This window comes from Actinomyces bowdenii (genome assembly GCF_017592395.1).
Classification (GTDB): domain Bacteria; phylum Actinomycetota; class Actinomycetes; order Actinomycetales; family Actinomycetaceae; genus Actinomyces; species Actinomyces bowdenii.
Genome location: NZ_JAGFOU010000013.1, coordinates 1 through 43,157, shown reverse-complemented (window position 1 = coordinate 43,157; position 43,157 = coordinate 1). Strand labels below are relative to the sequence as shown.

Below are 43,157 nucleotides of genomic sequence, written 5' to 3'. Positions count from 1 at the left end.
TCTGGGGGTCCCTGGGCCCCGGGGCCCCGGGCCGCTGGCCCGGGGGGCGGGGGCCCCGCCGCGGACGGGTAGTCTTCGGCGCGGAAGTGCCGCGGTCCTGCCGGGAGCGGCGGCGACGACGCGGACGCACCGGCGGCCCGCGCCCCGACGACCAGGGAGGCAACCGTGGACCCGCTGCTCATCGATATCCTCACCGCCCTGGCCATCCTCATCGGCCTGGTCGGCGCGCTGACGCAGATCTACCCCGGCCCGCTGGTGGTCCTGGGGGCTGTGGCGCTGTGGGCGATCCTCACCGGCGGGGCCGCCGCCTGGACGGTGCTGGCCATCAGCGCCGCAGCCATCATCCTCACCGGTGCGGGCAAGTACGTCCTGGTGGGCCGGCGCCTGAGCAGTGCCGGGGTCCCGGGCATCTCCCTCATCGTGGGCGGCCTGGCCGGGATCGCGGGGTTCTTCCTCATCCCGGTGGTGGGCCTGCCGGTGGGCTTCACCCTGGGCGTGTACCTGTGGGAGTGGCTGCGCCGGGGCCAGGAGGCCCCCGCCCGGGCCGCCGCCTGGGCGGCCATCAAGGCCCAGGGCCTGGCCATCGTCCTGGAGCTGGCCGGCTGCCTCATCGCCGCCGTGGCCTGGGGCGTGGGCCTCCTGGCCGGGTAGGCTCGCCCGCCTCCCCGCCCCCACCGGGCTCCCGCCCCCGGCTCGATCCGTGCGAGGATGCTGGCTGTGAGCCCGCCCTCCGAGCCCATCCGGCCCACCCTGAGCCCGTCCCCCGATCCGCGCCTCCTCCACGCCGTGGAGCACCTGGCCCAGGACGGGCTGGTCATCCTGCCCACCGACACCGTGTACGGCATCGGCTCCGCCGCGCGCTCGGCCCACGCCGTCGCCCGGCTCCTGGCGGCCAAGGGGAGGGGGCGCGCCATGCCCCCGCCCGTCCTGGTCGCGGGCCCGGCGGACCTGGAGGCCGTGGTCGATGAGCTGCCCGAGGCCGCCCGCACCCTCATCACCACCTTCTGGCCCGGCCCGCTCACCCTCGTCCTGGACGCCGCCCCCGATCTGGCCTGGGACCTGGGGGAGACCGGCGGCACCATCGCGGTGCGCATGCCCGACCACCCCCTGACCCTCCAGCTCCTGCGGGCCGCCGGGCCCCTGGCCGTCACCAGCGCCAACCGCACGGGAGCGCCACCGGCCACCAGCGCCGCCGAGGCCAGGGCGGCCTTCTCCGGGCGCGTCCTCATGGCCGGCCCGCCCGATCCCCGCGGATCCCGGGCGGCCGAGGCCTGCGGCGCGCACACCTCCCAGAACCGCGACATCCTCCTGCTCGACGGCGGCCCGACCCCCGGCCCCCTGCCCTCGACCATCGTCGACCTCTCCGGCCCCCACGCCCAGGACCCGGTCGTCCTGCGCGAGGGCGTCCTCGACGCGCGCCTGGTCCGGGAGATCGCCGCCGCGCCCCCCGGCGCCCCGACCGCCCCCGGCGCCGCACCTCCCCCCGGCGCCGTCGAGGCGCCGGCGCCCTCCCAGGCGGAGGAGACGATCGAGTGAAGGTCTACCTGCTCATCCTGGCGGTGGCCGCCGCCGTGACCTACATCGCCGTGCCCATCGTGCGGCACGTGGCCCTGGTCTCCAACGCCCTGACCCCGGTGCGCGCCCGCGATGTCCACGCCACCCCCACCCCCCGCCTCGGCGGCGTCGCCATGTTCCTGGGACTGGCCAGCGCCGTGGCCGTGGCCAGCAGGATCCCCTACCTGGCGCATGTCATCGACTCCAGCGCCTGGGCGGTGGTCCTGGGCGCCGGGCTGGTCTGCCTGCTGGGGGTCGTGGACGACCTGTGGGAGCTGGACTGGATGACCAAGCTGGCCGGGCAGGCCCTGGCCGCGGGGGTCATGGCCTGGCAGGGGGTCCAGCTCTTCACCTTCCCCATCGGGGGCCTGACCATCGGCTCGGCCCGCCTGTCCCTGGTCTCCACCGTCATCGTGGTGCTCGTGGCCATCAACGCGGTCAACTGGGTCGATGGCCTGGACGGCCTGGCGGCCGGCGTGGTGGGCATCGGGGCCGCGGCCTTCTTCCTGTTCGCCTACGTCCTGACCCGCACCACCTCCCCGGAGTCCTACACCTCCCTGGCCGCCACCGTCGTGGCCGCCCTCATCGGGGTGTGCGTGGGCTTCCTGCCCCACAACTTCAACCCGGCCACGATCTTCATGGGCGACTCCGGCTCCATGCAGCTGGGCCTGGTCTCAGCCGCCTCCACCATCATCGTCACCGGGCAGATCGACCCGGGCAGCCTGGAGGGATCGCGGGCCGTGCCCGCCTTCCTGCCCATCCTGCTGCCGCTGGCGATCCTGCTGCTGCCCGTGACCGACATGGTCCGCCTCATCGTCAGCCGCATCCTGGCCGGGAACAGCCCCTTCCACGCCGACCGCACCCACATGCACCACCGCCTGCTGGCCGCTGGGCACTCCCACCGGCGGGCCGTGCTGGTGATGTACGTCTGGACCGCCGTGGGCTCCTTCACCGTGGCCGCCATGGCCTTCTTCCCCATGCACTGGGTGGTGCTGGGGGCCTGCGCCGCCGTCATCATCGCCGTGGTCATCACCGTCGACCTCATGCCCGGGGTGCGCGCGGCCATGACCCGGCGCACGGGAGCGCGGCACGCCCGCGTGGTCTCCTCCCACCTGGTCTCCGGCACCGGCCGCATCACCCACCCGGCCCAGGGCGAGGCGCCCCCGGGCACCGGCGCCATCCCGATCGTCGCCCGGGCCCCCGCCGCCGGGGCGAGCGGCCAGCCGGCCGACCGGGGCGAGCGGCGGCCCGCTGCCGCGCCGCATCCGGCACCGGCCGCCCCGGGCCCGCTCCCAGGGGAGCGCCGATGAGCCGGGACGCGCCCTCCACCGCCTCCGGCCGGGCCCTCCTGGGGGCCGCCTCCCGCCTCCGGCGCGTCCTGCTGCTGGTGACGGGGATCCTCGTCCTGGCCCAGGCCCTGTGGATCCTGGCGGTCGGCGCCCAGCGCCCCCTGGCCACGCTCCTGGTGGGCGCCGTGGCCACGACGGCGCTGCTGTCCTCCATCTGGGCCGTCCTGGGACGGATGGCCCGCTCGGGATTCGCCGCCCTGGCCGCCTGGGTGGCCGGGGGGTACCTGCTGCGCATCGGGATCCTCCTGGTGGCGCTGCTGGGTGGGCGCGCCGCGGGCCTCGACGTCGCGGTGATGGGGATCTCACTCATCTCCGCCATCATCGCGGGCATGCTCGCCGAGACCATCATCCTCGCGCGCGCCCGGATCCCCGCCGTGGAGCCGAGGGCCCCCGATACCCCCGCCTGACGGCCCGCGCCCGGGGCCGGCGCGCCGGGCGGGCACCGGACCATGACGCACCGCCCCCCACCGGCTCATGGCGGCCCCACTGGCAGTGATAGGATCGCGGCCTACTGCGGCCATTCGAGCCCCCCGCGCGGGGAGCCGGTGGGTAGCCTGGGGCCAGTGCCCCGGGCGCCGGTACCGGGCCGCCAGTTCCAGGCTCCGACCTCAGGAGGACATCCTGTCCACGCACACCGTCGCCGACGACGCCGTGACGCCCCGCGGCTACGCCACGCCGCGCTGGTACTGGGCCCTGCTCGTCCTGCTGGGCGCGGTCATCGCCGCCACCGCCGTGCCCGCCTTCACCCAGCACCCCCACGCCCCGGGCGTGGCCGACTTCTTCCCCGCCTCCTTCGCGGGCCGGGGCACCGTCCTGGAGATCAACCGGATCGTCGTGGTGCGCCTGGTCATGGGGGCGGCGCTGTGCCTGCTCGTGGCGGCCGTGGCACTGGGCATCAAGCGGGTGCCCGGCCGCGGCCAGGCGCTGGTGGAGCTCCTGGCCGAGTTCCTGCGCGACAACATCGCCGTCTCCATGCTCGGGGGCCCGCAGGGCCGGCGCTTCGCCCCCCTCCTGACCACCCTGTTCCTGGGGGTGCTGGCCATGAACCTGGCCGGGGTCCTGCCCGGTCTCAACATCGCCGCCTCCTCCGTGGTGGCCGTCCCCCTGGTCTTCGCCCTGACCACCTACGTGGTCTTCATCGGGGCGGGCATCCGCGCCCAGGGCCTGGGGCGCTTCCTGTCCTCCCAGCTCTTCCCGCCCGGCCTGCCCAAGGCCATGTACCTGCTCATCACCCCGATCGAGCTGCTCTCCACCTTCATCGTGCGGCCGGCCACCCTCACCCTGCGTCTGCTGTGCAATATGGTGGCGGGGCACCTGCTGCTGGCCATGACCTACCTGGGCACCACCACCCTGCTCATGCACCTGCAGGCCGCCTCGGTCCTGTCCGCCCTCACCGGCGCGGCCATGATCGTCATGACCCTGTTCGAGATCTTCGTGGCCGTCCTCCAGGCCTACATCTTCACCATCCTCAGCGCCGTCTACATCAAGCTCTCCATCGAGAGCCACTGACGGCGCCGACCCCAGCCACCGGACCCACCGACCCAACCCGCGCCGCCCGGCGCCAGAAAGAAGGAACCGCACATGACGTCTGTCGCACTCGCCTACGTCGGATACGGCCTGGCCACCCTCGGCCCGGGCATCGGCATCGGCCTGCTCGTGGGCAAGACCCAGGAGGCCACCGCCCGCCAGCCGGAGGTCGCCGGCCGCCTGTTCACCAACATGATCATCGGCGCGGGCATGGTCGAGGCCCTGGGCCTCATCGGCTTCGTCCTGCCGCTCGTCGTCAAGTGATGCTCCCCGTCATCGTCGCCGCGGCCGAGGAGGGGGGCGGGGGGACCGCCTTCATCCTGCCGCCGCTCTACGAGGTCTTCTGGGCCGCCGTCGTCCTGCTGCTCATCCTGCTGGTGGTGGGGCGCTTCGGGCTGCCCAGGATCTACCGGGCCCTCGATGAGCGCGCCGAGCGCATCCAGCGGGGCCTGGACCTGACCGCCCGCGCCGAGGAGGACCAGGCCGACGCCGAGAAGCGGGCCGCCCGGCTCGTGGAGGAGGCCCGCCTGGAGGCGGCAGGGATCCGCCAGGACGCCCAGGCCCAGGCCAAGGAGATCATCGCCCAGGCCCGCAGCGCCGCCCAGGAGGAGGCCGCCGCCATCCAGGAGTCGGCCCGGCGCCAGATCCTGGCCGAGAAGCAGGCGGCCCAGATCTCCCTGCGCACCGATGTCGGCATGCTCGCCTCCTCCCTGGCCGAGCGGATCGTGGGCGAGCAGCTGCGCGACACCGAGCTGTCCGCCCGGGTCATCGACCGCTTCCTCGACGAGCTCGAGCAGGCCCCGGCCGTCCCCGGCGTTGACAACGGGGCCTCGGTGGAGGAGCTGAGGTGAGCAGGGGGACCGCCGCCACCCGTGCCCACGTGAGGGCCGCGTGGGCCCCCGTGCTCACGGCAGCCGGGGTCGAGGGCCAGGCCCTGGGCGGCCAGATCCTGGCCGTGGCCCACCAGCTGGCCAAGGCCCCGCTGCGGGGGCCCCTGACCGACCCGGGCCGCCAGGCCCAGGACAAGGCCGATCTGGCCGCCGCCCTGCTGACGGGCAGGGTGGATGACCGCGTCGTCGAGCTGGTCAGCGCCATGGCCCGGGGCCGCTGGTCCGCCCCCGTGGACATCATCTCCGCGCTCCACGACCTGGGCATCGAGGCCATCCTGGAGGGGGCCCGCGCCGACGGGACCATGGGCAGTATCGAGCAGGAGCTCTTCGGCGTCCTGGATCACCTCGACCACGACCGCGAGCTGCGCCAGGCCCTGGAGCCCTCCCGGCGCACCACCGAGGCGCGCGTGCGCCTGGCCGAGCAGGTCTTCGCCGAGCACATCTCGGCGCCGGCCATGAGCCTGCTGCGCTGGTGCGTGCGCCACCGCACCGAGGGCGGGCCGCGCCGCAACCTGCGCCGCGTCATCGAGCGCGCCGCCGCCATCCAGCACCGCACCATCGCCGACGTCGTCACGGCCCAGCCCATGACCAGGCCCCAGGAGGAGCGCCTGCGCGCCATCCTCACCCGCCGCCTGGGAAGCCAGGTCGAGCTCAACACCGTGGTGGATCCCGCCGTCATCGGCGGGATGCGCATCACCGTCAAGAGCCACGTCATGGACAGCACCGTGCGCAGCGCCATCGCACAGCTGCGCGCCCGGATGGCCGGATAGCCCGGCCCCGCAGAGCCGCACCGCGGCCCCAGACCACACACCCGCTCACGCAAGGACACACGAGGAGACGACAGATGGCAGAGCTGACGATCAGGCCCGAGGAGATCCGCTCGGCCCTCAGCGAGTTCGCCGCGTCCTACAAGCCCGCCGAGGTCGCCGCCCACGAGGTCGGGCACGTCGTCTTCGCCGCCGATGGCATCGCCCACGTCGAGGGCCTGCCCGGCGTCATGGCCAACGAGCTGCTCACCTTCGAGGACGGCACCGCCGGGCTGGCCATGAACCTGGAGGAGCGCAGGATCGGCGTGGTCATCCTGGGCAGCTTCGACGGCATCGACGAGGGCCAAGTCGTGCGCCGCACCGGCGAGGTCCTGTCCGTGCCGGTGGGCGACGCCTACCTGGGGCGCGTGGTCGACCCCCTGGGCCGCCCCATCGACGGCCTGGGGGACATCGCCTCGGACTCCCGGCGCGCCCTGGAGCTCCAGGCCCCCGGCGTCATGGCCCGCAAATCGGTCCACGAGCCCCTCCAGACCGGGCTCAAGGCCATCGACTCCATGATCCCCATCGGCCGGGGCCAGCGCCAGCTCATCATCGGGGACCGCCAGACCGGCAAGACCGCCATCGCCCTGGACACCATCCTCAACCAGAAGGCCGCCTGGGACAGCGGGGACCCGGCCCAGCAGGTGCGCTGCATCTACGTGGCCACCGGGCAGAAGGGCTCGACCATCGCCGCGGTGCGCGCCACCCTGGAGGAGCGCGGGGCCCTGGAGTACACCACCATCGTGGCGTCGCCCGCCTCCGACCCGGCCGGCTTCAAGTACCTCTCGCCCTACACGGGGAGCGCCATCGGCCAGCACTGGATGTACCAGGGCAAGCACGTCCTCATCGTCTTCGACGACCTGTCCAAGCAGGCCGAGGCCTACCGCGCCGTCTCCCTGCTGCTGCGCCGCCCGCCGGGCCGCGAGGCCTACCCCGGTGATGTCTTCTACCTCCACTCCCGCCTCCTGGAGCGCTGCGCCAAGCTCTCCGACGAGCTGGGCGGGGGCTCCATGACCGGGCTGCCCATCATCGAGACCAAGGCCAATGACGTCTCGGCCTACATCCCCACCAACGTCATCTCCATCACCGACGGGCAGATCTTCTTGCAGTCCGACCTGTTCAACGCCGACCAGCGCCCCGCCGTCGACGTGGGCATCTCCGTGTCCCGCGTGGGCGGCGCCGCCCAGATCAAGGCCATGAAGAAGGTCGCCGGGACCCTCAAGATCACCCTGGCGCAGTACCGCTCCATGCAGGCCTTCGCCATGTTCGCCTCCGACCTGGACGCCGCCACCCGCGCCCAGCTCACCCGCGGCGAGCGCCTCATGGAGCTGCTCAAGCAGCCCCAGCACACCCCCTACCCCGTGGCCGAGCAGGTGGTCTCGGTGTGGGCCGGCACCAAGGGCTACCTCGATGACCTGGAGGTCTCCGAGGTCCTGCCCTTCGAGGCCTCGCTGCTGGACCACCTGCGCCGCAACACCGCGCTGCTCCAGGCCATCGCCGAGTCCGGGGAGCTGTCCGCGGACACCGAGGAGGCCCTGCGCGGGGCCGTGGAGGACTTCCGCCGCACCTACCTGGCCGGCGGGCACATCCTGGAGGCCCAGGCGGCCGGCCCCGAGGAACCGGCCGGTGCCGAGCACACCCACGAGAAGATCGTCCTCAAGAGGGGCTGACGTGGCGGGTAACCAGCGCGTCTACAAGCAGCGCATCCGATCCACCCAGACCCTCCAGAAGGTGTTCCGGGCCATGGAGCTCATCGCCTCCTCCCGGATCGGCGCCGCGCGCCGCCACGCCCAGGAGGCCTCCCCCTACGACCGCGCCCTGGGCCAGGCCGTGGCCGCCGCGGGCGCCCACGCCCACCTGGACCACCCCCTGCTGACCCAGATCTCCCAGGAGTCGGACAACCCCCGGGTCGCCATCCTCGTGTGCACCTCGGACCGGGGCATGGCCGGGGCCTACTCGGCGGCCATCCTGCGCGAGTCCGAGAGGCTCCTCGCCCAGCTCGTCGAGGAGGGCAAGGAGCCGCGCATCTACACCTTCGGGCGCCGGGCCCAGTCCTACTTCGCCTTCCGCGGCAGGGCCATCGAGCGGGCCTGGACCGGGGAGTCCGACCGCCCCACCGAGGCCACCATGGCCGAGGTCTCCTCCGCCCTGCTCGCCGACTTCCTCGCGCCCGCCCAGGAGGGGGTCGGCGAGGTCTACATCGTCTTCACCCGCTACGTCTCCATGGTCTCCCAGGTCCCCGAGGTGCGCCGCATGCTGCCGCTCATCGTCGTCGGCGAGGAGGAGGCCCCGACCGCCGGGGACGAGGGGAGGCCCGAGGCCGGCGGGCCCGGAGCCGCGGGGGCCCCGGAGCCGGGTGCCCGCCAGGGGGCCCCGGCCCTCTACGAGTTCGAGCCCAGTGCCGAGGAGGTCATGGGGGCCCTGCTGCAGCGCTACGTGGCCACCCGCATCCGCAACGCCCTCCTGCAATCGGCGGCCTCGGAGCTGGCCAGTCGCCAGCAGGCCATGCACACGGCCACCGAGAACGCCGAGGACCTCATCATCACCTACACGCGCCTGGCCAATGCCGCGCGCCAGGGCGACATCACCCAGGAGATCACCGAGATCGTCTCGGGGGCCGATGCCCTGGGCTCGGGCTAGGGCGTCGATGCCCATCAGGCGCCCGCAGGACCCGCGCGGGACCTGGAGCCCTCGAAGACTGCCACAGACACGGAACACGGAAGAGACGAACATGGCTGACACCACCACCCCGGGCACGGGACGCATCACCCGCATCATCGGCGCCGTCGTCGACGTCGAGTTCCCCCCCGAGGCCATCCCCGCGATGTACAACGCGCTGCACGTGACCGTCCAGGACACCGGCGCCGGCGAGGAGCCCCACGAGATCACCCTCGAGGTCGCCCAGCACCTGGGCGACAACATCGTGCGCGCCATCTCCCTGAAGCCCACCGACGGGCTCGTGCGCGGGGCCGAGGTCCGCGACACCGGCGCCCCCATCACCGTGCCGGTGGGCGACGTCACCCGCGGCCATGTCTTCAACGTCACCGGCGAGGTCCTCAACCTCGGCCCCGACGAGCAGCTGGAGATCACCGAGCGCTGGCCCATCCACCGCCAGCCCCCGGCCTTCGACCAGCTGGAGTCCAAGGAGCAGATGTTCGAGACCGGTATCAAGGTCATCGACCTGCTCACCCCCTACGTCCAGGGCGGCAAGATCGGCCTGTTCGGCGGCGCCGGCGTGGGCAAGACCGTCCTCATCCAGGAGATGATCCAGCGCGTGGCCCAGAACCACGGAGGCGTCTCGGTCTTCGCCGGCGTGGGGGAGCGCACCCGTGAGGGCAACGACCTCATCGTGGAGATGGAGGAGGCCGGCGTGTTCGACAAGACCGCCCTGGTCTTCGGCCAGATGGACGAGCCCCCGGGCACGCGCCTGCGCGTGGCCCTGTCCGCCCTGACCATGGCCGAGTACTTCCGCGACGTCCAGAACCAGGACGTGCTGCTGTTCATCGACAACATCTTCCGCTTCACCCAGGCCGGCTCCGAGGTCTCCACCCTGCTGGGCCGCATGCCCTCCGCGGTGGGCTATCAGCCCAACCTGGCCGACGAGATGGGCCAGCTCCAGGAGCGCATCACCTCCGCGGGCGGCCACTCCATCACCTCCCTGCAGGCCATCTACGTGCCCGCCGACGACTACACCGACCCGGCCCCGGCCACGACCTTCGCCCACCTGGACGCCACCACCGAGCTCTCCCGTGAGATCGCCTCGCGCGGCATCTACCCGGCGGTGGACCCGCTGGCCTCCACCTCCCGCCTCCTGGCCCCGGGCTACGTGGGCGCCGAGCACTACGGGGTGGCCACCCGGGTGAAGTCCATCCTCCAGAAGAACAAGGAGCTCCAGGACATCATCGCCATCCTGGGCGTGGACGAGCTCAGCGAGGAGGACAAGGTCACGGTCGCCCGCGCCCGGCGCATCGAGCAGTTCCTGTCCCAGAACACCTACATGGCCGAGAAGTTCACCGGCGTGCCCGGCTCCACGGTGCCCCTGAGCGAGACCATCGAGGCCTTCCGCCGCATCTGCGATGGGGAGTACGATCACCTTCCTGAGCAGGCGTTCTTCAACATCGGCGGCATCGAGGACCTCGAGCGCCGCGCCGCCGAGCTGGAGGCCTGAGGATCCGGGGACGGGGAGGAGGAAACGTGGCTCTGCGCATCGAGGTGGTCTCACCGGCCGGTCATGTGTGGGACGGGCAGGCCTCACAGGTCCGCGTGCCGCTCATCGACGGCGAGATGGGCATCCTGCCCGGCCGCCAGTCCCTCCTGGCCCTCGTGGGCGATGGGCGGCTGCATGTGGAGGCCCTTGACGGCCGGATGGTCACCATCGGGGTCAAGGGCGGCTTCTGCTCGGTCGACCAGGACGTCATCACCATCGCGGCCGACGAGGCCCGCCGGGAGGCACCCGGAGGAGCCCATCAGGGAGCCGAGGGCTGAGTGATGGGGATGCACGCATGGGCCATCGTGGTCACCGCCATCGGCGCCATCGTGCTGCTCATCGCCGCCTTCCTCATCCGCCTGCGCTTCCTGGCCGGGCAGGTGGGCTCCTTCGAGTGCGCCTGGCGCAGCTCGGGCGGCTCGCGCTGGTTCAGCGGCGTGGCCGCCTTCCGGCACGACTCCCTGGACTGGTACCGGCTCATCTCCCTGTCCCTGCGCCCCACCCGCTCCTGGTGCCGCCTGGAGCTGGAGCTGCGCTCGGCCAGGCGCCGCCGGGCCGACAGCCGCGTCATCGACCTCGAATGCGCCCAGGTCCCGCAGGATCCGATGGACTCCTCCCGGGTGCCGCACACCTTCGAGCTGGCCATGATGGAGGAGTCCCACTCCGCGCTCGTGGCCTGGGTGGAGTCCGCCTCCCCCCAGCAGCCGCGGCTGTTCTGAGGCAAGCGCCCGGTTCGATACGAGCCCGGGCGCCCGCTGCGCCCAGCCGCTCACCCGGCAGACGCCGTCAGTCGGCCTGCGTGGCGCGCAGGGAGATCACGTGGACCACGTGCTCCAGGGGCCCGCGGGCGAAGGCCTTGAACCAGGTCGCGGCCGCCAGGACCAGGGCCAGGCACACCCAGAGGGCCGCCTCGTTCCCGCTGCCCGGGGCCAGGGCGGCGGCGTGGATGATGACCAGGTGGGCGCAGTAGGCGGTCAGGGACATTGATCCCACCGCGGCCAGCGGCGCCAGGACCAGGCGTGAGCGGGTGGCGATGAGCTGGGCCAGGGCGATGACGAGCATGGCCGCGCCCGAGGAGCCCACCGCCTCGAAGGTCGTGCTGGCATGCGGCTTGGCGGTGATGAGGGCGGACCAGTGCGAGCTGCTCAGGGGTCCGTACTCCGGCCCGGCCGCCCCCTGATCACCGGACGGGGGCAGAGCCGGGTCGGGCTCGAGGGGCGGCAGCGGTGCAGGGGATCCGGGGTAGGCGGGGACGCTGCCGCTCGGCGGGCCCGAGGGATCGGTCTGCGGCGCGCACTGCAGGGGGTCCGCGGGCGTGACCACCACGAGCCTGTCCGGCTCGGGCACGCCCAGGGCGTGGCCGGCTGCGATCGCCCCGCCGTAGCCCAGGATCGCGCACAGCGCCCCGGCTCCCGCCAGGCGCCACAGGTGGGCGCTGCGGGCCCAGTCCAGGCGTGAGAGCCCCAGGCCCAGGAAGATGTAGGCCATCCACAGCAGGCCGGGGTAGGTCCCGTGGATGAAGAAGGACAGGACCGCGGAGTTGCCGTCGTCGGCGCTGCTGGACAGGCCCAGCCCCGCCAGGGCCGGGGGCAGGGAGATGATGAGCACCGGCCCGATGAGGGCGGTGGCCGCGGCCAGGGCCAGCAGGACGGGGGCGCGCAGGCGCACGAAGGGCAGGGCCAGGGCCAGCCAGGCGGCGTAGAAGCCCAGGATGATGGCCACCGAGGTGTTGAGCAGCGTGCACATGGCGCCCAGGACCAGCAGGAGGGCGCAGCGCACGAGGATGCGCAGGCGGTCGCTCACCAGGCGCGCCCCGCCGTGGGGCGTGGTGCGGCCGGTCATGATGCCCAGGGAGAAGCCCGCGATGACCGCGAACAGGACCGAGGAGCGCCCGTGCGCCAGGGACAGCAGGCCCTCGGGGGTGGTCAGCCCGCAGGAGGTGACGCCGATATGCGCCACCACCATGCCCAGCAGGGCCAGGCCCCGGGCGGCGTCGATCCCCGTGAGGCGGGCCGGGCCGGCGGTGCCCGTGAGGTAGGGGCCGGTGGCCCGGGGCAGGGCCCAGGACGAGCGCGACGACGAGGGGGAGGGCGCTCGCGGGGCGCCGATCCGCGGTGCGCAGCTGGGGCCGCTAGGGCCCGGCGAGTCGGGACCCGGGCCATCGGAGGAGGCCCCGGCGGTGGGAGTGGTGGATGGGGATGGGGAGGGAACTGCGGCCCCCGTCCCGAGGACGGTCCTATCGGGCGACATGGCGGAATGCTCGCCGCGTGACCTCCGGTTTGTCTACTCAGACTCTGAATGCCGCCTGAACGAGGCCTGGTGCCACCCCGCGCTCCGGGGCGCCCGCGGGTGGGGCGCGCCCGGGTCCTCCTCCCGGGAGTGCCCCGGGGCGCGCCCCGAGCCGCTAGGGTGTCGGCGTGCGCCTCGTCATCGCCTCCTGCTCCGTGGACTACTCCGGCCGCCTGGACGCCCATCTGCCCCGGGCCAACCGGCTCCTCATGCTCAAGGCCGATGGCTCGGTCCTGGTCCACTCCGACGGCGGCTCCTACAAGCCCCTGAACTGGATGACCGCGCCCGCGCGCCTGAGCGTCACCGAGCCCGATGAGCAGGAGCGCGATGAGGGCGTCGCCCAGGTGTGGGAGGTGCGCTCGGCCAAGACCGAGGACCGCCTGGTCATCCGGCTCTTCGAGATCCACTCCGACATCTCCCAGGAGCTGGGCGCGGACCCGGGGCTGACCAAGGACGGCGTCGAGGCCCACCTCCAGGAGCTCCTGGCCGAGCAGATCGAGATCCTGGGCCCCGGCTACCGGCTCGTGCGCCGCGAGCACCCCACCGCCATCGGCCCGGTGGACATCCTGGCCAAGGACGCCCAAGGGGGCAGCGTGGCGGTGGAGATCAAGCGCGTGGGCGGCATCGACGGCGTCGAGCAGCTCACCCGCTACCTCGAGCTCATGCGGCGCGACCCCCTGCTGGCCCCCGTCCAGGGGGTCTTCGCCGCCCAGTCCATCAAGCCCCAGGCACGGGTGCTGGCCCAGGACCGCGGCATCCGCTGCGTCCTACTGGACTACGACGCCATGCGCGGCATGGACGACGTCGAGTCCCGCCTGTTCTGAGCCGGGCCCGCCCGATCACCGCTGAGGACCCTCCAGGATCACGTCAGGATCACGTCATGCCAGTGGCCCCCGTCCTTCCCCGCCAGGCGAGCCTGGCCCGGATCATCGCCCAGGGGCTCGTGCCCGCCACCGGCGCCCCCGATGCCGTCGAGGCCGTGCGCCGCCAGCTGGCCATCCAGGGCCAGCAGGTCTCCGCCGTGCCCCACGCCCTCCTCGTGCGCTCCCCGGCCCTGGGCAGCCAGGTCGAGCAGGCCTTCGCCCGGGGGCGCCTGGTGCGGTCCTGGCCGATGCGCGGCACCGTCCACATCACCACCGCCGAGGACCACCACTGGCTGCGCGCCGCTCTCATGCACCGCATGGACGCCTGGATCCGCCGCTCCGAGAGCGCCTACGGGGTCGATGAGGCCCTGTGCGCGCGGGCCGCCGAGGTGGCGCTCGACCTCATCGCCACCCAGGGGCCGGTGCCTCGCGCCGTGCTGCTGGCCGCCTGGCAGGAGGCCGGGCTCATGGAGGCCTTCCAGGGCGCCGATGTCTCCTCCTACCGCCGGCGCCACCTGCTGGTGCGCCTCCAGTGCGAGGGCGTGCTGGTCCAGGGTCCGCGGCGGGGCAATGAGCACCTCGTCGTCGATGCCTCGCCGCTGCCCGATGCGGACTGCGGCCCTGCGGGGGCGGGTGTGGCCGCGGGGCAGCCGGGGCACCTCGCCGCGCTGGCCGAGATCGCCCGCCGCTACGCCACCAGCCACGGGCCGATCAGTGCCGACGACCTGGCCCGCTGGACCACCCTGCCCAAGCGGCAGGCGGCCCAGGCGCTGGAGGCCGCCGTGGAGGCCACCGGCGCCGCCGACTACCGCGTGGACGCCTCGCGCGCCCAGGTGCCCCTGGCACGGGTGCGCGCCGTCGGCGGGTCGCGCGGGCGCCTGGAGCCGGTGGGGTGCGCGGGGGCGGCCGCAGGGCCGGGACCCGAGGCGCTCTACATGCGGGCCGACCTGCTCGACCTGCTCGCCGAGGACGCCACCGCCCGGGCAGCCCGGGCCACGCATGTCCTGGGCTCCTTCGACGAGCTGCATGTGGGGTACAAGGACCGCTCCTGCCTGACCGACGAGGCCGGTGAGCGCCTCATCTGCCCCTCGGCCAATGGGATGCTCCGCCCGCTGGTGGTGGACCGGGGGCGGCTGGTGGCCGTGCGGCCCTCCCAGGGGCTGATCTGGCTGGAGCGGGAGCGCCCGGCGCGCCTGGAGCGGGAGGCGGCCCGGGCTGTATCCCGCATCGAGCAGCGCCTGGCCCGCTGATCCCCCGCCGTTGCACATCTTCAGCGGCCGATCCGGGCCTCGGCCCCGACTTTCCCGCATGACTGCGTCGAGGCTCGGGCTGAAGATGTGCAGCGGGGATGGCCTTGCACATCTTCGGGCCGCTCCGCCGGTGCAGACCCCGACTTTTCCGCAGGATCGCGTCAGCGCCCGGGTTGAAGATGTGCAGCGGGGAGGGGAGTTGTCTGATGTCTGCGCTGGTGCCAGACTCGGCCCCATGAGCGAGGAAGCCACCAGTCGCGCCTCCCAGGGCGCAGCCGCCAGCGGGCGCGGCCCCCATGAGCCCGCACCCGCCCGGGCGCTGCGGGGGCAGGTCGTCACCCCCGAGCGGATCATCGAGGACGGCGCCGTCATCATCGACCAGGGCGCCATCGCCTGGGTGGGGGAGGCGGCTCAGGCCGGCCCGGCCGGCCACGGCGCCATCGTGGAGCGCGCCCGGTGCGCTCCCGAGGCGGGGTACCTCCTGCCCGGACTGGTCGATGTCCACTGCCACGGGGGAGGCGGGCAGTCCTTCCCCAATGCCACCACCCGGGAGGAGGCCATGGTCTGCGTCATGGAGCACCGCCGGCACGGCACCACCTCCCTGGTGGCCTCCTGCGTCACCGCCGCCCCCGAGGTCCTCAAGGAGCGCACCCGCCTGCTGGCCGGCCTGTGCGACGAGGGCGAGCTGGCGGGCATCCACTTCGAGGGGCCCTTCGTCTCGGTGGAGCGCTGCGGCGCCCAGGACCCCACCTACATCATCGACCCCGACACCCCGCTGACCCGCGAGCTGCTGGAGCTGGGGCGCGGGCACGTGGTCACCATGACCATCGCCCCGGAGAAGCCCGGCATCACCGGGGCCGAGGGGATCAACGCCGCCCTCATCGAGGGCGGGGCCCTGCCCTCCTTCGGGCACACCGACTCCGAGGCCTCCCCGGTGCGCGCCGCCCTGGCCGATGCCGCCGCGCGCATCGCCGCCCGGATCGAGGCGGGCCTGCCGGTGCGCTCCGGGCGCTCCACCGCCACGCACCTGTTCAACGGCATGCGTCCCATGCACCACCGCAAGCCGGGCCCGGTGCCCGAGTTCCTGGCCGCCTCCCAGCGCGGGGAGTGCATCCTGGAGATGATCGGCGACGGCGTGCACCTGCACCCCGCCATCGTCCTGGACATGTTCGAGACGCTGGGGCGCGAGAGCCTCGTGCTCATCACCGATGCCATGGCCGCCGCCGGCATGCCCGACGGCGAGTACGTCCTGGGGCCGGCCGCGGTGCGGGTGAGCCAGGGGGTGGCCCGGCTCGCCCAGGGCGAGTCCATCGCGGGCGGCACCGCCCACCTCATCGACGTCGTGCGCACCACCTGGCAGGGGGGAGTGGACCTGGTGGATGCCGTGTACGCCGCCAGCGCCCAGGGCGCGCGGATCCTGGGGGACCGCAGTATCGGCGCGCTGGCGCCCGGGATGCGGGCCGACCTCATCGTCACCGACGCCGAGCTGCGGCCCGTGGAGGTCCTGCGCTGCGGCGAGGCGGTGGTCTAGGGCCCTGCCGGGAGCGGGCCCTCAGGCGCCCGCGGGGTGGACCTCCGTGATCCTGCCGGTGGCGACGTCGTAGATGATGCCGCGGGCGGTGGCGCCGCAGGGCACATGCGGGTCGGCCGCCAGCCCGGCCAGCGCCCGGCCCAGGTCCTGCTCGACGTCGGTGAAGCCGCCCGGCCTCCACTGCGGCCGCCGTCCCGTCGCCTCGGTCAGGGCCGTGAGGAGATCCTCGTCGACCAGGCCGGTCATGCCGCAGTCGGTGTGGCGCACCACCAGGATCTCCTCCACGCCCAGCAGGTGCTGGGCGATGGCCAGGGATCGGCGCACATCCTGGGTCAGCAGGCCCCCGGCGTTGCGGATGATGTAGGCGTCCCCGGGCCGCAGGCCCAGCAGCGACATGGGGTCCAGCCGCCGGTCCATGCAGGCCACGACGGCCAGTCGGGCACGGCGTCCCCGGGCGGGCCGGAAGCCCTCAGCATGCCGGTGGGCCGCCCTGAGCGCCTGCTCCATCGTCGGCCCGTGGGGATCGGCCATGGTGGGGCCTCCTCAGGCGAAGACGACGGTGCGGTGGCCGTTGAGCAGCACGCGGTGCTCGGTGTGCCAGTGCACCGCCTGGGCCAGGACCCGGCGCTCGACATCCTGGCCCTTGGAGCGCAGGACGGTCACGGAGTCCTCATGGGCGGCGCGGGTGACGTCCTGCTCGATGATGGGGCCCTCGTCGAGATCGGCGGTCACGTAGTGGGCGGTGGCGCCGATGAGCTTGACGCCGCGCTCGTGGGCCTGGGCGTAGGGGCGCGCCCCCTTGAAGGAGGGCAGGAAGGAGTGGTGGATGTTGATGACCCCTCCGCGCAGGCGCTCGCACAGGGACGGGGAGAGGATCTGCATGTAGCGGGCCAGGACCACAAGCTCCACGCCCAGGGACTCCACCAGGGAGAGCAACTCCTGCTCCGCGGCCTCCTTGGTGTCCGGGGTGACCGGGATGTGATGGAAGGGGACGTCGTAGAAGTCGGCCACGGGCCTGAGGTCCTCGTGGTTGCCCACCACGCCCGCCACGTCGATGGGCAGCCCCTGGCTGCGGGCCCGGAACAGCAGGTCGGTCAGGCAGTGGCCCTCCTTGGAGACCAGGATGAGCGTGCGCATGGGGCGCCCGACCTCATCGAGGCTCCACTCCATGGAGTAGTCGCGGGCGAGCTCGGCCAGGTCCTTCTCCATCTCCTGGCGCGGGACGGTGGTGAGCACCTGGACGCGCATGAAGAACAGCCCGGTATCGGCGTCCCCGAACTGCTTGGACTCGGTGATATTGCCGCCGCGGCGGGCCAGGGCGCCGGTGACCGCGTGGACGATGCCGGGCCGGTCCGGGCAGGACAGGGACAGGACGAGGTGAGTGGGGGAATCGGGCTGTGCCATGGGGAGAGCCTAGCGCGGCGCGCAGCGCGGCATGGTGCCGTGCCGCGCGCCGCGCAAGGGCCGGGCGCCGCTGATCCCGGGGCGGTGGGCGGGGGCCGGGCGATCAGGGCTGCGCGGCCCGCACCGTGATCGGGATCTGCGCCGATCGCTGGGAGGAGCGGCCCTTGACCGTCAGCACATGGTCCCCCGGCGCCAGCGTGGCCGGCAGGGTCACCTCATAGGAGAAGGCGCCGTCGGTGGCGGTGGAGTGCACGGGCGGGGCGTCCTCGGCGCTGCCGCCGATGCGGGTGCCGTCCTCCAGGGTGATATCCGTCGGCTCCATGGCGACCAGTCCCGTGCCCTCCACCGTGATCCTCTGGCCGGGGGCCGGGGTGGGGGAGTCGGAGCGGACCGAGGCATTGACCGGGACCTGGGCGGAGCAGGCATCGGCGACCTCATCGGGGTAGGAGAAGGTGGCATTGGCCCGCTGCTCGGCCTTGTTGATGTTCTCGCTGCCGTTGACACGGATGTTGAAGTAGATGTCCTCCGGGAACGTCGGATCGGCGCGCCCGGTGATCGTCCAGTGCAGGACGGTGGTGCCATCGCCCTTGGTCTGCCAGACGGTGTCCTGCAGGCGCCGCTGGTCGTCCCAGGTCTCCATCTCGAAGGTGTAGGCGCCGGTGGTCGTCACCGGGATGGAGACGGTGCAGCCATTGCGGGTGATCTCGCCGATGGATGCGGTCAGGCCCTCCGGCGGGGCGGGCAGGACCTGGATGGTCTGAGGGGCGTAGGCAGTCGTTCCGCCTGCGGACTGGCAGCTGATCGTGTAGGTGTAGGTGCCGGGGGCGTCGGGGACCTTGATCGTGCTCATCCACATGCTGCTGCCAGGGGTCTGCTCGGTGGTCACCGTCTGACCGTCGCGCAGGACGGTGATCGTCGCCGTCTCATTGGCGGAGGCCTGGGAGCAGGCGTTGGCGTGGGAGAGGGTGACGTGGGTGCCGACCTGGGCGGTGGGGGCGCTGATGCTGAACGGGGAGGGCGAGGGCTCCTCCGCCGAGGCTGCTGGGGCGGCTCCAAGGGCCAGCATGGCTGTCGCGATGGCGGCCACGAGGCTGCGTGCGCGCATATGTGGTGCTCCTTCGGCTGATTGTCGAGTGCGTGGAGTGGAACTGCAGTGGAATGAGAGGCGCCTATGAATGATGGTGGATGAAACCATACATGAACAATACGGATAAGCAACCCCGGGGCCCGGCCTCGGGCGAATGCGCCATCCTCGTGCGCGCGCCCTTGTGCCTGCCTGAAAAGGATCGATTCGGGCAATGGCCAGCAGGGCGTCCTGTCAGGCTGTATTGAGGATATCTTGAGGCAATTCTGAGGCTCATCAATCCTTGACGGGATGCCCTCATCGCCCTCGTCGTCGAGGCGGCGGGATGGATGTATCGGGCTGACGCGCATATTACTATCGGCTGCTCTATTCCTCATGCCCGGATCCTATTCAGGGCTTGTGCAGGCGCCCTCGGGTGCGACTCATGCGCTGAGGGGTGTGCCCCGCAGTGATATGCGGGGCACACCCCTCAGGTGGTGCGTGATGCCAGTGGTGCGCCGGGCCTCAGCCCTGACGGGCCTTGAACCGCGGGTTCTTCTTGTTGATGACGTAGGTGTGGCCGCGGCGGCGCACGACCTTGCTCCCGGGCTGCTTGGCCAGGGAGCGGATGGAGGCGCGGACTTTCATCCTGGGTTCCTTCCTGCTCGGGGTGGTGGTCCGGGCCCTGCCCGGGAGTGGCGGTGTCCCGGGCTGCGCCCGGTCCGCAGGGGTGCTCAGCGCTGTCGCCTGCCGTAGCGGCGCTCGAACTTCTCCACCCGCCCGGCGGTGTCCAGGATCCGCCCCTGCCCGGTCCAGAAGGGGTGGGAGGCGCTGGAGACCTCGACGTCGATGACCGGGTAGGTCCGGCCGTCCTCCCACTCGATGGTCTCGGCGGAGGTCAGGGTCGATCGGGTGAGGAAGGCGAAGTCCGCCGCCTTGTCGCGGAAGACGACGGGGCCGTAGTCGGGGTGGATGCCGGGTCTCATGGGCGGGCTCCTGGGTGCTGGGGGCTGGCGTGGCGGATCGGGGCGCTGCGGGACGGCGGTGGCGGGGTGCCGGCGTGACTGCCCGGCGCCGTCACCACGATGACTTCCTGATCCCGGGAAGCTCGCCGCGCAGCGCCATCTCGCGGAAGCGCACCCGGGAGGTGCCGGTGACGCGCAGGTGGCCGCGGGGGCGGCCGTCCACGGCGTCGCGCCGGCGCAGGCGCGTGGGGGAGGCGTCGCGGGGCAGGGCGTGCAGGGCGGCCATGGCCTCCTCGCGCTCGGCCCGGCTCAGGTGGGGGCTCACGCTGGCGCGCTTGAGCTCGGCGCGGCGCTCGGCGTAGCGGGCCACCACCCGGCTGCGGCGGGCCTGCGCGGCGATCTTGGACTTCTTGGCCATCAGCGCGACTCCTTGAACTCCACGTGCCGGCGCACGACGGGGTCGTACTTGCGCACCACCAGGCGGTCGGGGGTGTTGCGGCGGTTCTTGCGGGTGACGTAGGTGAAGCCGGTGCCCGCGGTGGAGACCAGCTTGATGATGGGGCGCAGGTCCTTGGCGGTCTTGCTCACAGCCTCTCCCCCCTTGCCAGCATCTCGGCGACGACGGCGTCGATGCCCCGCTTGTCGATGGTGCGGATCCCCTTGGCCGAGACCGTCAGGCGCACGGTGCGCCCCAGGGAGGGCACCCAGTAGCGCTTGTGCTGGAGGTTGGGGCTCCAGCGGCGCGAGGTGCGTCGGTGGGAGTGGGACACGGACTTGCCGAAGACCGGCGCGGCCCCTGTGACTTGGCAGTAGGTGGTCATGCCGTGCATTATTGAGAACGATTGTCACTCTCGTCAACTGGATGGAGGATGCCGTGCCCGACACCACCCACTCCCTGGCCCTCATCAGCGCCGTCGACCCCGCCCTGCTGAGCCTCATCGACCTGGCCCTCAGCGGCGAGGACGCCGTCGTCATCCGCGCCCGCCTGCTGCCCCAGGAGGGCCCCGAGGGCACCGTCCGCCTGGTGAGCACCGGCGGCCTGGACCAGGAGCCGGTGTCGCTGGACCTGCCCATGCCCACCCACTGCCACACCTGCTCGCTGCGCGAGGTGCTCGTGGCCGTGGCGCAGGACCGCGCCATCCAGGACCCCGGCGGCACCACAGTCATCCTCCTGCCGCCGGCCATCGAGCTCGTCCACCTCGTGCCCCGCCTGGCCCGGGAGCTGGAGGAGGCCGGGCGGGCCGAGGGCCTCGACCTGCGACTGGCCGGCGTCGCCCACGCCCTGGAGGCCCACACCGCCCAGGACGAGCTCCTCGAGCACCACCCGCTGTCCGAGCGGGGCCTGGAGGCCCACCCCGAGGACGCCCGCTGCACCGGGGAGGTCCACATGGTCAACCTCGGCTACGCCGACCTCATCCTGTCCCTGGGGCAGGACGAGGCGGGGGCCGGAGCCGATCTCATCGAGCACCTGCGGCCCCACAGCAGCCTCCTGCTGCCCGGCCTGGACGCCCCGCTCCTGGACTGCCTGCTCGCCATCAACCACGACGCCGGGGCCGCCGTCGGCCGCGTCCACCCCGCCACCACCCAGGCCTGGGGCGGGCCCGACGGGCACGGGGTGTGGACCCTCGACCTGTTCGCCACCCTGCCCTTCCACCCCGGGCGGCTGCGCGAGCTCGTCGCAGACCTGGCCGGGCACGGCCTGTGCGCCCGCGGCTGCTTCTGGCTGCCCAGCAGGCCCGGCCGCGTCTGCGCCTGGGAGGTCGCCGGGGGCGCCCTCAGCGTGGGGGACGCCGGGAGCTGGGCCGAGGCCCCCGATCTGCCATGGGCGGGTGAGGGGCGGGCGGGGGCCCTGGACGGCGTCGGCCTCGTCGACGGCGCCGCCTCCTCCGGTGCTGGGCCCGCCTCGGGCGGGCCGGACGCGGATCGGGGCGGGGCCGCCCCCGGGGAGCCGCGCTGCCACCTGGTGGTCACCGGGGTGGGGGACCCCCGGGTGCGCGAGCAGGTGCGGCAGGCCTTCGACAGGGTGCTGCTGCGCAGCGAGGAGATGTCCCACGCCCTGGCCTGGATCGGCGTCGACGACGGGCTGGGCGACTGGTTCGGGGGCGAGGGCTGAGCCGATCCCCGCCCGCGCCGGGCGGTGCCGGGCGATACCGCCCGGCGCGCCACCGCGCGGCGCGGTAGGGTAGGCGCGTCGCGACTGGCGCGGGGTGGATCACCACCGGGGAGCGGCACGAATCACCAGACTCCGGGGTCGCTCGCCTGGGCCGCGGGTCGCCTCTTCTCGCGCACCCGCCATGCCGTGCGCCCCACCACGGAGGAAGAACATGACTGCCGATGCCACGACCCCGTCCCTCAACCAGCCGCTGGCCGAGCTCGACCCCCAGATCGCCGCGGTCCTCACCGGCGAGCTGGAGCGCCAGCGCGGAACCCTGGAGATGATCGCCTCGGAGAACTTCGTGCCGCGGGCGGTGCTGGAGTGCCAGGGCTCGGTCTTGACCAACAAGTACGCCGAGGGCTACCCCGGGCGCCGCTACTACGGGGGCTGCGAGGTCGTCGACGTCGCCGAGTCCCTGGCCATCGAGCGCGCCAAGGAGGTCTTCGACGCCCAGTGGGCCAATGTCCAGCCGCACTCCGGCGCCCAGGCCAATGCCGCCGTCCTGCACGCCCTGGCCAACCCCGGCGACACCATCCTGGGCCTGTCCCTGGCCCACGGCGGCCACCTCACCCACGGCATGAGGATCAACTTCTCGGGCAAGAACTACCGGGCCACCGCCTACGGCGTGGATGAGACCACCCACCGCGTGGAGATGGAGCAGGTGCGCCAGGCCGCCCTGCGCGAGCGCCCCACCGTCATCATCGCCGGCTGGTCGGCCTACCCCCGCCACATGGACTTCGCGGCCTTCCGCTCCATCGCCGACGAGGTCGGCGCCGCCTTGTGGGTGGACATGGCCCACTTCGCCGGGCTCGTCGCCGCGGGCCTGCACCCCAGCCCCGTGCCCCACGCCGACGTGGTGTCCACCACCGTCCACAAGACCCTCGGCGGCCCGCGCTCGGGCATGCTGCTGTCCAACCGCGCCGAGCAGTGGGGCAAGAAGCTCGACTCCGCGGTCTTCCCCGGGCAGCAGGGCGGCCCCCTCATGCATGTCATCGCCGCCAAGGCCGTGGCCATGAGGATCGCCGGCACCCAGGAGTTCGCCGAGCGCCAGGCCCGCACCATCGAGGGCGCCAGGATCATCGCCGAGCGCCTCCTGGCCGACGACGTGCGCGCCGCCGGCGTCAAGCTCGTCACCGGCGGCACGGATGTCCACCTGGTCCTGGTGGACCTGGTCGACTCCGCCCTGGACGGCCAGCAGGCCGAGGACCTCCTGCACACCGCGGGCATCACGGTCAACCGCAACGCCGTCCCCTTCGACCCGCGCCCCCCGCGCGTGACCTCCGGCCTGCGCATCGGCACCCCCGCCCTGGCCACCCGGGGCTTCGGCGCCGCCGAGTTCACCGAGGTCGCCGACATCATCGCCACCGCCCTCATCCACGGGGCCGCGGGCACCGCCGACGAGGAGCTGCTGGCCGGCCTGCGCGGGCGCGTGGACGCGCTGACCCGGGCCTTCCCCCTCTACCCGGGGCTGGACCAGTGAGGGCCCCCTGGGGCGGTGCCGCCCGCGTGCTGGACGGCACGGCGGCCGCCGCCGCCATCAAGGCCGAGCTGGCCCAGCGCGTGGCCGTCCTGCGCGAGCGCGGCATCGTGCCGGGCCTGGGCACCGTCCTGGTGGGCCAGGACCCGGGATCGGTGCGCTACGTGGCGGGCAAGCACGCCGACTGCGCCGAGGTCGGCATCACCTCCCTGCGCGAGGACCTGCCGGCCACCGCCGCCCAGGAGGAGGTGGAGGCCGCCATCGACCGCCTCAACGCGGATCCGGCCTGCACCGGCTACATCGTCCAGCTCCCCCTGCCGGCGGGGATCGATGCCAACGCCGTCCTGGAGCGCATCGACCCCGACAAGGACGCCGATGGCCTGCACCCCACCAACCTGGGGCGGCTGGTCCTGCGCGGCTCGGGGCCGATCACCTCCCCGCTGCCCTGCACCCCGCGCGGCTGCATCGAGCTGCTCACCCGTCACGGCATCGACCTGCGGGGCAAGGACGTGTGCGTGGTGGGCCGCGGGGTGACCGTGGGCCGCTCCATCGGCCTGCTGCTGGGGCGCAAGGAGGTCAACGCCACCGTCGACATCTGCCACACGGGCACGCAGGACCTCGCCGACCACGTGCGCCGCGCCGACGTCGTCATCTCGGCGGCGGGCAGCCCCGGCATCATTCGGCCCGAGATGGTGGCCCCCGGCGCCGTCGTGCTGGACGTGGGAGTCTCGCGCGTCGTCGACCCCACCACCGGCAAGGGGCGGATCGCCGGGGACGTGGCCGATGGGGTGGACGAGGTGGCCTCCTGGCTCTCGCCCAACCCCGGGGGAGTGGGGCCCATGACCCGCGCCCTGCTGCTGGCCAACGTCGTCGAGACCGCCGAGCGCTCCACCACCCCCTGACTTTCGACAATTTGCATGAGATCGGCGTTCTCCGGGCCTGGAGAAGTACGATCTCATGCAAATTGTCGAAAGGTTGGGGGCTAGTAGGTGATCTCGAAGCGGCGGGCGCGCAGGCTCCCGGCCTGCCGGTCGGTCAGCCTCACGCTCGAGACCGAGGCCCAGTCCGGGCCGTGGTAGAGCCAGGCCACCAGGCGGGCCACATCATCGGCCGGGCCCTGGGCGAGGACCTCGACATCCCCGTCAGGCAGGTTGCGGACCTCGCCCACCAGCCCCAGGTCCTGGGCCTCCTGAGCGCAGTGGAAGCGGAAGCCCACGCCCTGGACCCGGCCGGAGATCAGGGCATGGATCGTGCGGATGCGGGGCGCGGTGTCAGCCATGGGTCCATGGTGGCCCACCCCGTAGGCTGGCGTCATGCGAATCGCCACCGTCAACGTCAACGGCATCCGCGCCGCCGCCCGCAAGGGCATGGGCCAGTGGATGACCGACTCCGCCCCCGACATCCTCCTGCTCCAGGAGGTGCGCGCCGATGAGCGGATCGCCGCCGGCCTCCTGGAGGGGTACACGGCCGCCACCTGGCCCTGCCGCATCAAGGGCCGCGCCGGGGTCAGCATCGCCGTGCGCGAGGGCGGCCCGGCCGCCATCGGCGAGCTGCGCCACGGCGTGGCACCCCCCGGGGCCCAGGAGCCCGACGTCGACTCGGGCCGCTGGCTGGAGGCCGACCTGGCCCTGGCCGACGGCTCCGCCCTGACCGTCATCTCCGCCTACCTGCACTCCGGGCAGCTGGGCACCGAGAAGATGGACCAGAAGTACGCCCACCTCGACCTGGTCGATGCGCGCATGGCGGCCCTGCTCCAGGCCGCGCAGCAGGGCGGCCCCCAGGTGCTCATGGCCGGCGACCTCAACGTGGTGCGCTCCGAGCGCGACATCAAGAACTGGAAGCCCAACCACAACAGGATCGCGGGCGTCATGGATGAGGAGATCGCCCACCTGGAGTCCTGGTTCTCCTCGGGCTGGGTGGATGTCTCCCGCGCCCTGGTGGGCCCAGACGCCCAGGGGCCCTACACCTGGTGGTCCCAGCGCGGCAAGGCCTTCGACAACGACGCCGGATGGCGCATCGACTACCAGGTCGCCACCCCGGCCCTGGCCTCGCGGGCCACGGGCCTGCGCATCGACCGCGCCCCGGATTACGCCTCGCGCTGGTCCGACCACGCCCCGCTGGTCATCGAGTACGACGGCGCCTGAGCCCAGCGCCCCGGCCCCCGCCCGCCGCAGCGGAGGAGGGGCCGGGGCGCATCGGGGTCCGGCTCAGTACCGGATGGCGTCGATGGGGCGGATGCGCACCGCCACGATCGCCGGGATGAGGCCCGCCAGCGCGCCGACCGCCGTGGCCGACAGCAGCCCGATGAGCGCGGCGCTCATGGGGAAGGGCGGGCGCACATGGGGCTCGATGCCCAGGATCGGGGAGAAGGGCACCACCCGCATCCCCACGATGGCGATCGCGATGCCCACGATGCCCGCGATGACGGTGGCCACCACCGACTCCATCATGATGGAGAAGAAGATCCGCCGGCTCGTGGCCCCGAAGGAGCGCCGCACCCCGATCTCGTTGATGCGCTGGCGCACGGTCACCAGGGAGATGTTCACCAGGCTCAGGGCCCCCAGGATCATGACGAACAGCCCGGCGATGGTCACCACCCGGGTGAAGCCGCTGGCCGAGTCGATGCCCCCCGAGCCGTCAAGGTTGGAGCGGATCTGAGCCGAGCCCGTGCCGAACTCCGCATTGAAGGCGTCGCGCGCCAGAGTGCGCATCTGGCTGTCCCCGTCCTTGCCGACCCACAGCTCCAGGGTGGGGGAGGGGCGCGTGAAGTCCTTGGGCAGCAGCGGCTCCAGGGAGTCGCTCAGCACGTAGGCCGTCAGCGGCTCGGGGACCGGAGTGCCGGTCTCATCGGTGTACTGGGGCTCGGCGGGCAGCACGCCGACGATGGTGAAGGTGGCGCGCATGGGGGCGTAGGCCTCGATGGTCACCGGGGCCGTCAGCTCCTCGATGCCCAGGCGCTCCAGCACGCTGCTGGAGACCACCAGGGAGGGGGACAGGTCGTCGGCGTCATCCTGGGTCAGCCAGCGCCCCTGGTCGGCGTAGGCCCTGTGGATCTGCTGGTAGCCCTGGCTGACCGCCGTGGTGGAGACATTGGCGGGGCCATCGGGCAGGACCAGGCGCAGGGGCAGCTGGTAGGTGGTGGCCCAGTGGCTGACCTGGTGGCGCTCGACGAAGGTGTCCATGGCCGTGAGGATCCTGGCGGTCTGCCTGTTCGCGGCTGCCGCGTCACCGCCGCCCGATGCGCCCGTCCCCGCCTCGGGACCCGGCCCCGCCGCGGGGCCCCCGGCCTGCGCCGGGGCCGCGGCGCCCGGCTCCTGGCCGGTGTCCTCATCGGTCTTGGTGGGCGTGACCGTGACGCTGACCGTCCCGGGCTGCCCGGAGTAGCGCGCCAGGTACTCCTGGATGGCCTGGACGCTGACCTCCCCGAATGCGATGACGAAGGTCATGGAGGCCACCGCGGCGGCGACCCCGACCAGGGACAGCAGGACCCGCAGCTTGCCGATCCTCACCTGCCCCCAGGCCTCGACCAGGGAACCGAAGATCTCGCTCATAGCGCTCCTCCTAGGGGTGCGGGGGCCGGTGCCGCTCCGGGCACGATCTCCTGGAACTCCTCCAGGGAGCCGACCCGGTGGGAGGAGACCTCGATACGGGTGAGGACCCCGTGGTCGAGCCGGTACTGGGTGCGGGCGCGGGCGGCGACCGCCAGGTCGTGGGTGATCATGATCAGCGCCGCCCCGGTCTGCTCGCACTGGGACTCCAGCAGGCCCATGACGGCGTTGCCGGTGTCCACGTCCAGGGCGCCGGTGGGCTCATCGGCCAGGATGATGCGGGGCCTGCGGGCCAGGGCCCGGGCGATGGCCACGCGCTGCTGCTCGCCGCCGGAGAGCCGGTCGATGCGCCCGCCGATCTTGGAGCCCAGGCCCACGGCCCCCAGCAGTTCCTCGGCGCGCGCGGTGCGGCCCCAGAAGGCGGTGCCGTGGGCGTAGAGCAGGGGTGCGGCCACGTTCTCGGTGGTCGACAGGCCGGGGATGAGGTTGAAGGACTGGAAGACGAAGCCGAAGGCCTGGCCCCGCGCCCGGGCGCGGCGGCCCTCGCCCATGCGGGTGGTGTCCTGCCCGTTGAGCAGGTAGTGGCCGGAGGTCGGCTTGTCCAGCAGGCCCAGGATGTTGAGCAGGGTGGACTTGCCGGTGCCCGAGCGGCCCACGATGGCGATGTGGTCGCCGGGCTCGACCCGCAGGTCGATGCCCTTGAGGATCTCCAGCGGCTCGCCGTCGGGCATCTCGAAGGTGCGTGTGACGCCGCTGATGTCCACCAGGGCGGTCATGAGGTGATCTCCTCGCCCTTCTCGTCGTAGCAGATCGAGCCGTCGGGCTCGCAGGTGTTGGGCTCGCCCTTGCGCTTGATGTCCTTGCCGGGGACGAACTGCAGGATCGTGTCCCCCTCGGACAGCCCCTCGGTGACCTGGACCTGGGTGCCGTCGTTGATGCCCAGGGTGACATCGGTCTTGACCGCCGAGGCCGGATCGGCCGGGTCGGACAGGACCCAGACGCTTCCGGTGGAGTAGTTGCCCTCGATCGCCGAGACCGGCACCAGCAGGGCGCCGGTGGCCGAGCCGGCGTCGATGTCGATGGTGGCCTTCAGGCCGGGGAAGACCTGCTGGTCGGCCGGCACGGTGCAGCGCACCTCGACCTTGTCGCCGTCCGCGGGGGTGGCGGCGGAATCCCCGGGCGCGGGGTTGGCGCCTGCGGTGGTGGGGGACTCCTTGGTGCCCACCTTGAGATCGGTGCAGGAGAAGGGCGCGGGCCCGGAGTCCACCGAGACGCTGGCCTCGGAGGGCGGGCTGGTCAGGCGGTACTGCTGGGAGGCCTTGAGGCTGCCCTTGGCGGAGTAGGTGCCGGGCGCCACCGTGGCCACCACCGTGCCCACGGGGGTCTCCTGGTCCCGGATGACCTTGTACTTCACCGTGCCCGAGGCGGGGGCGTAGACATCGACCCAGGTAGTCTTGGGCTCGGACTGAGTGGTGCGCGGGTTGCCCTCCTCATCGGTGGAGGTCACGGGCTCCTGGGCCTCGACCTTCTTCAGGGTCATGATCGGCTCGCCCGCGGCCACGGTGGCGCCGTCCTCGTAGATGAGTCGCGCCACGGTGCCGGCCAGGGTGGACTTGGCCTCCACGGGGGCGTCCTCGACGATCTGGCCGTCGATGCTCACAGCATTGGAGATGTCACCGGTGCTCACCGTCACCGTCGGGGCCGCGGTGGTGAAACTGGGGTCGGTGCCCTCCGATGCGGAGCCTCCGCTGGAGGGGAAGAAGGCGATCTTGGTCAGTGCCGCGGCGATGACGACGGCGATGAGCACCTTGATCGTGGGCATGACATAGCGTTTCACGGCGCGTCCTCTTTCGATGAGGCGGGTATCGGGTATCAGGAGGGGTGGGCCCATCGTAGGCGCGGTGCCCGCCTCATCGGATCCTGCCGCAGCAGGACACGGGGCTCCTCCGAGTGGTCGTCCCCGCCCCCCGCGGCCATCCTTCCGGGGGACGCCAGGAGGCCCGGCCTCCTCCTGGGGGAGGAGATGCCGGGGAGTCGTGCGGGTGGCGGGATGCTCCCGCCACCCGCACGCGATCGTGATGAGGATGTGACCGGGGCCCGGTGCCGCCCGCGTGGCGTGGGCCGCGCCGCCCTCAGGCCAGGCGCCCGGCGGGGGCGCTGGGGACGGCGTTGAGGAAGGCCGGGGGGCGGAAGCCGGCGGTGGCGTAGGCCCGGGCGACGGCGCGGGCCACCTCCGGGACGGCCTCGGCGTCCACCAGGGCGATGGCCGAACCGCCGAAGCCCCCACCGGTCATGCGGGCCCCGTGGGCCCCCGCGGCCCGGGCCGCCTCCACGGCGGTGTCCAGCTCGGGGCCGGTGCACTCGTAGTCCACGCGCAGGGACTCGTGCGAGGCGTCCATGAGGGCGCCGACGGCGGCCAGCGACTCCCCGCTGAGGGCATCGGCCTCCTGGAGGAGGGCCACCAGCTCCCTGGTGCGGGCGATCTCGGTGACGACGTGGCGCACCCGGCGCACCAGGACCTCCGCGCGCTCGGGATCCGGGCCGCCGTCCTGCCCGGCGCTGCGCCGCAGGCGCTCCAGGGCCTCGTCGAGGTCCTGGGGGTCGAGGTCGGCGAGCAGGTCGACGCCCAGGATCCGGGCCGCCTCCTCGCAGGCCTCGCGCCGCGCCCCGTACTGGCCGTCGGTCAGGGAGTGCTCGGCCCTGGTGTCGATGACCAGCAGGGCCAGCCCCTGGGAGGCCAGGTCGAAGGGCACATGCTCCACCGAGCCGTCACGGCAGTCGAGCTCCAGGGCGTGGCCCTCGCGGCAGCGCAGGGAGGCGGACTGGTCCATGCCCCCGGTGGGGGCGCCGGCCATCTCGTTCTCGGTGCGCACGCACACCCCGACCAGCCGGGCACGCCCGGCGTCGTCGGGCTGCTGGACGGGCCCGGCCAGCCCCAGGCCGGCCGCCTCGTCGATGGCGACCGCGGCCGAGCACTCCAGGGCCGCGGAGGAGGACAGGCCCCCGCCCAGGGGTACGCAGGAGACCAGGGCGGCGTCGAAGCCCGGCAGGCCGGTGAAGCCCTCGCGCTCCAGGGACCAGGCCACCCCCGCGATGTAGGAGGCCCACTGGGTGACCTCCCCGGGGGTGCCCTTGGGGCCGATCGCGTCGAGGTCGAGGACCTCGATCGCCTGGGCGTCCCGGGAGGAGACCAGGCGGATGGTCCGGTCCTGGCGGCGGCGCAGGGCCAGGTAGGCGCGGTGGGGCAGGGCGATGGGCAGGGCCAGGCCCCCGTTGTAGTCGGTGTGCTCGCCGATGATGTTGACCCGGCCCGGGGCGTACCACACGCCGTCGGGCTCGACGCCGAAGGCCCGGCGGAACAGGTCGGTGGCCGCCCCGGCCCCCTCCTGGGGCTCCAGGGCGGGGGAGAAGGCGGGCTGTGCGGGCGAGGGCGACGGTGCGCTCATGGGCTCTCCTGAGGTGGTGCGGAGCGTGGGTGGTTCTGCTGGTGGTTGCGTGAGCGGTTGCTGGTGGGCGGACAGGGCGGGCTGGAGGGGTCAGGGGGCGATCCGCAGGGCGGCCCCCGACTCGTCCAGGGCGGTGGTGGTCCCGGCGTCGGGCTCGGCATCGGTGACCAGGACGCCGATGTCCCGGGTGGGGCAGAAGGAGCGCAGGCCCAGCACCCCCCATTTGGAGGCGTCGATGGCGGCCACCACGGTGCGCCCGGTGGCGACCAGGGTCTGGTTGGTGGAGGCCTCCATGAGGTTGGGGGTCATGAGCCCGGCCTCGGGGGTGAAGCCGTGAGCGCCCAGGAAGACCCACTCCACGCGCAGGGTGCGCAGGGAGTCGACCGCCACCGGCCCCACCAGGGCATTGGAGGGGGTGCGCTCACCTCCGGTGAGGATGATCGAGGGGGGCCCGTGGCCCTGGGCGCGGGAGGCGTCGGCGGCGTCGAAGAGCAGCTGCGCGGCGGGCAGGGAGTTGGTGATGACGGTCAGGGTGGGGAAGTGGTCGAGCTCGGTGAGGGCCTGGGCCAGGGCCAGGGTCGTCGTCCCCCCGGAGAGGGCCAGGGAGTCCCCGGGGCGCACCAGCCGTGCGGCCTCCGCGCCGATGCGGCGCTTGGCCTCGGGGTGGAGGGTGGACTTGGCCTGGAAGCGGGGCTCCAGGGAGGTGGCGCCGGCGGCCACGGCACCGCCGTGGACCCGCTCGACCCTGCCCTGGGAGACCAGCTCGGTGATGTCGCGGCGCACGGTCATCTCCGAGATCCCCAGCTCCTCGACGACGTCGGCCACGCGCACGCCGCCGGTGGCCGCCACGCGCTCCAGGATGTGCTCCTGGCGCTGGCGGGCGAGCATGGGCGAGGGCCGGGGGTCTGCGGTGGTGGAGGTGCTGCGCACGGAGACCATCCTGCCAGATGCCCCAGGCCCGCACGAGTGCGCACAGAGTCGAACACCTCGGTGCGCCTCCTCGCGATCCGGCGCGGGCCCCGTCCCCGTGTGTGATCGGCGGCCCTCGGGCGTGATCGCCGCCGGGTAGGACCTTGGTGCCTTTGCACGGTAGGGTGTTGGGGGCCCTATCGCAGCGATCGCGCCTGCGCTCACCGCGGGGAGCCGCTGATGGCCTGGCCGGCGCCGCCGGCGGGGCCTCGGGGCTGTTGAGGGCTTCCCGGGGGCGCCATGCGGCGCTCCTGGACGGACAGAGGTAAGGAGGCTGGGGATGAATGTTCCCGCACCCGATGCGGGCCAGTGCGTGATCGGCGTGGCCATCGCCCTGCCCGAGCCGGAGGCCGCCAGGGTCCGCGCCGTGCGCGAGGCCGCCGGCGACCCCCAGGCCCTGGTGGTGCCCCCGCATATCACCCTCCTGCCGCCCACCGCCGTCGAGATCGCGAGCATGGGGGCCATCACCGCCCACCTGGAGCGGGTGGCCGCCCGCACGGCGCCCTTCCCCCTCCGCCTCCAGGGGGTGGGCACCTTCCGCCCGGTCAGCCCGGTGGTCTTCCTCGAGCTCAGCCGCGGGGCGCAGCAGTGCCACGACCTCCAGGGCGCCGTGCGGGACCAGGACGGCCCTCTGGGGCTTCCCCTGAGCTTCCCCTTCCACCCCCATGTCACCCTGGCCCACGAGATCGACGACGCGGCCCTGGACAGCGCCGCTGGCGCTGCGGCGGACCTGGACATCCGCTTCACCGCCTCCCGCCTCCACCTCTACCGCTTCACCGGCCAGGGGGGCTGGCGGATCGTCGCGGCCCCCGCCTTCGCCGCCGCGGCACAGGCGCTGAGCCTGGCGCACTGAGTGAATCGAGTGAACCGCATGGAGCATGTCAAGGCCTGGGCCGCCCGTCTCATGGACCTCTACCAGCGCTCGCGCCTTGGGCGCGCGCTGGCGCGCTACTCCATGGCGCGCGGGGGCCTCATGGCCGGTGGGATCGCCTACACCGGGCTCTTCTCCGTCTTCTCGACCCTGGCCATCGGCGTGACGGTGCTCATGGCCGCCATCGGGGGCAGACCGGCCCTGCGCGATGCGGTCATCTCCTCCATCGACTCCACCCTGCCCGGCGTGGTGGACACCGGCGATGGCGGGCTGGTCACCATCGAGCAGCTCACCCTCGACTCCGCGCTCAACGCGGGCTCCATCGTGGCGGGCCTCGTCCTGCTCTACTCCGCGGTGAGCCTCATGGGCACGATCAGGATCGCCCTGCGTGCCATGTTCGGCATGGTGCACCAGACCAGGGGCTTCGTGACCATCCAGGCCGCCAATCTGCTGTGCTTCGTCGTGGTCATGACTGCTGTCCTGGTCACGGCGGTCTCCTCCGTGGCCACCTCCCTGCTGGCCGGCAGCCTCAACCAGGACCTGGACGTGCCCGCCGCCCTGACCGGCCCCGGAGCGCGGGTCGCCGGCCTGGGGCTGTCCTTCCTCATCGACGCCGCCGTGCTGGCCCTGGTCATCACCGTGTGCGGCATCCGCCCTCCCCGCCGGGACCTGGTGCAGGGCTGCGCCCTGGGCGCACTGGCCTTCGGGGTGCTGCGCCAGGCCGGCAGCAGCGGGGTGGGCTCGGCGGCCGACAACCCGCTGCTGGCCTCCTTCGCCGCCATCATCGTGCTCATCGTGTGGATGCACCTGGCCAGCCGCGTGCTGCTCCTGGTGGCGGCGTGGATGGCCAACCCGCCCCGGCCCCAGGCGGTGGACCACCCCGATGAGGTCCATGCCCATGAGCGCCCCAACTACGTGACCCTGAGCGTGCCCGCCACGCTGGCCTGGCCGCGCCAGGCCATAACCGGGAACCTGGATGCCGACCCCACTGAGCATCCCGACTACGTCGCGCCGGTGCCCGTGGAGGAGGGCGCGGCCCGGGCGGCCACGCCTGCGCCGGACGCCGAGCCCGTGCGGGGCGCTGCCAAGAGGGGGCGGGAGGCCCTCGACGGCGTGGCGGACGACCGCTGAGGCGGTGATCATCCGGTGACGCCAGTGCTCGGCCGGGCAGCAGCCGGCCGGGCTCGGCATGGGCGCTCCGGAGCTGTGGCCCGGGACTCAGGGGGCGGTGCAGAGGGCCGTGCCGCGAAGGCGGCTACCCTGGCGCGATGAGCGATGACCCTCGCGGCGCTGCACCGCGCGACCACGACCCGTCACCGACCGGCCAGGCCGGCCCCGCCGTCCGGACCGATGCGGCCGGCCCCGCCCGGGACGGCGGTGAGCCGGAGCGCCCGGTGCACGTCATCATCCCCGCCGGCGGCGCGGGCACGCGGCTGTGGCCCCTGAGCCGCCGGGAGCGGCCCAAGTTCCTCCTGGACCTCACCGGGGCGGGGCGCACCCTCATCCAGGCCACGGTGGAGCGCCTGGCGCCCCTGGCGGCCAGCACCACGATCGTCACCGGGCAGGCCCACCTCTCCGCCGTCGCCGAGCAGCTGGGGCAGGTGCCGCGTGAGAACCTGCTGGCCGAGCCCGCCCCCCGCGACTCCATGGCGGCCATCGGCCTGGCTGCGGCGATCATCGCCCGGCGCCACGGAGAGCGGGCCGTGGTCGGCTCCTTCGCCGCCGACCACACCATCGCCGATGAGCGGGCCTTCCGCAACGCGGTGCGCCAGGCCTGCGCCCTGGCCCGTCAGGACTGGGTGGTCACCATCGGCATCGAGGCCACCGGCCCCTCCACCGCCTTCGGCTACATCCACGCCGGCGAGCCGCTGGGCGTGATCGGGGCGCCCGAGGGGCGCCGGGTCCTGGGCTTCACCGAGAAGCCCGACGCCGCCACTGCGGCCGGCTACCTGGCCAGCGGCGACTACCGCTGGAATGCGGGCATGTTCGTGGCCCGCGCCGGGGTCCTCCTGGACCACCTGGCCCGCTACCGGCCCGCTCTGGCCCAGGGCCTGCGCGCCATCGCCGCTGCCTGGGACACCCCCGGGCGGGAGGAGGCTCTGGCCCGGGTGTGGCCGGGCCTGGAGGCGGTGGCCATCGACCACGCCATCGCCGAGCCCGCCGCCGCCGTGGGCGCTGTGGCCACGGTGCCGGCCTCCATGGGCTGGGACGACGTCGGCGGTTTCGAGGCCCTGACCCAACTGGTGGCCCCGCGCACCGAGGGCTCCGCCGCGGGCGCCTCGGTCCTGGAGCTGTGGGAGGAGCGGCACGAGGGGGCGGGCGGGCGCGAGCGGGTGGAGGCCATCGACTCCCAGGGCGCGCTGGTGGCCACTGCCACGGGGCGGCGGATCACCCTCCTGGGGGTGCCGGGGCTGGTCGTCGTCGACACCCCCGATGCCCTGCTGGTGACCACCCCCGACCGCGCCCAGGAGGTCAAGGCGGTGGTCGATCGGCTCAAGGAGGCCGGCCGCGGTGATCTGCTCTGATCCCATGCGGTCGGGGCCGGTTCCCGGGCTGCCCATTGACCAGGGCCTGGCTGATGCGTGGGACGCTGCTCCTGACTGGCCCGCGTCGACCTGGAAGAGTGTTCTCGGGTGATCTGGTTCAGGCGCTCTCGAAAATGCTGCCGGTTGAGAGGATGGACCGGGATCGTCCGCTGGTGATCGTGATGTGCGTCTTCTCAGTGATGTGCTGCCTCCTTTTCTCAGCACTTGCTTTCATCGGAGGAGGCTTCGCTAACTCTTTCGGGCCGCCTATGTCGCGGTGCTTTTCGTGGTGTGCATTATATTGAAGGGTCGGACGAGGGGGTGAGGTGCTGCGATGGAGGCGGTCATCGAGTCGGCCAAGGGGTCCACGGCGCGCTGCAATGTGGAGGACCTACCGTTGTCCTTCTGTCATCTCCAGCGGCTCCTGTTCACCTTCTCATCCAGGGCGGACCTGCGCGCCAAGCTCGCGGGCGGGCGCGCCCTGGCCATCGTTCTGGACGTCCTGGAGCCCACCGGCGAGGAGCTCACCGACGGCTCCTGGCCCTGGAGCACCGCCGCCCCCACCACACAGGCACCGCCCATCAGTCACTCATGACTCATCAAAAGTGACGAAGATAACTGCCGGCCGGCAGTAGTGCGCGCATCTGCTCCCACCTGACCAGGTATGGAGCAGCATGCTGCTGGAGGTGACCGACGGCGGCCTCGGGGCTTCAGCGGCCCGGGCAGGGCCTCGCCCAGGGCGTGGAGCAAGGAGCCCGGGGGACCGCGTATTCTAGACCATGTGCACAGGCGCACCGATCTGTGCCCCATATCCTGTCACGGAGGTACCCATGAAGAAGGCTCACTCTGCGATGGCGCTCGGCTGCGCCGCCGCCCTGGCCCTGAGCGCCTGCGGCGCCGCCCCCGAGCAGGGCGCGAGCTCGGGCAATGGCGCGGGGGGCGACTTCCTGGCCTGCATGGTCTCGGACGAGGGCGGCTTCGACGACCAGTCCTTCAACCAGTCCGGCCGCGAGGGCCTGGAGAAGGCCGAGGCCGACCTGGGCGTGTCCATCAAGACCCTGGAGTCCGAGAGCGCCGCCGACTACTCCACCAACATCGACAGCCTCATCCAGCAGGACTGCGACATCATCTTCGGCGTCGGCTTCAACCTCGCCGCGGACCTGACCACCGCCGCCCAGGCCAACCCCGATGTCGAGTTCGCCCTCATCGACGCCAGCTTCGCCGACACCTCCGGGAGCACCGTCGAGGTCGCCAACGGCAAGCCGCTGCTGTTCAACACCGCCGAGTCCGCCTACCTGGCCGGATACGCGGCCGCCGCGATGTCCAAGTCCGGCACCGTGGCCACCTACGGCGGCATGGCCATCCCCACCGTCCAGATCTTCATGGAGGGCTTCGCCAAGGGCGTGGCCAAGTACAACGAGGACACCGGCAAGTCCGTCAAGGTCCTGGGCTGGGACCCCTCCAACCCCGAGGGCGGCTCCTTCGTCGGCAACTTCTCCGACACCGCCAAGGGCCAGGCCCTGACCAACCAGTTCATCTCCCAGGGCGCCGACGTCATCATGCCCGTGGCCGGGCCGGTGGGCCTGGGCACCCTGTCCACCGTCAAGGAGAGCTCCGGTGAGGAGCTCGTGGTCTGGGTGGACTCCGATGGCTTCGAGTCCACCGACGGCGGTGAGATCATCCTGACCTCCGTGGTCAAGGAGATCGGCCAGTCGGTCTACGACACCGTCAAGGAGGCCTCCGGCGGCTCCTACAGCGCCAAGCCCTACATCGGCACCCTGGACAACAGCGGAGTGGCCCTGGCCCCCTTCCACGATCAGGACTCCAAGGTCCCCGCCGATGTCAAGGCCAAGATCGAGGAGCTGCGCAAGCAGATCGTCGACGGCACCATCGACGTGAGCACCCCCTACGACCCCTCCTGAGCGGATGGGCCGCGCCCGGCCCAGCACCCCGGGCCGGGCGCGGCCCGATGCACTGACCGACACCACTACCTGGGAGGCGAGCACAGCGTGAAGCTCGAGCTGCGCGGGATCACGAAGGCCTTCGGACCGCTCGTGGCCAATGACCACATCGACCTCACCGTCGAGCCCGGACAGATCCACGCCCTGCTGGGGGAGAACGGCGCGGGCAAGTCCACGCTCATGAACGTGCTCTACGGGCTCTACCAGCCCGATGCGGGCCAGATCCTCATCGACGGCGCCCCGGTGTCCTTCTCCGGCCCGGGGGACGCCGTGGCCGCGGGCATCGGCATGGTCCACCAGCACTTCATGCTCGTGCCCGTCTTCACCGTGGCCGAGTCGGTGGCCCTGGGCTACGAGCCCGCCGGGCGCAGCGGGATCATCGATGCCCGGGCCGCCCGGGACAGGGTGCTGGAGATCTCCCGGCGCTTCGGCTTCGACGTCGACCCCGAGGCGCGCATCGAGGACCTGCCCGTGGGCGTCCAGCAGCGCGTGGAGATCATCAAGGCGCTCTCGCGCCAGGCCCGGATCCTCATCCTCGATGAGCCCACCGCCGTGCTCACCCCCCAGGAGACCGACGAGCTCATCGCCATCATGCGCGAGCTCAAGGCCTCGGGAACCTCCATCGTCTTCATCACCCACAAGCTCCGCGAGGTCCGCGCGGTCGCCGACACCATCACCGTCATCCGCCGCGGCCGCGTCGTGGGCACGGCCGAGCCCACGGCCCCGGCCAGCCACCTGGCCGGGCTCATGGTGGGCCACGACGTCTCCCTGACCGTCGACAAGGAGCCCGCCGCCCCGGGCCCCGAGGGACTGACCCTGGCCGGGGTCACCCTGGTCGAGAACGGCACCATGCTGCTCGACGACGTCGACCTCCACGTCCGCAACGGCGAGATCCTGGGCATCGCGGGCGTCCAGGGCAACGGCCAGACCGAGCTGAGCGAGACCATCCTGGGGCTGCGCCGGCCCACCACCGGCACCATCGCCTTCGGCGGCACGCAGGTCACCGGCCACGGCGTCCACCAGCGCCTGCGCTCAGGCCTGGGCTTCGTCCCCGAGGACCGGGCCGACGACGGCATGGTCGCGGAGTTCTCCGTGGCCCAGAACATGATCCTGGACCGCTACGACGACCCCGCCTTCGGGGCCGGGCCCAGCCTGTCCCCGACCAAGGTGCGCCTCAACGCCGAGACCCTGCGCGAGGAGTTCGACGTGCGCGTCACCGACGTGGGCGACCCCATCTCCACCCTGTCGGGCGGCAACCAGCAGAAGGCCATCCTGGCCCGCGAGCTCTCCCGCCCCCTCAAGGCCCTCGTGGCCTGCCAGCCCACCCGCGGACTGGACGTGGGCTCCATCGAGTTCGTGCACAAGCGCATCGTCGCCGAGCGCGACACCGGCACCGCCGTCCTCATCATCTCCTCCGAGCTCGATGAGATCTACGCCCTGTCCGACAGGATCGCCGTCATGTACCGCGGGCGGATCGTCGGCATCGTCCCGCCCGACACCCCGCGCGACGTCCTGGGCCTCATGATGGCCGGGGCCAGCGCCGACCAGGCCCAGGCCCAGGCGGGATCCACCGACGGCGCCGGCCCTGACACCCGCCCGGATGCGGGCCCAGAGGAGAAGTGATGAGCCAGGAGACAGCCTCCCCAGCCCCCGGCGCCCAGGAGACCCCGGGCGCCGCTGACAAGGACCGGCCGCCGGCCGCGGCCGAGCGGCCCCCGCTGCTGCGCCAGGTCACCGAGTCTACCGCCCTCATGGGCATCCTGGCCGTGCTCAGCGCCCTCATCGTGGGCAGCCTGCTCATCCTCATCGCCGACCCCCAGGTGCGCACCACCGCGGGCTACTTCTTCGCCCGCCCCAGCGACTTCCTCTCGGCGGCCGGCACCTCCCTGAGCGAGGCCTACGCCGCCCTGCTGCGCGGTTCCCTCCTGGACTGGCGCGCAGCCACGCTCCACCGCGCCATCCGGCCGCTGACCGAGACCCTGACCATCGCCACCCCCCTCATCCTGGCGGGCCTGGGCATGGCGGTGTCCTTCCGGGCGGGCCTGTTCAACATCGGCGGGCAGGGCCAGCTCATCCTGGGCGCCATCCTGGGCGGTTATGTGGGGATCGCCTGGGGACTGCCCCCCATCCTCCACCTCCTGGTGGCCATGGCCCTCGCCGCGCTGGGCGGGCTGCTGTGGGGCGGCCTGGCCGGAGTGCTGCGCGCCAGGACCGGGGCCAGCGAGGTCATCGTCACCATCATGCTCAACTCGGTGGCCGGCTACCTCCTGGCCCAGGTCCTGACCCTGGACGCCTTCATCGGGGAGGGCAACTCCAATCCCAAGTCGATCTACATGCAGGGCACCGCCCACTACCCCCGACTGCTGGGCGAGTCCTTCCGCCTGCACGCGGGCTTCGTCGTCGCCCTGCTGGCCGCCGCGGCCGTGTGGTGGATGATGGAGCGCTCCTCCCTGGGCTTCCAGTTCCGGGCCACCGGCCTCAACGCCAACGCCGCGCGCACCGCGGGCATGAACGTGCCCCTGGTCACCGTCCTGGTGATGATGGTCTCAGGCGCCCTGTGCGGGCTGGCGGCCACCGCCCCCGTCCTGGGGACCGAGCAGCACCTGAGCCTGTCCGTGGCCGGGACCATCGGCTTCGACGCCATCACCGTGGCCCTGCTGGGACGCTCCACGCCGCTGGGCACCGTCCTGGCCGGCCTCCTCTTCGGCGCCCTGAGGGCCGGGGGCACCCTCATGCAGGCCGCCACCGGGACGCCCGTGGATATCGTGCTGGTCCTGCAGTCCACCATCGTGCTGTTCATCGCAGCCCCGCCACTGGTGCGCGCCATCTACCGGCTGCCCGCCCAGGGCTCCTGGAGGCGCCAGCACGAGAACCGCATCCCGGCGACCGCCGCCCAGGAGGCCTGAGCCATGAGCACCACCACCCGCACCACGCACGGCGCCCCGGGCCATCCCGCCGCGGCCGCCCCCGATGCGCCGGCCGAGCTGGCCGTGCGCGAGCCCATGGCCCTGAAGATCCCCGTCACCGGCATCATCGTCCTTGCCCTCCAGGCGCTCATGATGCTCAAGTCCCACGGGCACACCACCTTCCAGCTGGCCACGGGCAGCGACTTCCTCCAGCTGCCCTCCCTGAGCCTGCCCGCCAAGGCGGTCATCATCGTCATGGCGGCTCTCAATGCCGCCGCCACCGCCCGGGCCCTCCAGCTGGCCAAGGCGCGCGGCCGCATCACCGCGGTCATCAAGGCCGTCATGGCCCTGGCCTTCGTCCTGTCCTTCCTGACCTGGGTGGGCGCAGGACGCGAATCCGTCATCCCCCTGGTGACCATCCTGTCCTCCACCCTGGCCCTGAGCGTGCCCCTGGTCTTCGGCTCCCTGGCCGGGCTCATCGGCGAGCGCTCGGGAACCATCAACATCGCCATCGAGGGCCAGCTGCTGGGCGGGGCCTTCCTGGGCGCCGTCGTGGCCTCCCTGGCCTCCAACCCCTGGGCGGGCCTGGTGGCAGCCCCCTTCGCCGGCATGCTCGTGGCCCTGCTCCTGGCACTGTTCGGGCTGAAGTACCGGGTCAACCAGATCGTGGTCGGCGTGGTGCTCAACGTCCTGGTCCTGGGACTGACCGGGTTCCTGTTCTCCACCGTCCTGTCCGAGGACCCCTCGGGCCTCAACGCCGCCATGCGCCTGCCCACCCTGGCCATCCCGGGGCTCTCCGCGATCCCGGTCATCGGGCCGGTGCTCTTCCGCCAGACGATCCTGGTCTACCTCATGTACGCCGCCGTGGCGATCCTGTCCGTCATGCTCTTCCGCTCCCGCTGGGGCCTGCGCATGCGCGCCTGCGGGGAGCACCCCAGGGCGGCCGACACCGTGGGCATCAATGTCATGCGCACCCGCGTGGCGAACCTGGTCCTGGGCGGGGCCCTGGCCGGCCTGGGCGGGGCCTTCTTCACCCTGGGGTCCGGGCTGTCCTTCACCAAGGACATGGCCGCGGGCAACGGCTACATCGCCCTGGCGGCCATGATCCTGGGAGGCTGGCACCCCCTGGGGGCCCTGGGCGCCTCCCTGCTCTTCGGCTTCGCCACCTCGGTGGGGCAGACCCTCTCGGTCATCGGCAGCCCCATCCCCGCCAACATCATCCTCATGTTCCCCTACGTGGTCACCATCTTCGCGGTGGCCGGATTCGTGGGCAAGGTGCGCGCACCCGCTGCCGAGGGGGTGCCCTACCCGTGAGCGCCGCGCAGCGGGCCGCCGCCCCGGACTGGGAGCGGCTCAGGCTCCTGGCCATCGAGGCCATGGAGCGGGCCTACGCCCCCTACTCCCGCTTCAAGGTCGGCGCCGCTGCCCTGGTCGACGACGGGCGCCTGGTCTCGGGCTGCAATGTGGAGAACGCCGGCTACGGGGTGACCCTGTGCGCCGAGTGCGGGCTGGTCTCCGAGCTGGTGCGCACCGGGGGAGGGCGCCTGACCGCCTTCGCCTGCGTGGACGCCCGCGGCGAGCCCTGCGCCCCCTGCGGGCGCTGCCGCCAGCTCCTCAGCGAGCATGCCGCCCCCGGCATGGAGTTGGCCATGCCCGGGGGCATCATGACCATTGACGAGGTGCTGCCCGAGCGCTTCACCCGTGACAGCCTCTCCGCCGCTCAGCGGCCCGCACCCACTCCCGCCCACCAGGAGGCCCGCACATGACCAGCGCACCCGCCGTGGAGCCCTTCGACGCCGTCGACGTCATCGCCTGCAAGCGCGACGGCGGGAGGCTCAGCCGGGACCGGATCGACTGGGTGGTGGACGCCTACACCCGTGGGGTGGTGGCCGAGGAGCAGATGAGCGCCCTGGCCATGGCCATCTACCTGCGCGGCATGGAGCCCCAGGAGATCGCCGACTGGACCCGGGCCATGATCGACTCCGGTGAGCGCATGGACTTCTCCGCCCTGGACCGCCCCACCGCCGACAAGCACTCCACCGGGGGAGTGGGGGACAAGATCACCCTCCCCCTGGCGCCACTGGTGGCCGTCTTCGGCGTCAGCGTGCCCCAGCTCTCCGGGCGGGGACTCGGCCACACGGGGGGAACCCTGGACAAGCTGGAGTCCATCCCCGGCTGGAGGGCCGAGCTGAGCAACGACCAGATCATGGAGATGCTGGGCGAGCGGGGCCCCGGCGCCGTCATCTGCGCCGCCGGGGCCGGCCTGGCCCCGGCCGATAGGAGGCTCTACGCCCTGCGGGACACCACCGCCACCGTCTCCTGCATCCCGCTCATCGCCTCCTCCATCATGTCCAAGAAGATCGCCGAGGGCACCGGGGCCCTGGTCCTGGATGTCAAGGTCGGCAGCGGCGCCTTCATGAAGGAGCTGGACCAGGCCAGGGAGCTGGCCCGCACCATGGTGGGCCTGGGCGTGCAGGCGGGCGTGGTCACCCGGGCGCTGCTGACCGACATGTCCGTCCCCCTGGGCCTGACCGTGGGCAATGCCCTGGAGGTGCGCGAGTCCCTGGAGGTCCTGGCCGGTGGCGGGCCGGATGACGTCGTGGAGCTGACCGTGGCCCTGGGCCAGGAGATGCTCGCCGCCGCCGGGCGGCCCACCGGCCGCGATGAGCTGCGCGCAGCCCTGGGCGATGGGCGCGCCATGGACGTGTGGCGGGCCATGGTCTCCCGCCAGGGCGGGGACCCCGACGCCGCTCTGCCGCGCGCCGCCCACACCGAGGTGCTCACCGCCCCCAGCGATGGCGTGCTCACCGGGCTCGACGCCCTGGCCGTGGGCGTGGCCGCCTGGCGCCTGGGCGCCGGCCGTGCCCGCAAGGAGGACGCCGTGCAGGCCGGGGCCGGCATCGAGCTGCACGCCAAGCCGGGGGAGGCGGTGCGGGCCGGCGCGCCCCTGGCCACCCTCCACACCGACACCCCCGAGCGCTTCGAGCGGGCCCTCCAGGGCCTGCGGGAGGGGGTCGTCGTCTCCCCGGCGCTCTCCCAGGAGGCCGAGGCGGCCCAGGCGCTCCGGGGCCGGGGCGTCATCATCGAGCGCATCACCGACGAGCCGGCCTGAGCCGGTTCGAACCGGGCAGATCAGTCCCGTGACGATGCTCTCCGCGTCGCTAATAGTTCTAAGATGTTAAGAGTTGCCGGTTCTGCGCTTACAGTTGCAGGAACCGGTATCGGTATCGGTGTCGATATGATGAACGGAGAGGATGGGTGGCAGGCCACTGTCTCCAATATCGCTGCAACCGTAGCCGGGACTGTTGCTGGCACTGCGGCGGGTTCAGTAGCGGGCGCAGCGATTGGTACAGCTGTTTGCCCGGGTGTGGGAACTGTGGCTGGATTTGTTGTAGGCGCCGGAACCGGATTTGTTGTTTCCACGTTCACGGATGAGACGGTCGATTCGCTTATCGAGGATAAGCAGGGTATAGTGGCTCTTCGTGTTTGAGGGTGTGGTAGGTGGGGCTTATCGGCGCTTTTAGGTGGTTGCGAGGTGGTCCTTGAGTCGTCCGGCGTGGATGAGGCTGCGGGTGGTGTAGTTGGTGAGGTTGCGGAATCC

At 72.6% G+C, this 43,157-nt stretch carries 46 protein-coding genes and 1 riboswitch; of the genes, 31 read left to right on the top strand and 15 right to left on the bottom strand.

Features of this window, described 5'->3' with window-relative positions; genetic code table 11:
* Positions 1-165 precede the first annotated feature (165 nt).
* The 13 genes from J5X07_RS07220 to J5X07_RS07160 all read left to right on the top strand — a co-directional run bounded on the left by J5X07_RS07220 (position 166) and on the right by J5X07_RS07160 (position 11,052).
* Positions 166-651 (top strand): DUF456 domain-containing protein, encoded by a 486-nt coding sequence (locus J5X07_RS07220; protein WP_244924893.1) that lies wholly within the window; start codon positions 166-168, stop codon positions 649-651.
* A gap of 57 nt (positions 652-708) precedes the next feature.
* Positions 709-1,536 carry an L-threonylcarbamoyladenylate synthase gene (locus J5X07_RS07215; RefSeq protein ID WP_124932561.1) on the top strand — a complete coding sequence of 276 codons (828 nt, stop codon included), beginning with the start codon at positions 709-711 and terminating at the stop codon, positions 1,534-1,536.
* Complete coding sequence (locus J5X07_RS07210) at positions 1,533-2,864, top strand: MraY family glycosyltransferase (RefSeq protein WP_124932560.1); 1,332 nt, start codon at positions 1,533-1,535, stop codon at positions 2,862-2,864. Before J5X07_RS07215 ends, J5X07_RS07210 begins: the two co-directional genes overlap by 4 nt.
* The gene (locus tag J5X07_RS07205) at positions 2,861-3,310 is read left to right on the top strand and encodes a pseudouridine synthase (protein ID WP_124932559.1); all 450 of its coding nucleotides are present in this window, start codon (positions 2,861-2,863) and stop codon (positions 3,308-3,310) included. Before J5X07_RS07210 ends, J5X07_RS07205 begins: the two co-directional genes overlap by 4 nt.
* Positions 3,311-3,554: 244 nt before the next feature.
* Entirely contained in the window at positions 3,555-4,412 is an 858-nt protein-coding gene (gene atpB, locus J5X07_RS07200) for a F0F1 ATP synthase subunit A (protein ID WP_244924892.1), read from the top strand.
* 72 nt (positions 4,413-4,484) lie between these two features.
* Positions 4,485-4,694, top strand: coding sequence for an ATP synthase F0 subunit C (gene atpE / locus J5X07_RS07195; RefSeq protein WP_124932557.1), 210 nt, complete (start codon positions 4,485-4,487; stop codon positions 4,692-4,694).
* Positions 4,694-5,281, top strand: coding sequence for a F0F1 ATP synthase subunit B (locus tag J5X07_RS07190; protein WP_124932889.1), 588 nt, complete (start codon positions 4,694-4,696; stop codon positions 5,279-5,281). The genes atpE and J5X07_RS07190 overlap by 1 nt, the downstream gene beginning before the upstream one ends.
* Positions 5,278-6,090, top strand: a complete 813-nt coding sequence (locus tag J5X07_RS07185; RefSeq protein WP_208479163.1) for a F0F1 ATP synthase subunit delta — start codon at positions 5,278-5,280, stop codon at positions 6,088-6,090. Before J5X07_RS07190 ends, J5X07_RS07185 begins: the two co-directional genes overlap by 4 nt.
* A 74-nt stretch (positions 6,091-6,164) precedes the next feature.
* Positions 6,165-7,796 carry a F0F1 ATP synthase subunit alpha gene (atpA, locus tag J5X07_RS07180; RefSeq protein WP_124932555.1) on the top strand — a complete coding sequence of 544 codons (1,632 nt, stop codon included), beginning with the start codon at positions 6,165-6,167 and terminating at the stop codon, positions 7,794-7,796.
* A 1-nt stretch (position 7,797) separates the two neighbouring features.
* Positions 7,798-8,766 (top strand): F0F1 ATP synthase subunit gamma, encoded by a 969-nt coding sequence (locus J5X07_RS07175; RefSeq protein WP_124932554.1) that lies wholly within the window; start codon positions 7,798-7,800, stop codon positions 8,764-8,766.
* A gap of 91 nt (positions 8,767-8,857) precedes the next feature.
* The gene (gene atpD / locus J5X07_RS07170) at positions 8,858-10,294 is read left to right on the top strand and encodes a F0F1 ATP synthase subunit beta (RefSeq protein WP_124932553.1); all 1,437 of its coding nucleotides are present in this window, start codon (positions 8,858-8,860) and stop codon (positions 10,292-10,294) included.
* A gap of 26 nt (positions 10,295-10,320) precedes the next feature.
* Positions 10,321-10,611: a FoF1 ATP synthase subunit delta/epsilon gene (locus J5X07_RS07165; RefSeq protein WP_124932552.1), complete on the top strand. Its 291-nt coding sequence runs from the start codon at positions 10,321-10,323 to the stop codon at positions 10,609-10,611.
* Between the two features lie 3 nt (positions 10,612-10,614).
* Positions 10,615-11,052: a DUF2550 family protein gene (locus J5X07_RS07160; RefSeq protein WP_124932551.1), complete on the top strand. Its 438-nt coding sequence runs from the start codon at positions 10,615-10,617 to the stop codon at positions 11,050-11,052.
* A gap of 67 nt (positions 11,053-11,119) precedes the next feature.
* Here the strand turns inward: J5X07_RS07160 and J5X07_RS07155 are convergent, their stop codons facing one another.
* Entirely contained in the window at positions 11,120-12,583 is a 1,464-nt protein-coding gene (locus J5X07_RS07155; protein WP_124932550.1) for a heparan-alpha-glucosaminide N-acetyltransferase domain-containing protein, read from the bottom strand.
* Positions 12,584-12,750: 167 nt separating this feature from the next.
* On the opposite strand from J5X07_RS07155, the gene nucS reads away from it, so the two are divergent.
* From nucS to J5X07_RS07140, 3 genes are all read left to right on the top strand, one after another.
* Positions 12,751-13,446 (top strand): endonuclease NucS, encoded by a 696-nt coding sequence (nucS, locus tag J5X07_RS07150; protein ID WP_124932549.1) that lies wholly within the window; start codon positions 12,751-12,753, stop codon positions 13,444-13,446.
* 56 nt (positions 13,447-13,502) lie between these two features.
* The gene (locus J5X07_RS07145; protein WP_208479161.1) at positions 13,503-14,735 is read left to right on the top strand and encodes a DNA glycosylase AlkZ-like family protein; all 1,233 of its coding nucleotides are present in this window, start codon (positions 13,503-13,505) and stop codon (positions 14,733-14,735) included.
* A gap of 235 nt (positions 14,736-14,970) precedes the next feature.
* Complete coding sequence (locus J5X07_RS07140; RefSeq protein ID WP_208479160.1) at positions 14,971-16,266, top strand: N-acetylglucosamine-6-phosphate deacetylase; 1,296 nt, start codon at positions 14,971-14,973, stop codon at positions 16,264-16,266.
* A gap of 21 nt (positions 16,267-16,287) precedes the next feature.
* Here J5X07_RS07140 and J5X07_RS07135 read toward each other — a convergent pair whose 3' ends face one another.
* From J5X07_RS07135 to rpmB, 8 genes are all read right to left on the bottom strand, one after another.
* Positions 16,288-16,797, bottom strand: coding sequence for a beta-class carbonic anhydrase (locus J5X07_RS07135; protein ID WP_243896572.1), 510 nt, complete (start codon positions 16,795-16,797; stop codon positions 16,288-16,290).
* Positions 16,798-16,809: 12 nt separating this feature from the next.
* The gene (gene purU / locus J5X07_RS07130) at positions 16,810-17,670 is read right to left on the bottom strand and encodes a formyltetrahydrofolate deformylase (RefSeq protein ID WP_208479158.1); all 861 of its coding nucleotides are present in this window, start codon (positions 17,668-17,670) and stop codon (positions 16,810-16,812) included.
* A gap of 103 nt (positions 17,671-17,773) precedes the next feature.
* Positions 17,774-18,775 carry a hypothetical protein gene (locus tag J5X07_RS13255; protein ID WP_208479157.1) on the bottom strand — a complete coding sequence of 334 codons (1,002 nt, stop codon included), beginning with the start codon at positions 18,773-18,775 and terminating at the stop codon, positions 17,774-17,776.
* Between the two features lie 483 nt (positions 18,776-19,258).
* Entirely contained in the window at positions 19,259-19,381 is a 123-nt protein-coding gene (gene ykgO, locus J5X07_RS07120; protein WP_017194831.1) for a type B 50S ribosomal protein L36, read from the bottom strand.
* Positions 19,382-19,467: 86 nt separating this feature from the next.
* The gene (locus tag J5X07_RS07115) at positions 19,468-19,719 is read right to left on the bottom strand and encodes a type B 50S ribosomal protein L31 (protein ID WP_124932544.1); all 252 of its coding nucleotides are present in this window, start codon (positions 19,717-19,719) and stop codon (positions 19,468-19,470) included.
* 91 nt (positions 19,720-19,810) lie between these two features.
* Positions 19,811-20,116: a 30S ribosomal protein S14 gene (rpsN, locus tag J5X07_RS07110; RefSeq protein ID WP_124932543.1), complete on the bottom strand. Its 306-nt coding sequence runs from the start codon at positions 20,114-20,116 to the stop codon at positions 19,811-19,813.
* A complete protein-coding gene (rpmG, locus tag J5X07_RS07105; protein ID WP_124932542.1) occupies positions 20,116-20,286 on the bottom strand; it encodes a 50S ribosomal protein L33 in 171 nt (56 codons plus the stop codon). Before rpmG ends, rpsN begins: the two co-directional genes overlap by 1 nt.
* On the bottom strand, positions 20,283-20,519 hold the full coding sequence (rpmB, locus tag J5X07_RS07100; protein WP_185731933.1) for a 50S ribosomal protein L28: 237 nt from the start codon (positions 20,517-20,519) through the stop codon (positions 20,283-20,285). The genes rpmG and rpmB overlap by 4 nt, the downstream gene beginning before the upstream one ends.
* A gap of 53 nt (positions 20,520-20,572) precedes the next feature.
* Between rpmB and J5X07_RS07095 the strand changes: the two genes are divergently transcribed.
* The 3 genes from J5X07_RS07095 to J5X07_RS07085 all read left to right on the top strand — a co-directional run bounded on the left by J5X07_RS07095 (position 20,573) and on the right by J5X07_RS07085 (position 24,232).
* Positions 20,573-21,811 carry a CobW family GTP-binding protein gene (locus J5X07_RS07095; protein WP_341769429.1) on the top strand — a complete coding sequence of 413 codons (1,239 nt, stop codon included), beginning with the start codon at positions 20,573-20,575 and terminating at the stop codon, positions 21,809-21,811.
* Between the two features lie 70 nt (positions 21,812-21,881).
* Positions 21,882-21,970, top strand: a riboswitch (ZMP/ZTP riboswitch).
* 52 nt (positions 21,971-22,022) lie between these two features.
* Entirely contained in the window at positions 22,023-23,333 is a 1,311-nt protein-coding gene (gene glyA, locus J5X07_RS07090; RefSeq protein WP_208479155.1) for a serine hydroxymethyltransferase, read from the top strand.
* On the top strand, positions 23,330-24,232 hold the full coding sequence (locus tag J5X07_RS07085) for a bifunctional methylenetetrahydrofolate dehydrogenase/methenyltetrahydrofolate cyclohydrolase (protein WP_208479154.1): 903 nt from the start codon (positions 23,330-23,332) through the stop codon (positions 24,230-24,232). Before glyA ends, J5X07_RS07085 begins: the two co-directional genes overlap by 4 nt.
* An 80-nt stretch (positions 24,233-24,312) precedes the next feature.
* Here J5X07_RS07085 and J5X07_RS07080 read toward each other — a convergent pair whose 3' ends face one another.
* Positions 24,313-24,609: an acylphosphatase gene (locus J5X07_RS07080; RefSeq protein ID WP_208479153.1), complete on the bottom strand. Its 297-nt coding sequence runs from the start codon at positions 24,607-24,609 to the stop codon at positions 24,313-24,315.
* A gap of 34 nt (positions 24,610-24,643) precedes the next feature.
* On the opposite strand from J5X07_RS07080, the gene J5X07_RS07075 reads away from it, so the two are divergent.
* Entirely contained in the window at positions 24,644-25,474 is an 831-nt protein-coding gene (locus tag J5X07_RS07075; RefSeq protein WP_124932537.1) for an exodeoxyribonuclease III, read from the top strand.
* 63 nt (positions 25,475-25,537) lie between these two features.
* Here the strand turns inward: J5X07_RS07075 and J5X07_RS07070 are convergent, their stop codons facing one another.
* The 5 genes from J5X07_RS07070 to J5X07_RS07050 all read right to left on the bottom strand — a co-directional run bounded on the left by J5X07_RS07070 (position 25,538) and on the right by J5X07_RS07050 (position 31,212).
* Positions 25,538-26,881: an ABC transporter permease gene (locus J5X07_RS07070; protein ID WP_208479152.1), complete on the bottom strand. Its 1,344-nt coding sequence runs from the start codon at positions 26,879-26,881 to the stop codon at positions 25,538-25,540.
* Positions 26,878-27,654, bottom strand: a complete 777-nt coding sequence (locus J5X07_RS07065) for an ABC transporter ATP-binding protein (protein ID WP_124932535.1) — start codon at positions 27,652-27,654, stop codon at positions 26,878-26,880. Before J5X07_RS07065 ends, J5X07_RS07070 begins: the two co-directional genes overlap by 4 nt.
* The gene (locus J5X07_RS07060) at positions 27,651-28,715 is read right to left on the bottom strand and encodes an efflux RND transporter periplasmic adaptor subunit (protein WP_341769428.1); all 1,065 of its coding nucleotides are present in this window, start codon (positions 28,713-28,715) and stop codon (positions 27,651-27,653) included. Before J5X07_RS07060 ends, J5X07_RS07065 begins: the two co-directional genes overlap by 4 nt.
* A gap of 295 nt (positions 28,716-29,010) precedes the next feature.
* The gene (galK, locus tag J5X07_RS07055; protein WP_208479150.1) at positions 29,011-30,324 is read right to left on the bottom strand and encodes a galactokinase; all 1,314 of its coding nucleotides are present in this window, start codon (positions 30,322-30,324) and stop codon (positions 29,011-29,013) included.
* A gap of 90 nt (positions 30,325-30,414) precedes the next feature.
* Positions 30,415-31,212: a DeoR/GlpR family DNA-binding transcription regulator gene (locus J5X07_RS07050; RefSeq protein ID WP_208479222.1), complete on the bottom strand. Its 798-nt coding sequence runs from the start codon at positions 31,210-31,212 to the stop codon at positions 30,415-30,417.
* A 361-nt stretch (positions 31,213-31,573) separates the two neighbouring features.
* Here J5X07_RS07050 and J5X07_RS07045 point away from each other — a divergent pair, with 361 nt between their 5' ends.
* From J5X07_RS07045 to J5X07_RS06995, 11 genes are all read left to right on the top strand, one after another.
* The gene (locus J5X07_RS07045; RefSeq protein ID WP_124932532.1) at positions 31,574-32,146 is read left to right on the top strand and encodes a 2'-5' RNA ligase family protein; all 573 of its coding nucleotides are present in this window, start codon (positions 31,574-31,576) and stop codon (positions 32,144-32,146) included.
* Complete coding sequence (locus J5X07_RS07040) at positions 32,147-33,295, top strand: YihY/virulence factor BrkB family protein (protein WP_424924100.1); 1,149 nt, start codon at positions 32,147-32,149, stop codon at positions 33,293-33,295.
* A 137-nt stretch (positions 33,296-33,432) separates the two neighbouring features.
* Entirely contained in the window at positions 33,433-34,689 is a 1,257-nt protein-coding gene (locus J5X07_RS07035) for a mannose-1-phosphate guanylyltransferase (RefSeq protein ID WP_208479149.1), read from the top strand.
* 334 nt (positions 34,690-35,023) lie between these two features.
* Positions 35,024-35,284, top strand: coding sequence for a hypothetical protein (locus J5X07_RS07030; protein WP_208479147.1), 261 nt, complete (start codon positions 35,024-35,026; stop codon positions 35,282-35,284).
* Between the two features lie 235 nt (positions 35,285-35,519).
* Positions 35,520-36,611, top strand: coding sequence for a BMP family lipoprotein (locus J5X07_RS07025; RefSeq protein WP_208479145.1), 1,092 nt, complete (start codon positions 35,520-35,522; stop codon positions 36,609-36,611).
* 87 nt (positions 36,612-36,698) lie between these two features.
* A complete protein-coding gene (locus tag J5X07_RS07020) occupies positions 36,699-38,273 on the top strand; it encodes an ABC transporter ATP-binding protein (protein WP_124932529.1) in 1,575 nt (524 codons plus the stop codon).
* Entirely contained in the window at positions 38,273-39,556 is a 1,284-nt protein-coding gene (locus J5X07_RS07015) for an ABC transporter permease (RefSeq protein ID WP_124932528.1), read from the top strand. The genes J5X07_RS07020 and J5X07_RS07015 overlap by 1 nt, the downstream gene beginning before the upstream one ends.
* Positions 39,557-39,559: 3 nt before the next feature.
* Positions 39,560-40,870, top strand: coding sequence for an ABC transporter permease (locus J5X07_RS07010; protein WP_424924099.1), 1,311 nt, complete (start codon positions 39,560-39,562; stop codon positions 40,868-40,870).
* Positions 40,867-41,322 carry a cytidine deaminase gene (locus J5X07_RS07005; RefSeq protein WP_280527784.1) on the top strand — a complete coding sequence of 152 codons (456 nt, stop codon included), beginning with the start codon at positions 40,867-40,869 and terminating at the stop codon, positions 41,320-41,322. The genes J5X07_RS07010 and J5X07_RS07005 overlap by 4 nt, the downstream gene beginning before the upstream one ends.
* Positions 41,319-42,668: a thymidine phosphorylase gene (locus J5X07_RS07000; RefSeq protein WP_208479142.1), complete on the top strand. Its 1,350-nt coding sequence runs from the start codon at positions 41,319-41,321 to the stop codon at positions 42,666-42,668. Before J5X07_RS07005 ends, J5X07_RS07000 begins: the two co-directional genes overlap by 4 nt.
* A gap of 63 nt (positions 42,669-42,731) precedes the next feature.
* Positions 42,732-43,046 carry a hypothetical protein gene (locus J5X07_RS06995; protein WP_208479140.1) on the top strand — a complete coding sequence of 105 codons (315 nt, stop codon included), beginning with the start codon at positions 42,732-42,734 and terminating at the stop codon, positions 43,044-43,046.
* The last annotated feature ends 111 nt before the right edge of the window (positions 43,047-43,157 follow it).

Coding starts and splice junctions, on each gene's coding strand:
- J5X07_RS07215 (WP_124932561.1), top strand. CDS start 709: ATGCTGGCTGTGAGCCCGCCCTCCGAGCCCATCCGGCCCACCCTGAGC.
- J5X07_RS07205 (WP_124932559.1), top strand. CDS start 2,861: ATGAGCCGGGACGCGCCCTCCACCGCCTCCGGCCGGGCCCTCCTGGGG.
- atpE (WP_124932557.1), top strand. CDS start 4,485: ATGACGTCTGTCGCACTCGCCTACGTCGGATACGGCCTGGCCACCCTC.
- J5X07_RS07190 (WP_124932889.1), top strand. CDS start 4,694: ATGCTCCCCGTCATCGTCGCCGCGGCCGAGGAGGGGGGCGGGGGGACC.
- atpA (WP_124932555.1), top strand. CDS start 6,165: ATGGCAGAGCTGACGATCAGGCCCGAGGAGATCCGCTCGGCCCTCAGC.
- atpD (WP_124932553.1), top strand. CDS start 8,858: ATGGCTGACACCACCACCCCGGGCACGGGACGCATCACCCGCATCATC.
- J5X07_RS07160 (WP_124932551.1), top strand. CDS start 10,615: ATGGGGATGCACGCATGGGCCATCGTGGTCACCGCCATCGGCGCCATC.
- J5X07_RS07155 (WP_124932550.1), bottom strand. CDS start 12,583: ATGTCGCCCGATAGGACCGTCCTCGGGACGGGGGCCGCAGTTCCCTCC.
- J5X07_RS07145 (WP_208479161.1), top strand. CDS start 13,503: ATGCCAGTGGCCCCCGTCCTTCCCCGCCAGGCGAGCCTGGCCCGGATC.
- J5X07_RS07140 (WP_208479160.1), top strand. CDS start 14,971: ATGAGCGAGGAAGCCACCAGTCGCGCCTCCCAGGGCGCAGCCGCCAGC.
- J5X07_RS07135 (WP_243896572.1), bottom strand. CDS start 16,797: ATGGCCGATCCCCACGGGCCGACGATGGAGCAGGCGCTCAGGGCGGCC.
- purU (WP_208479158.1), bottom strand. CDS start 17,670: ATGGCACAGCCCGATTCCCCCACTCACCTCGTCCTGTCCCTGTCCTGC.
- J5X07_RS13255 (WP_208479157.1), bottom strand. CDS start 18,775: ATGCGCGCACGCAGCCTCGTGGCCGCCATCGCGACAGCCATGCTGGCC.
- ykgO (WP_017194831.1), bottom strand. CDS start 19,381: ATGAAAGTCCGCGCCTCCATCCGCTCCCTGGCCAAGCAGCCCGGGAGC.
- J5X07_RS07115 (WP_124932544.1), bottom strand. CDS start 19,719: ATGAGACCCGGCATCCACCCCGACTACGGCCCCGTCGTCTTCCGCGAC.
- rpsN (WP_124932543.1), bottom strand. CDS start 20,116: ATGGCCAAGAAGTCCAAGATCGCCGCGCAGGCCCGCCGCAGCCGGGTG.
- rpmB (WP_185731933.1), bottom strand. CDS start 20,519: ATGACCACCTACTGCCAAGTCACAGGGGCCGCGCCGGTCTTCGGCAAG.
- glyA (WP_208479155.1), top strand. CDS start 22,023: ATGACTGCCGATGCCACGACCCCGTCCCTCAACCAGCCGCTGGCCGAG.
- J5X07_RS07080 (WP_208479153.1), bottom strand. CDS start 24,609: ATGGCTGACACCGCGCCCCGCATCCGCACGATCCATGCCCTGATCTCC.
- J5X07_RS07075 (WP_124932537.1), top strand. CDS start 24,644: ATGCGAATCGCCACCGTCAACGTCAACGGCATCCGCGCCGCCGCCCGC.
- J5X07_RS07070 (WP_208479152.1), bottom strand. CDS start 26,881: ATGAGCGAGATCTTCGGTTCCCTGGTCGAGGCCTGGGGGCAGGTGAGG.
- J5X07_RS07065 (WP_124932535.1), bottom strand. CDS start 27,654: ATGACCGCCCTGGTGGACATCAGCGGCGTCACACGCACCTTCGAGATG.
- galK (WP_208479150.1), bottom strand. CDS start 30,324: ATGAGCGCACCGTCGCCCTCGCCCGCACAGCCCGCCTTCTCCCCCGCC.
- J5X07_RS07050 (WP_208479222.1), bottom strand. CDS start 31,212: ATGCTCGCCCGCCAGCGCCAGGAGCACATCCTGGAGCGCGTGGCGGCC.
- J5X07_RS07045 (WP_124932532.1), top strand. CDS start 31,574: ATGAATGTTCCCGCACCCGATGCGGGCCAGTGCGTGATCGGCGTGGCC.
- J5X07_RS07035 (WP_208479149.1), top strand. CDS start 33,433: ATGAGCGATGACCCTCGCGGCGCTGCACCGCGCGACCACGACCCGTCA.
- J5X07_RS07030 (WP_208479147.1), top strand. CDS start 35,024: ATGGAGGCGGTCATCGAGTCGGCCAAGGGGTCCACGGCGCGCTGCAAT.
- J5X07_RS07025 (WP_208479145.1), top strand. CDS start 35,520: ATGAAGAAGGCTCACTCTGCGATGGCGCTCGGCTGCGCCGCCGCCCTG.
- J5X07_RS07015 (WP_124932528.1), top strand. CDS start 38,273: ATGAGCCAGGAGACAGCCTCCCCAGCCCCCGGCGCCCAGGAGACCCCG.
- J5X07_RS07010 (WP_424924099.1), top strand. CDS start 39,560: ATGAGCACCACCACCCGCACCACGCACGGCGCCCCGGGCCATCCCGCC.
- J5X07_RS07000 (WP_208479142.1), top strand. CDS start 41,319: ATGACCAGCGCACCCGCCGTGGAGCCCTTCGACGCCGTCGACGTCATC.
- J5X07_RS06995 (WP_208479140.1), top strand. CDS start 42,732: ATGTTAAGAGTTGCCGGTTCTGCGCTTACAGTTGCAGGAACCGGTATC.